This window comes from Acidobacteriota bacterium (assembly GCA_016184105.1).
Classification (GTDB): Bacteria; Acidobacteriota; Vicinamibacteria; order Vicinamibacterales; family 2-12-FULL-66-21; genus JACPDI01.
This window is the reverse complement of the sequence record JACPDI010000009.1, coordinates 1-57,671: the sequence shown is the minus strand read 5'-3', so window position 1 is coordinate 57,671 and position 57,671 is coordinate 1. Positions and strand designations below refer to the sequence as shown.

At 67.8% G+C, this 57,671-nt stretch carries 43 protein-coding genes, 2 tRNA genes and 2 pseudogenes (1 of these 47 running past the window's edge); 19 read left to right on the top strand and 28 right to left on the bottom strand.

Features of this window, described 5'->3' with window-relative positions; genetic code table 11:
* The 6 genes in view from HYU53_02685 to HYU53_02660 are tightly spaced (at most 38 nt apart) and all read left to right on the top strand, a layout consistent with a single transcriptional unit that may run on beyond the window.
* Positions 1 to 503, top strand: the 3' portion of a protein-coding gene (locus HYU53_02685; GenBank protein ID MBI2220094.1) for a hypothetical protein. Its footprint begins 91 nt before the window's first position; 503 of the gene's 594 nt are visible here — the last part of the coding sequence; its start codon lies off the left edge, out of view; the stop codon is at positions 501 to 503.
* 38 nt (positions 504 to 541) lie between these two features.
* Positions 542 to 1,510: a VWA domain-containing protein gene (locus HYU53_02680; protein MBI2220093.1), complete on the top strand. Its 969-nt coding sequence runs from the start codon at positions 542 to 544 to the stop codon at positions 1,508 to 1,510.
* Positions 1,420 to 2,562 (top strand): AAA family ATPase, encoded by a 1,143-nt coding sequence (locus tag HYU53_02675; protein MBI2220092.1) that lies wholly within the window; start codon positions 1,420 to 1,422, stop codon positions 2,560 to 2,562. Before HYU53_02680 ends, HYU53_02675 begins: the two co-directional genes overlap by 91 nt.
* Positions 2,562 to 3,443, top strand: a complete 882-nt coding sequence (locus HYU53_02670) for a DUF58 domain-containing protein (protein MBI2220091.1) — start codon at positions 2,562 to 2,564, stop codon at positions 3,441 to 3,443. The genes HYU53_02675 and HYU53_02670 overlap by 1 nt, the downstream gene beginning before the upstream one ends.
* Before the next feature lie 13 nt (positions 3,444 to 3,456).
* Positions 3,457 to 4,548, top strand: a complete 1,092-nt coding sequence (locus HYU53_02665; GenBank protein ID MBI2220090.1) for a hypothetical protein — start codon at positions 3,457 to 3,459, stop codon at positions 4,546 to 4,548.
* Positions 4,545 to 5,585, top strand: a complete 1,041-nt coding sequence (locus HYU53_02660; protein ID MBI2220089.1) for a VWA domain-containing protein — start codon at positions 4,545 to 4,547, stop codon at positions 5,583 to 5,585. The genes HYU53_02665 and HYU53_02660 overlap by 4 nt, the downstream gene beginning before the upstream one ends.
* Here the strand turns inward: HYU53_02660 and HYU53_02655 are convergent.
* The 10 genes and pseudogenes from HYU53_02655 to HYU53_02610 all read right to left on the bottom strand — a co-directional run bounded on the left by HYU53_02655 (position 5,578) and on the right by HYU53_02610 (position 21,059).
* Positions 5,578 to 5,817, bottom strand: a pseudogene (locus HYU53_02655) (amidohydrolase family protein). The gene HYU53_02660 and the pseudogene HYU53_02655 overlap by 8 nt on opposite strands.
* Positions 5,818 to 6,255: 438 nt before the next feature.
* A complete protein-coding gene (locus HYU53_02650; protein ID MBI2220088.1) occupies positions 6,256 to 7,767 on the bottom strand; it encodes a hypothetical protein in 1,512 nt (503 codons plus the stop codon).
* 15 nt (positions 7,768 to 7,782) lie between these two features.
* A complete protein-coding gene (locus tag HYU53_02645) occupies positions 7,783 to 8,100 on the bottom strand; it encodes a hypothetical protein (protein MBI2220087.1) in 318 nt (105 codons plus the stop codon).
* Entirely contained in the window at positions 8,100 to 9,653 is a 1,554-nt protein-coding gene (locus HYU53_02640; GenBank protein MBI2220086.1) for a DASS family sodium-coupled anion symporter, read from the bottom strand. The genes HYU53_02645 and HYU53_02640 overlap by 1 nt, the downstream gene beginning before the upstream one ends.
* 52 nt (positions 9,654 to 9,705) lie before the next feature.
* The gene (locus HYU53_02635; protein ID MBI2220085.1) at positions 9,706 to 11,175 is read right to left on the bottom strand and encodes a hypothetical protein; all 1,470 of its coding nucleotides are present in this window, start codon (positions 11,173 to 11,175) and stop codon (positions 9,706 to 9,708) included.
* A 99-nt stretch (positions 11,176 to 11,274) separates the two neighbouring features.
* Entirely contained in the window at positions 11,275 to 12,747 is a 1,473-nt protein-coding gene (locus tag HYU53_02630; protein MBI2220084.1) for a hypothetical protein, read from the bottom strand.
* Positions 12,748 to 12,787: 40 nt separating this feature from the next.
* Positions 12,788 to 14,314 (bottom strand): hypothetical protein, encoded by a 1,527-nt coding sequence (locus HYU53_02625; GenBank protein ID MBI2220083.1) that lies wholly within the window; start codon positions 14,312 to 14,314, stop codon positions 12,788 to 12,790.
* Between the two features lie 16 nt (positions 14,315 to 14,330).
* Positions 14,331 to 15,842, bottom strand: coding sequence for a hypothetical protein (locus HYU53_02620; GenBank protein ID MBI2220082.1), 1,512 nt, complete (start codon positions 15,840 to 15,842; stop codon positions 14,331 to 14,333).
* Entirely contained in the window at positions 15,842 to 17,872 is a 2,031-nt protein-coding gene (locus tag HYU53_02615) for a CocE/NonD family hydrolase (GenBank protein ID MBI2220081.1), read from the bottom strand. Before HYU53_02615 ends, HYU53_02620 begins: the two co-directional genes overlap by 1 nt.
* A 103-nt stretch (positions 17,873 to 17,975) precedes the next feature.
* Positions 17,976 to 21,059 carry a TonB-dependent receptor gene (locus HYU53_02610; GenBank protein MBI2220080.1) on the bottom strand — a complete coding sequence of 1,028 codons (3,084 nt, stop codon included), beginning with the start codon at positions 21,057 to 21,059 and terminating at the stop codon, positions 17,976 to 17,978.
* Between the two features lie 302 nt (positions 21,060 to 21,361).
* Here HYU53_02610 and HYU53_02605 point away from each other — a divergent pair, with 302 nt between their 5' ends.
* A complete protein-coding gene (locus tag HYU53_02605; protein MBI2220079.1) occupies positions 21,362 to 22,981 on the top strand; it encodes an amidohydrolase family protein in 1,620 nt (539 codons plus the stop codon).
* Here HYU53_02605 and HYU53_02600 read toward each other — a convergent pair.
* The gene (locus HYU53_02600; protein MBI2220078.1) at positions 22,972 to 25,224 is read right to left on the bottom strand and encodes a carbohydrate binding family 9 domain-containing protein; all 2,253 of its coding nucleotides are present in this window, start codon (positions 25,222 to 25,224) and stop codon (positions 22,972 to 22,974) included. The genes HYU53_02605 and HYU53_02600 overlap by 10 nt on opposite strands.
* Positions 25,225 to 25,353: 129 nt before the next feature.
* Between HYU53_02600 and HYU53_02595 the strand changes: the two genes are divergently transcribed.
* The 3 genes from HYU53_02595 (at position 25,354) to HYU53_02585 (ending at position 30,482) form a co-directional block, all read left to right on the top strand.
* Positions 25,354 to 27,558 carry a carbohydrate binding family 9 domain-containing protein gene (locus HYU53_02595; GenBank protein ID MBI2220077.1) on the top strand — a complete coding sequence of 735 codons (2,205 nt, stop codon included), beginning with the start codon at positions 25,354 to 25,356 and terminating at the stop codon, positions 27,556 to 27,558.
* A gap of 14 nt (positions 27,559 to 27,572) precedes the next feature.
* Positions 27,573 to 28,985 carry a methyltransferase domain-containing protein gene (locus HYU53_02590; protein MBI2220076.1) on the top strand — a complete coding sequence of 471 codons (1,413 nt, stop codon included), beginning with the start codon at positions 27,573 to 27,575 and terminating at the stop codon, positions 28,983 to 28,985.
* A 132-nt stretch (positions 28,986 to 29,117) separates the two neighbouring features.
* Entirely contained in the window at positions 29,118 to 30,482 is a 1,365-nt protein-coding gene (locus HYU53_02585; GenBank protein MBI2220075.1) for an amidohydrolase family protein, read from the top strand.
* Between the two features lie 55 nt (positions 30,483 to 30,537).
* Here the strand turns inward: HYU53_02585 and HYU53_02580 are convergent, their stop codons facing one another.
* Positions 30,538 to 31,335: a hypothetical protein gene (locus tag HYU53_02580; protein ID MBI2220074.1), complete on the bottom strand. Its 798-nt coding sequence runs from the start codon at positions 31,333 to 31,335 to the stop codon at positions 30,538 to 30,540.
* Between the two features lie 300 nt (positions 31,336 to 31,635).
* Here HYU53_02580 and HYU53_02575 point away from each other — a divergent pair, with 300 nt between their 5' ends.
* The 4 genes from HYU53_02575 (at position 31,636) to HYU53_02560 (ending at position 35,360) form a co-directional block, all read left to right on the top strand.
* Entirely contained in the window at positions 31,636 to 34,149 is a 2,514-nt protein-coding gene (locus tag HYU53_02575; protein ID MBI2220073.1) for an ABC transporter permease, read from the top strand.
* A gap of 253 nt (positions 34,150 to 34,402) precedes the next feature.
* Positions 34,403 to 34,717 carry a DNA-binding protein gene (locus HYU53_02570; GenBank protein MBI2220072.1) on the top strand — a complete coding sequence of 105 codons (315 nt, stop codon included), beginning with the start codon at positions 34,403 to 34,405 and terminating at the stop codon, positions 34,715 to 34,717.
* 8 nt (positions 34,718 to 34,725) lie between these two features.
* Positions 34,726 to 34,974, top strand: a complete 249-nt coding sequence (locus HYU53_02565) for a type II toxin-antitoxin system Phd/YefM family antitoxin (protein ID MBI2220071.1) — start codon at positions 34,726 to 34,728, stop codon at positions 34,972 to 34,974.
* A gap of 170 nt (positions 34,975 to 35,144) precedes the next feature.
* On the top strand, positions 35,145 to 35,360 hold the full coding sequence (locus HYU53_02560; protein ID MBI2220070.1) for a DUF4926 domain-containing protein: 216 nt from the start codon (positions 35,145 to 35,147) through the stop codon (positions 35,358 to 35,360).
* Positions 35,361 to 35,456: 96 nt separating this feature from the next.
* On the opposite strand, the gene HYU53_02555 is transcribed toward HYU53_02560, so the two are convergent.
* The 3 genes and pseudogenes from HYU53_02555 to HYU53_02545 form a co-directional block, all read right to left on the bottom strand.
* Entirely contained in the window at positions 35,457 to 35,675 is a 219-nt protein-coding gene (locus HYU53_02555) for a hypothetical protein (protein ID MBI2220069.1), read from the bottom strand.
* Positions 35,676 to 35,689: 14 nt separating this feature from the next.
* Positions 35,690 to 36,673 (bottom strand): XcyI family restriction endonuclease, encoded by a 984-nt coding sequence (locus HYU53_02550; GenBank protein MBI2220068.1) that lies wholly within the window; start codon positions 36,671 to 36,673, stop codon positions 35,690 to 35,692.
* Positions 36,666 to 37,536: pseudogene (locus HYU53_02545) on the bottom strand (site-specific DNA-methyltransferase). The gene HYU53_02550 and the pseudogene HYU53_02545 overlap by 8 nt, the downstream one beginning before the upstream one ends.
* A 432-nt stretch (positions 37,537 to 37,968) precedes the next feature.
* On the opposite strand from HYU53_02545, the gene HYU53_02540 reads away from it, so the two are divergent.
* Together HYU53_02540 and HYU53_02535 are read left to right on the top strand one after the other, a co-directional pair.
* On the top strand, positions 37,969 to 38,319 hold the full coding sequence (locus HYU53_02540; GenBank protein ID MBI2220067.1) for a hypothetical protein: 351 nt from the start codon (positions 37,969 to 37,971) through the stop codon (positions 38,317 to 38,319).
* Positions 38,320 to 38,364: 45 nt separating this feature from the next.
* Entirely contained in the window at positions 38,365 to 38,571 is a 207-nt protein-coding gene (locus tag HYU53_02535; GenBank protein MBI2220066.1) for a helix-turn-helix domain-containing protein, read from the top strand.
* A gap of 136 nt (positions 38,572 to 38,707) precedes the next feature.
* Here HYU53_02535 and HYU53_02530 read toward each other — a convergent pair whose 3' ends face one another.
* From HYU53_02530 to HYU53_02520, 3 genes are all read right to left on the bottom strand, one after another.
* Complete coding sequence (locus HYU53_02530) at positions 38,708 to 39,514, bottom strand: hypothetical protein (protein ID MBI2220065.1); 807 nt, start codon at positions 39,512 to 39,514, stop codon at positions 38,708 to 38,710.
* Positions 39,515 to 39,624: 110 nt separating this feature from the next.
* Positions 39,625 to 39,698 (bottom strand) — tRNA-Cys (locus HYU53_02525).
* Positions 39,699 to 39,882: 184 nt separating this feature from the next.
* A tRNA-Gly gene (locus HYU53_02520) sits at positions 39,883 to 39,957 on the bottom strand.
* A gap of 143 nt (positions 39,958 to 40,100) precedes the next feature.
* On the opposite strand from HYU53_02520, the gene ggt reads away from it, so the two are divergent.
* Positions 40,101 to 41,534: a gamma-glutamyltransferase gene (gene ggt / locus HYU53_02515; GenBank protein MBI2220064.1), complete on the top strand. Its 1,434-nt coding sequence runs from the start codon at positions 40,101 to 40,103 to the stop codon at positions 41,532 to 41,534.
* 28 nt (positions 41,535 to 41,562) lie between these two features.
* Here ggt and HYU53_02510 read toward each other — a convergent pair whose 3' ends face one another.
* The 6 genes from HYU53_02510 to HYU53_02485 form a co-directional block, all read right to left on the bottom strand.
* Positions 41,563 to 41,940, bottom strand: coding sequence for a YraN family protein (locus tag HYU53_02510; GenBank protein MBI2220063.1), 378 nt, complete (start codon positions 41,938 to 41,940; stop codon positions 41,563 to 41,565).
* A 41-nt stretch (positions 41,941 to 41,981) separates the two neighbouring features.
* Positions 41,982 to 43,349 carry an acetyl ornithine aminotransferase family protein gene (locus HYU53_02505; GenBank protein MBI2220062.1) on the bottom strand — a complete coding sequence of 456 codons (1,368 nt, stop codon included), beginning with the start codon at positions 43,347 to 43,349 and terminating at the stop codon, positions 41,982 to 41,984.
* Positions 43,350 to 43,451: 102 nt separating this feature from the next.
* Positions 43,452 to 44,867: a cysteine--tRNA ligase gene (locus HYU53_02500; GenBank protein MBI2220061.1), complete on the bottom strand. Its 1,416-nt coding sequence runs from the start codon at positions 44,865 to 44,867 to the stop codon at positions 43,452 to 43,454.
* 23 nt (positions 44,868 to 44,890) lie between these two features.
* Complete coding sequence (locus tag HYU53_02495; protein ID MBI2220060.1) at positions 44,891 to 45,193, bottom strand: hypothetical protein; 303 nt, start codon at positions 45,191 to 45,193, stop codon at positions 44,891 to 44,893.
* 10 nt (positions 45,194 to 45,203) lie between these two features.
* Complete coding sequence (locus HYU53_02490; GenBank protein MBI2220059.1) at positions 45,204 to 46,145, bottom strand: bifunctional riboflavin kinase/FAD synthetase; 942 nt, start codon at positions 46,143 to 46,145, stop codon at positions 45,204 to 45,206.
* Positions 46,145 to 46,864, bottom strand: coding sequence for an MBL fold metallo-hydrolase (locus HYU53_02485; GenBank protein MBI2220058.1), 720 nt, complete (start codon positions 46,862 to 46,864; stop codon positions 46,145 to 46,147). The genes HYU53_02490 and HYU53_02485 overlap by 1 nt, the downstream gene beginning before the upstream one ends.
* 62 nt (positions 46,865 to 46,926) lie before the next feature.
* Here HYU53_02485 and mazG point away from each other — a divergent pair, with 62 nt between their 5' ends.
* A complete protein-coding gene (mazG, locus tag HYU53_02480; protein ID MBI2220057.1) occupies positions 46,927 to 47,769 on the top strand; it encodes a nucleoside triphosphate pyrophosphohydrolase in 843 nt (280 codons plus the stop codon).
* On the opposite strand, the gene HYU53_02475 is transcribed toward mazG, so the two are convergent.
* On the bottom strand, positions 47,756 to 49,795 hold the full coding sequence (locus HYU53_02475) for a S9 family peptidase (GenBank protein MBI2220056.1): 2,040 nt from the start codon (positions 49,793 to 49,795) through the stop codon (positions 47,756 to 47,758). The two genes, mazG and HYU53_02475, sit on opposite strands and share 14 nt — an antisense overlap.
* A gap of 215 nt (positions 49,796 to 50,010) precedes the next feature.
* Here HYU53_02475 and HYU53_02470 point away from each other — a divergent pair, with 215 nt between their 5' ends.
* Positions 50,011 to 52,440, top strand: a complete 2,430-nt coding sequence (locus tag HYU53_02470; GenBank protein MBI2220055.1) for a DNA internalization-related competence protein ComEC/Rec2 — start codon at positions 50,011 to 50,013, stop codon at positions 52,438 to 52,440.
* Positions 52,441 to 52,697: 257 nt separating this feature from the next.
* On the opposite strand, the gene carB is transcribed toward HYU53_02470, so the two are convergent.
* From carB to HYU53_02455, 3 genes are all read right to left on the bottom strand, one after another.
* Positions 52,698 to 55,997, bottom strand: a complete 3,300-nt coding sequence (gene carB, locus HYU53_02465; GenBank protein MBI2220054.1) for a carbamoyl-phosphate synthase large subunit — start codon at positions 55,995 to 55,997, stop codon at positions 52,698 to 52,700.
* The gene (gene carA / locus HYU53_02460; GenBank protein ID MBI2220053.1) at positions 55,998 to 57,122 is read right to left on the bottom strand and encodes a glutamine-hydrolyzing carbamoyl-phosphate synthase small subunit; all 1,125 of its coding nucleotides are present in this window, start codon (positions 57,120 to 57,122) and stop codon (positions 55,998 to 56,000) included.
* On the bottom strand, positions 57,122 to 57,671 hold a 550-nt coding region (locus HYU53_02455), incomplete at its 5' end, for a PEGA domain-containing protein (GenBank protein MBI2220052.1). The genes carA and HYU53_02455, both read right to left, overlap by 1 nt.

Genomic DNA, 57,671 nt, shown 5'->3' with positions numbered 1-57,671 from the left:
TGCAGCCGGCGCTTGACGCGCAGAGCGCCCGCGATCGGGGAGACGCCGACGCGGCGCTGACGTACTATCGCGCCGGCGAGGCGCGCGTCGGCCGGACGCCGATGAGCGCGCAGGTGTTCCGCGCCGTTGGCGAGACCATCCAGGCGAACCAGTTGCGGCTGCTGTACCAGCGCAGCGAGCACGACGAGCTGATCGAGAAGGCCGAAGCCGGTGCACCCACCTTCGAGTCGCACTTCTGGACCGGGTGCGCGTTCTTCCAGAAGGCGCTCGCCGAACACAAGAACCCCGACACGCGCCTGGGCTGGTTCCGCCGCGCCGAAGAGGAGTTCCGCCAGGCGCTCGAGGCCAACCCCGAGGACTGGGATTCCAAATTCAATTACGAGCTGACGCGCCGCCTGCTCACGCAGATGCGCAAGGAGCCCAGGCTCGCTCCCCCTGAACTCCGCAAGTTCCTGCGCCCCGAACGCGATGCGCAGGAGCGGCCGACGCGACGTACCGGCTAGTCGAGGCACCGCCGCTCATGCGCTTCCTGGCTCCGGACATGGCGCAGTGGCTCCTGGTTGCGCCGCTCGCCTTCGCGTTCTGGTTTCTGTTCATGGCGGCCCGCCGGCGGTTTCGCCGGCAGTTCGAGATGGGCGCGCGCACCGCCGCGCTGTCCCGGCTGACCGGGTGGCGGCGGGACGTGCTGGTGCTGCTCGCGTCGCTCGGCGCCATCGGCTTCCTCGTGCTGGCCCTGATGCAGCCGCAGGTTCTGCTGGAGGTCAGGATGCCGGAGTTCTCGAGGCAGGACCTGATCCTGATCCTCGATCGCTCCGCCTCCATGCGCGCGGAAGACGTGCGGCCGTCCAGATTCGCCCGCGCGGTCCACGAGATCAAGACGTTCATCGACGAACGGCCGGAAGGGGTCGACCGCGTCGCGCTCGTCGGCTTCGCCGGCACATCGGTGGTGCTGTCGCAGTTCACGCGTGACGCCAGCGCAATCTCGTTTTACCTGGACTGGAGCCAGGACGACTACCAGCCGCAGTTCGACACCGATATCGGGGCCGCGCTGGCCGCCGCGCGCGACCTGGCCCGCAAGGACACGCTCCCGAGCACGAAGGTCTTCATCGTGCTGTCGGATGGCGAAGACCACGGCCAGCGGCTGCAGACCAGCCTGATGCGCCTGCAGGCGGAGCGCACGCGGGTGCACACGATCGGCATCGGATCGCCGGCCGACGTGCCGATCCCGATTGGCGCGCCGGGCGCGCAGCGCGCGTTCCTGACCGACGAGAGCGGCAAGACCGTGACGACGCGCTTCAGCGAGTCCACGCTGGCGGATATCGCGGCCCGCACCGGCGGACGCTATTACCGATCCGTGACCGGGGCGGAGCTGGCCGGCGCGATGCGCGACGCCGTCGACCAGGAACGCCGGCAAGTCGGATGGACAACCACGGCCGAGTACCGCAGCGCGTACCGACTGGCGCTTGCGGCCGGCGCTTTCTGCACCCTGGTGCTGCTGCTGATCCTGTGAGCCAATTCCCGACACCTGTGACCGCCGCCAGCGCCGCCGCCGCGCACGTCCACACGCCGGACGGCGTGCTCGATCTCATCGCGGAGATCGAGCGGGAGATCGATCGGATCGTCGTCGGGCAGGAGGTGCTGGTCCGCCGCCTGCTCACGGCGCTGTTCGCCGCGATTCCGTATTCCTTCTCGGGCGGCGCCGTGCGGACGGGCTGCGGCCACGTGCTGCTCGAAGGGGTCCCGGGCGTGGCGAAGACCCTGACCGTCACCACGCTCGCGCACGCCGTGTCCGCCCAGTTCCAGCGCATCCAGCTCACGCCGGACATGCTGCCCGCCGACATCCTGGGCACGCGCATCTGGGAAGTGTCCACCGGCAGCTTCCGCGTCGAGAAGGGGCCGATCTTCACCAACATCCTCCTCGCGGACGAGATCAACCGCGCCACGCCGAAGACGCAGAGCGCGCTGCTCGAAGCGATGCAGGAGCGGCAGGTCACGCTGGCGGACACGACCTATCACCTCGCCGACCCGTTCTGGGTGCTCGCCACGCAGAATCCGGTCGAGCAGGAGGGGGTCTACACGCTGCCGGAGGCGCAGCTCGATCGCTTCTCCATGATGTTGCGCGTGGGCTACCCGAGGGAGGCCGACGAGATCCGGATGCTGCACCAGAACTTCCAGCATCTCGACTTCCCCCGCCGGCTCACGCCCGCCGACGTCAGCCACATCCGCGCCCTCATCCGCGAGAGCGTGTACATCGACGATCGACTCATGGAGTACATCGTCCGGATCGGCCGGGCGACGAGGGCGCCGGAGACCGTCGGTCTCGCGCATCTGCGCGAGCTGCTGCTGCTGGGCATCTCGCCCCGCTCCTACCAGCACGTGCTCGCGCTCGCCCGGGTGACCGCGTTCCTGCACGGCCGGGACTTCGTGCTGCCCGACGACGTGAAGGACATCTTCCCGGACGCCGCGCGCCACCGCGTGACGCGGAGCGTGCGCGCGGAGGCGGAAGCGATCGACGCGGACGCGATCCTGCGCGAGATCCTGGACGCGGTGCCGATTCCCTGATGCTGCCCGAACACCTCGTCCGCGAGCTGCGGTACGTCGAGATCGCGACCGCCAGGAAGATGCGCAACGTGCGCGCGGGGGCGTACACCAGCCGGCTGCGCGGCAGCGGCTTCGACTTCGACGAGCACCGGCCGTACCGCGCGGGCGATGACGTGCGGCGGATCGACTGGAACGTGACGGCGCGGCTCAACATGCCCTTCGTCAGGGAGACCCACGCCGAGCGGGAGCTGAACACCATCATCGGGGTCGACCTCTCGCGCAGCATGGCCTACGGCGGCGCCGACCGCTCGAAGAAGGAGCAGATGATCTTCATCGCCGCCTGCCTGGTCTTCTCGGCGCTCGCCGATCAGATCAACGTGGGCTTCCTGGCGTTCTCGGACCGGGTGCTGCGGTACAGCCCGCCGAGCCGCGCCCGCCATCGCGCCTGGCAGATCCTGGAAGAGCTGTGGGCGATCGAGTCCCCCGTGGGGCGCACCTCCGCGGTGCCCGCGATTCGGCACCTGGTGCGGCACCTGAAGCGGATGAGCGTCGTTTTCCTCGTCTCGGATTTCATGCTCGACGACGACCTGGCCGCATCGTCCGATCTGAAAGTCATGACGGCGAAACACGATGTCGTCGCCGTGGTCGTCGAAGATCCGGTGGAGACGGCGCTGCCAGCCGGAAGCGGGACGGTGCGGCTGCGGGACGTCGAGTCCGGCGCGGAGCTGCGCGTCGGCCTGGACGACGGGCTGCGGCGCCGGTATGCGGCCGTCGTGCAGTCACGCCGCGATGCGCTCGTCAGGACGTTTTACCGGATCCCCGTCGAGCACACCTTCGTGCGCTCGGATCGCACGGCCATCGGGCCGCTGATGGAGCTGTTCGCGGCGCGGAAGCGCGCGTGACCGGATGTCGCAGATGAAGAACACCGCCCCCTTCGTGTTCGCTCCACTCGGCTGGCGCGCGCTGGCGCTGGTGGCCGGCCTGCTGGCCGGCGCCGGTGCAGACGCGCGCGCGCAGGCGCCGAATCGCTCGGTCGGCGCCGTCGGGGAAGTCAGGTCGGCTCGGCCGGCACCGCGCGAGGCGCCGCCTCCCGTGGAGATACGCACGCGGGCCAGCCGCACGGCCGTCTGGGTCGGCGATCGCGTGACGTTCACCGTCGACGTCACGTGTGCGCCAGGCGTCGATATCCTGACCGACGACCTCGCGAAGGAGCGGCTGAAACTCACGGGGCTCGAGCTGGTCTCCGCGACGAGCCGCCGAACCGCGCTCGACTCGGGCGGCGTGGCCTACCGCTTCGATTACGAGCTGGCGACCTACGAAGTGGAATCGGAGAGCGTGCAGATCGATCACCTGCCCGTGCGCTATTACATGCGCCGGCCGGGGCTGCGCCTGCAGGACGCGGCGCCAGCAGGGGAAACGAGCGCGCGTGGCGCGCAGATCGCCCGCCGCAGCACGATTCCTGATTCGTTGCCCCGCTTTGGCATTCGCGACGAGCGCACGCCAGCCGATCTGCCGCGGGCCCTGGGGTGGGCGCGCCCGGCGGGCGCCGGCCTGGCGCTGGTCTCCGCCGCGCCCGTCGCGCTCCTGGTGCTCTCGCTGGCCTGGCGTTACCGGCCGCGCCGTGCGCGCAGGCCGCGCCACGCGACGCCGCTGACGCAGCGCACGCTCGACGACCTGCGGACTCTCGACTTCTCCCAGGCCGCCCAGCGCCGCGAGGCGTACGGCCGGCTCGACGCGGCGCTGCGGCGGCACCTCGCCGGTCTCACGGGAATGCCCGTGGAATCGCTGACGGCTGCCGAACTCATTCCCCGGCTGAACGGCCACGCCCGCGGCGTCCCGGTGGACGCGCTGGCCGCGCTGCTCGGCGACTGCGAGCGTGCCCGCTACGCGCCGCCCGCCGGCGTGCCGACCAGCGATCAGCTCGAGGAGGCGCTCGCCAGCACCGCGCAGTTGCTCCCCTCGCGCGGGCTGAAGCGGTTCATGCCGTCGATCTCCTTCCGCCGATGAGCGGCATCAGCGTCCTCCAGCCGGAAGTGCTCTGGCTGCTCCCGGCAGCGGCGTTGCTGGCGCTCGCCTGCCGCCTCGTTCGGCGCCGGCGGTTCGTCGCCTTCACCGCCACCGCCTGGCTGCGTGAAGCGGACGCATGGGCGTCACCCGTCCGCCGGCTTCCTTCCGTGCTTCTCGCCCTGGCCTTCGCGCTCGTCCTCGCGGGGCTCGCCGACCCCGTCGTGCCGCTGTCGCACGCGCAGGTCAAGTCGCAGGGACTCGACATCGTGCTGGTCCTGGACCTCTCGAACAGCATCCACGAGGTCATGCGCGCCGAGCGCGCCGCGGGCGCCCCCGCGTGGGGGCCGGTCGGAGGCACGCCTGCCGCCGCCGGCGTCGCCGCCGCCGCCGCGAGGACCGGACGCACGCGCCTGGAGGTCACCAGGCGCGCGCTGCGCACCTTCATCGCCGCACGACACGACGATCGCATCGGCCTGGTCGTCTTTTCCGAGAACGCCTACATCGTCAGCCCGCTCACGTTCGATCACAACTCCTTGATGCATTACGTGAACATGATTGACGATCAGATCCTGCAGGGTGAAGGGCTGACGGCGATCGGGGACGGCATCGGGCTGGCGAACTACCTGCTGTGGCGGCAGTCCACCGACCGGCGGGTAGGCAAGGTGACGCTGGTGTTCACCGACGGCGTGCACAACTACGGGCGCGATCCGATCTCCGCGCTGGCGGATGCCGCTGCGACGGAAATCCGCACGCACGTCATCGGGATCGACCTCGAGGCGAACCTGCGCGGGACCGACACCGTCCGTCGGCTCGTCAGCACGGTTCGAAGCTACGGGGGGCAGTATTACGACGCGGCCACCGCCGACCAGCTGCAGGCGGCCTCGGCAGCCATCGACAAGCTGGAACGCGGAAAGCTGACCAACACGATAGCGATCCGCAACGCCCCGGCGTTCGCGTGGTTCGCGATCCCGGCCCTCCTGCTGATCGTCCTCGCCCTGGCGCTCCGCGCGATTCCGTACTTCGCCGACTTCACGTAGACGAGCGCCGGCTTACGGCGCCAGGTTCAGCAGGCGCGCGGCGTTGCCGCCGAGAATCGCGCGGCGGTCGTCGGCGCTGAGGCCCGGCGTGCCGAGGACGTGTTCCTGGGAGGTACCCCCCGCCGTGCGCCGCGCAAATCTTCAGGCCCGGAAACCGGTCCAGCGTCCCTTCGAAGATCAGGTGAGAGAGCGCGATGGTGGTCTCCAGGGGGTTGCCGATCACGTTGCCCAGAACGCCGTTGCCCTTCAGCCGGGACCGAGGCGCCGCCGAGACCGAATGCCTTCATGGCCTGCTGAAGCTGCTCGGCCGCAAGGTCGGGATGCTGCAGCGCCACGGCGGCGAGCGCGGCGAACCGGCCGGGATGCGCCGCGCAGAGCTGCGCGAGCTTTTCGTTCTGTGTCGTGATCAGCTTGCGCGCGAGATCGCGATCGGCGCGGTACCAGAACGGATTGATGCTGAGGATCTCGAGGTCGATCCCCTGCCTATCCATCGCTTCGAGCCGCCGTGGACCCATCAGCAGCGGGCTGTCCGGCGGCGTCGTCTCACCGAGCATCTCCCTGATACCGGGCACCACGCAGTGGGCGTGGAAGTCCACCGTCCTGGCGCGGCGCCCGCCGCCGCCTTCTCGACAATCGCCGACGGTCCACAGCCGCCTCCTCGTGCGCCGTCCTACCGCCGCGCGGCGGCGATGGCCTGCTCGCGCTGCCTCCTGGCTTCCTCGAGCGCCTTGCGCGATCCCTCCGGTCTCGGCCCGGTGTACTCGACGATGTAGAGGCCGTCGTTGTAGCCGCTGAGGTAGATCAGCCCGCGCTGATCGACGTGCACGTGGTTCAGCGACGACAACTCGGAGCCGTCCGGGTCTCCAGGCTTGCCACTCCAGGTGCGCGCGTCAATCCGGTACTTCGGGTCGGGCGGCAGGAAGTACCCGGCTTCGACCGGGTGCTTCGGGTCGGACAGATCGAAGATACGCAGCCCCCCGCGGAACCAGCTGACGTAGAACATGTAGTCGTCCATGAGGGACCCCGGCTGGTTCTCGTGAGCGTTGTGCGCGCCGAACCGCGCGGGTACGCTCAGATCGAAGCCCTGTGGGATCGGCAGCACCGAGAGAATCACCGGGTTCTTCGGATCCTTGATGTCCACGACCCACCCGGTACGCTGCGCTCGCGCGCGCGGCGGGCCGCCGGCCTCATGCATCATCGCCATGATGCCGCGCGTATCCATGGTCACGACGTTGTGGACGCCGAAGTAGTCGTCGATCATCGGCGGGCTCATGTCGAGGCGGCTGAGCAGCGTCGGCTTCGACTTGTCGCGGATGTCGAGAATGTTGACGCCGCCGGGCGGGTCGCTCAACACGCAGTAGAAGCCAAGGGTCGCGTCGCGATTGGTCATCGCGCCGTGCGCCCAGATGCCCTCGAAGCCGGGCTCGAGCTTCTCGCCTGCCGCCGTGTGCTGACCCGGGTAGTGCCAGCGCCCGACCTCTTTCGGGTTCCTCGGGTCCGAGGCATCGAGGATCATGAAGATCGTCCCGCTGTAGCCCTCCACGACCGCCGAGATGTACGCATGGTCGTCGACGAACCAGCTGTAGTGAACGCCGTGGTTCTTCTCCGTGATCGCACCGGGCCCGGTGCGATAGAACGACAGGAACCTGGGGTTCCTGGGATCGTTGACGTCATAAAAGACGACCCCGTGGTCCTTCAGCGGCTTCCGCAGCGGCTGGTCCAGCTCGTTGAGGATGCCGATCGGCATCATCAGGATGTTCTTGTGGTTGACGAGCACCTTCGTGTAGTGCCCCAGCGGATCGCGATTCTTGATAAACGACACGACTTCCGGTCTGGTGGGATCCGTGACATCGACGATGCTGACGCCCTGGCTCCAGTAATGGCCGTAGAAGGCGTAGTCGCGCCCGTTGATCACCTTCGTGGCGATCTGCTCACCGTCGGGGTGACCGTTCAGATCGGTCCAGCCGACGAGCCTGATGTTCTTCCCCTCCGGCTGCATCCGCCGGGGGCCGTCCCACTTGATGTTCGGCTTCTTCTGCGCGTGGGGAAACGCCTGCTGGCCGTAGATCTCCTCTTGGCTGACCGGCGACTGCTGGGTGGTCACCGGTTCGACCGTGAGCCAGATCGCGCAGCCGGTGACGGCTGCTGCCAGGACGCCCGTTCTCAGACTGCGGCTCCTCATCGCGGATATCTCCTGTCACTCAACTGAGGTCAGCGGCGAGTTCGCGCGGATGATGTCATCCTCGGTCATGAACACGATCACCGGGCGCCCCGACGTGCCGGCGCCCAGGAACACCGTCGCGGTACCGGCGGGGCCGCGCTCCACCATGAAGCCGTGTTCCTCGAAGAGCCTGGCGAGGCGCTCGGTCGACGCTCCGCGGCGCAGGGGCGCGTCTGTCTCCGGGAAGAGCACGGACGTGGCTCGAGGTACGAGCAGCGCGCCCACGAGCGCGCCGGTCAGGGCGGCAGCAAGGCGCCGGCGGCGCACACTCAGGCGGCGCGCTCGGCGAGGCATCACGAGAACCCCAGGAGCGGGCACAGCAACCGGAGCCCGCCAAACAGGATGACGGCCCCGATCGCGTCCACGATCAGACCGAATCGCATCATCTCGGTGATGCGGACCAGCCCCGTGCCATAGATGATCGCGTTCGGGGGCGTCGAAATCGGCAGCATGAAGGCCATGCTCGTCCCGAGCGCCACGCCCAGGACGGGCGGCACCGGGTTCAGGCCGCCCGCGGCGCAGATCGTCAGGATGACGGGCACGAGCATGTTCGCCGCCGCCGTGTTCGAAGTGACTTCCGTGAGCGCAATGGCCGCGACGATCCCAACGGCCGTGACCGCCCACAGGGATTCCGCACCCGTCAGAGACACGAGCCCGCTTCCGAGCACGGACGCGAGTCCCGTCTCGAACATCAGGCGGCCGAGCGAGAGGCCGCCGCCAAACAGGAGGATGGTCCCCCAGTCGATCCCGGACGCGGCTTTCCAGTCCAGGGTGAACTGCCGCCGCCGCCAGTTGATGGGCAGGAGGAAGAGGAGGGACGCTGCGGCGATGGCGACCACCCCTTCGTCAAGCCGCCCGGCAATGCTCCTGGCCAGCGGTGAGGTGACCCCCGCCGCCGCGATAATGCCCGGGGTCACCCAGAGCACGACGGCCGTGCCGAACGCAATGATGCAGTTGCGTTTGCCAGGCGTCCATTGGCGCGCGGTTGATTGCTCGCGCTGGATGTACGCGGCGGCTGATTGCGCCATCGTGGTGCGGTCCGCGAACATGATCGAGCTGAGCGCGTACATGGCCACGCCCATGGCGAGCGCGATCGGCACGCCGATCAGCATCCAGCTCACGAAGTCGATGCGGACACCGGCCAGCCGATCGAGCAGGCCGATCGCAATCAGGTTCGGCGGTGTGCCGATCGGCGTCATCATCCCGCCGATGGCGGCGCCGTACGCGATGGTCAGCAGGAATCCGACGGCAACCGGCGATCGCAGCGGAGACGAACGGTCCCGCCGGGTGGCCTCGAGGACGCCAATGGCGACCGGCACCATCATGGCCGCCGTGGCCGTGTTGCTCATCCATGCGGAGAGCGCCACGCACAGGCCCGCGACCGCGAACCGGGTCCGCCCGACATTGCCGCGGACGATGGGCAGCGCCAGCAGTCCGAACGCGAGGTGGCGATCGAGGGCATGCGCGGACATCGCCCGCCCGATCATGAAGCTGCCGATGAACAGGAAGATGATCGGGTTCGCGAACGGCGCGAAGGCGTCGGCCGCCGTCGAAATGCCGGCGAGCACCGTGAGCACGACCCCCACCAGCGCCGTGGCGGGCAGCGGGATCGGCTCGGTGACCCACCAGCAGACCACGAGCGCGACGACCGCCGCCAGGCGGTGCGCCTCGGAGGACAAACCGGCAATCGGCAGCAGCCAGACGAGGGCCAACGCGATGGGACCGGCGAACAAGCCGATGGTCCGGCGCCAGTGCTCGAATCGTGCTTCGGCCAGCGAGACCAGGCCGAGCGACGAGTCGTCCTGCACGTCAACCGGATCGTTCAGGATCGGAGCGGTCGAATCCATATGGTGTCTTGCGCCGGCGGCCGCACGCGGCCCGCCGGCGCTCCCTCATCGGTCAGTCCTGCGCCGCGGCGCCGAGGCGCTGGCGCTCGCGCCTGCCTTCCTGGAGCGCGGTCTGCGACCCCTGCGGCCGCGGGCCGGTGTACTCGAGGATGTACAGCCCGTCGTTGTACCCGCTCGCGTAGATGTACCCGCGCTTGTCGACGTACACATGATTGAGCGAGGACAGCTCGGATCCGTTCGGATCGCCGGGCTTGCCCTTCCACGTGCGCGCGTCGATGCGGGCCTTGGGATCAGGCGGCTCGAAGAACCCGGTCTCGGCGGGATGCCTCGGGTCGGACAGGTCGAAGACGCGGACGCCGCGGCTGAACCAGCTGATGTAGAGCATCCAGTCGTCGATCAATCCGTTCGGATGGTTCTCGTGGGCGTTGTGCGGGCCGAAGCGTGCCGGCCGGTCCATGTCGTGGTTCGGCGGAATCGGCAGGATGGACTGGATGATCGGCTTGGTTGGATCCGAGTAGTCGACCACCCAGCCGGTCTGCTGCGCTTTCGAGCGCGGCGCGCCGGTTCCCTCGTTCATGCAGACCAGCAGCTTGCGCGAATCCATCGTGACGACGTTATGCACGCCGAAATAGGTGGCCGGCATGGGCGGGCTCATGTCCAGGCGGCTCAGCGGCTTCGGATTCGCCTTGTCCCTGATGTCCAGGATGATCAGCCCGCCCGGCGGGTCCCCCAGCGTCGCCGAAAAGCCCAGCGTCTCGTCCCTGTTGGCCTGCGCGCCGTGCGTGGTCGGCACCTCGTCCTGCACGTAGGTCTCACCTCCGGCGACGTGCTGCCCCTTCGACCAGAAGCGCCCCGCTTCCTTCGGGTTCTTCGGATCGCTGACATCCACGATCATGTAGACGTGCCCGCGGTAGCCGCTCGCCGGCGCCGAGAGATACGCGTATTTCGACGCGAACCAGCTGAAATGCACGCCGTCGCGCAGGTTCTCGTCCCGATCGGCGGTCTTGAAGTACGAGAGCTGTTTCGGGTTGCGCGGGTCCGACACGTCGAAGAAGAGCACGCCGTGCCTGGGAAGCACCGGCCGCTCTCCGTCGATCTCATAGAGGCTTCTGATCGGCACCATCAGCACCGTGCCGGACACCTGCACCTTCGTGAACTTGCCGTAGGGATCCTGCACGGGGATGAACGCGACCGTCTGCGGCTTGGCGGGATCCGTCACGTCGACGATGCTGACGCCCTGGCTCCAGTAGTGCCCGTAGAAGATGTAGTCGCGGCCGTTGATCACCTGCCCGGTCACCTGCTCGCCGTCCGGGCGGCCGTTCATGTCCGTCCAGCCGACCAGCTTCATGTTTTTCGCGATCGGCGGCTTCTTCCCGCCGAAATTGAAGCCCTCGCCCGTCTTCGGCTGCTGCGACTGCTGCTGCGCCCCCAACTGCGCTCCGATCGCGAGCGCCCCGGCGACCACCGCCACCGCCAGCGCGGGGGCGAACCGGACGCGCGCGCGCTGATCCTTGTTCGGCATATCGGCTCCTCGTCTGTGTCCCACTCTCCGGCGTCAGTACACCTGGGCCGGCATCGCGGCACGTGCCGCCGGGGCACGTGCCACGATGAGCCCGTGCCGCTACCGTCGCTGCGCGGCCGCCGCGGCGGCGATCTGCCGCTCGCGGCTGCGCTTCGCTTCCTCGAGCGCCGTCACCGATCCCTGCGGCCGCGGACCGGTGTACTCGAGAATGTACAGGCCGTCGTTGTAGCCGCTCGTGTAGATCAGGCCGCGCTGATCCACGTACACGTGGTTCAGCGACGACAACTCCGATCCGTTCGGGTCCCCCGGCTTCCCGTTCCACGTGATGTCGTCGGTCCGGTACTTCGGATCCGGCGGGAGGAAGAAGCCGGCTTCGACCGGGTGCTTGGGATCCGACAGATCGAAGATCCGCAGGCCGCCGCGGAACCAGCTGATGTAGAACATGTAGTCGTCGATCAGGGAGCCGGGCTGGTTCTCGTGCGCGTTATGCGGCCCGAAGCGCGCAGGCACCGTGCGGTCAAAGCCCTGGGGAATCGGCAGGATCGAGAGGATCACCGGCTTGGCGGGATCCTTCATGTCCACCACCCACCCGGTCATCTGCGGCCGCAGGAGTGAGTTCCCGGCCCCCTCGTGCATCATGGCCATGATCTTCCGAGAGTCCATGGTCACGACGTTGTGGACGCCGAAATATCCGGGGGTCATCGGCGGGCTCAGGTCGATCCGGCTGAGGAGCTTCGGGTTCGCCTTGTCGCGGATGTCGAGAATGTTAACCCCTCCCGGGGGATCGCCGAGCACGCAGTAGAAGCCGACCGTCCCGTCGCGGTTCGTCATCGAGCCGTGCGCGTCCATCCGCTCGACGCTCGCCTCGAGCTTCTCGCCGGCCGCGGTGTGCTGGCCCGGGTAGTGCCAGCGCCCCACTTCCTTCGGGTTTCTCGGATCGCGGGCGTCGAGAATCAGGAAGATCCGGCCGCCGTACCCTTCGACGGGGGCCGACAGGTAGGCGTAATCGTCCACGAACCAGCTGTAGTGCACTCCCTTGTTGATGAGGGTGCCCGGCGCGGTCTTGTAGAAGGACAGGAACTTCGGGTTCTTCGGATCGTTGATGTCGTAGAAGCTGACGCCGTGCTCCTTGATCGGCTTCCGCTTGGCCTGGTCCAGCTCGGTCAGCGTGCCGATCGGCAGCATCATGATGTTCTTGTGGTTGACGAGCACCTTCGTGTAGTGCCCCATCGGATCCCGGTTCTTGATGAACGAGACGACTTCCGGCTTGGCCGGATCGGTCACGTCCACGATGCTGACGCCCTGGCTCCAGTAGTGGCCGTAGAAGATGTAGTCGCGGCCGTTGATGACTGCGCCGTCGATCTGCTCGCCCTGGGGCTGCATCCGGCGCGGGCCGTCCCACTTGATCGGCGGTTTCTTCTGTGCGTACGGGAACTCCTGCTGGCCGTACACCTCCTCGTGGCTCACCGGGGACTGCTGCTGCGAGGCCAGTCGTTCGGTGCCCAGCCACCCGGCGCAGGCGACGACCGCCGTCGCCGCCAGTACCCGGACGTTGCTGCGAAGCCGAGTCATGTTATCTCCTTCCTGTTCACACGTCGCCACCGCCGCGCGCTCACTGGCGCTGTGCCTGCGCGGAGGCAGCGATCTGCTGCTCGCGCTGGCGCCTTGCCGTCTCGAGTGCCGCCCGCGATCCCTGGGGGCGGGGGCCCGTGTACTCGAGGATGTACAGCCCGTCGTTGTACCCGCTCGTGTAGATCAACCCGCGCTGATCGACGTACACGTGGTTCAGCGACGACAGTTCCGAGCCGTCCGGATCGCCTTCTGTGCCGTTCCAGGTGGTGTCATCGATGCGGTACTTCGGATCGGGCGGCCTGAAGTACCCCGCCTCGACCGGGTGCTTCGGGTCCGAGAGATCGAAGATGCGCATCCCGGCGCGGAACCAGCTGACATACAGCATGTAGTCGTCGATGAGCGACCCCGGCTGGTTCTCGTGCGCGTTGTGGATGCCGAATCGAACGGGGTGGCGCCGGTCGACGTCCTGCGGCGTCTGCAGGACGGAGAGGATCACCGGATTCTTCGGGTCCTTCACGTCCACGATCCAGCCGGTCTTCTCCGGCTTCAACAGGTTGTTCCCGGATCCCTCGTCGAGCATCGCCAGCAGCCCGCGGCTGTCGAACGTCACCACGTTGTGAATCGCGAAGTAGTCGTCGATCATCGGCGGGCTGAGATCCAGCCGGCTCAGGAACGCCGGCTTGGCCTTGTCGCGGATGTCGAGGATCACCATGCCGCCCGGCGGATCGGGCCGCGCGCAGTAGAACCCGAGCGTGCCGTCGCGGTTCGCCTGGGCGCCGTGGAGGCTCGCGTGCTCGAACCCCGGCTCGAACTTCTCGCCGCCGGCCGTGTGCTGCCCCGGCATCCACCAGCGCCCCACCTCCTTCGGATTTCTCGGGTCGCGCACGTCGAGAATCAGGAAGATCCGGCCCGAGTACCCCTCGGCCGGCGTCGACAGGTACGCGTAGTCGTCCACGAACCAGCAGGAGTGCACCCCCTTGTTGATGATGCTGCCGGGGGCCGTCCGGTAGAACGACAGGAACTTCGGATTCTTGGGGTCGTTGACGTCGTAGAAGCTGACCCCGTGCTCCTTGATCGGCTTCTGCTTGGCGTCATCGAGCTCGGTCAGCGTGCCGAGCGGCAACATCATGATGTTCTTGTGGTTGACGAGCACCTTCGTGTAGTGCCCCATCGGGTCGCGGTTCTTGATGAACGAGACCACCTCGGGCTTCTTCGGATCGGTCACGTCCACGATGCTGACGCCCTGGCTCCAGTAATGCCCGTAGAAGATGTAATCGCGCCCGTTGATGACGGCGCCATCGATCTGCTCGCCGTCCGCGCGGCCGTTCAGATCGCTCCACCCGACCAGACGGACGTTCTGCGCCTGCGGCTGGAGCCGCCGCGGGCCGTCCCATTTGATCGGCGGCTTGTGCTGGGCGTACGGGAATCCCTCCTGCCCATAGATCTCCTGGTGGCTCACCGGGCTGGACTGCTGCGAGGCCAGCTGCGCGCCGCCGAGCCAGACGGTGCCGGCCGCGACGGCCCCGATCGCCGGAACGATCCACGGGTTGCTGTGCGAACGCGCCATGTGCCCTCCTCGTCGGTCAGTCCTGCCGGCCATCCGCTGCGAGGCCGACCTGCCCGCCTCGCGCGCGCTTCGCCTCCTCGAGCGCGGTCCGCGAGCCCTGCGGCCGCGGCCCCGTGTACTCGAGGATGTACAGCCCGTCGTTGTACCCGCTCGCGTAGATGTAGCCGCGCTTGTCCACGTACACGTGGTTCATCGACGACAGCTCGGAGCCGTTGGGGTCCCCCGGCTTGCCGTTCCACGTGCGCGCGTCGACCCGCCGCTTGGGATCGGCGGGCCTGAAGTGGCCGGCCTCGAACGGGTGCTTCGGATCGGACAGGTCGAACACGCGGACGCCGCCGTTGAACCAGCTCATATAGGCCATGTAGTCGTCGACGAGGCCGTTGGGATGGTTCTCGTGCGCGTTGTGCGGACCGAAGCGGGCCGGCTTGCTGTAGTCGTGCCCCTCCGGGATCGGCAGAACGGAGAGAATCACCGGATTGCGCGGGTCCGAGTAGTCGACGACCCAGCCGGTCATCTGCGTCTGCGATCTCGGCGCGGCGGTCGCCTCGTGCATCATCACGAGGATCTTGCGCGAGTCCATCGTGACGACGTTGTGGACGCCGAAGTACCCGTCGACCATCGGCGGGCTCAGATCGAGGCGGCTGAGGACGGTGGGCTTCGACTTGTCCTTGATGTCGAGGATCACGAGGCCGCCGGGAGGATCGCTCAGCGTGCCGGCGAATCCCAGCGTCTCATCGCGGTTCGCCTGCGCGCCGTGCACCCAGTAATCCTCGAACCCCGGCTGCGGCTTCTCGCCGCCCGCCGTGTGCTGGCCCGGATACCACCAGCGCCCGGCCTCCTTCGGGTTCTTCGGATCGCTCACGTCCACAATCACGTAGATCAGCCGGTTGTAGCCGTTCACCGGCGCCGAGAGGTACGCGTACTTCGACGCGAACCAGCTGTAGTGCACGCCGTCCGGCAGCTTCTCGTCGCGCGTGGCCGTCTGGAAGAACGAAAGCTCCTTCGGCTTCTTCGGATCGGACACGTCGTAGAAGGTGACGCCGTGCCGCGGCAGCACGGGGCCCTTGTGGTCAAGCTCGTACAACGTGCGCGAGGGCACCATCAGGACGTTGCCCGACACCTGCACCTTCGTCGTCTTGCCGTACGGCACCTGCACGGGAATGAACGCGACGGTCTCCGGCCTGCCGGGATCGGTCACGTCCACGATCGAGACCCCCTGGCTCCAGTAGTGGCCGTAGAAGATGTAGTCGCGCCCGTTGATCACCTGCCCGGTGACCTGCTCGCCGTCCGGCCGGCCGTTCATGTCGGTCCAGCCGACCAGGCGCATGTTCTTCGACTCGGGCTGCATGCGCCGCGGCCCGTCCCATTTGATCGGCGGCTTGTAGCCGCCGAACTGGAAGCCCTCCTCGTTTTTCCTCGGATGGGTGCCCTGGCCGGCCTGCTGCGCCTCGGCGATGACGATGAGGCCCGTCATCACCGCCGCCGCCACGAGCGCGCCCCCTGCTGCGGTCTTCCACCGGCGTGACATCAACGGTCCTCCTTGTGACGAGACGAACGGTCTGCCGCCGGCGCCGGCGCCGACGAGGTGGTTGCCGGCGACTGCAGCACCGGCAGGATGATGTGCGACGGGTGGTCCCGATCGTGATACACGATGTTGTTCGCGACGATCCGGCGCGTGTCGTATCCGATGGGGCCCCCGGTGTTCGGGTTGACGTCGTACTTCGGGAAGTTGCTGCTCGACACATCCAGGCGGATGCGGTGCCCTTTCTTGAACAGGTTGGCGGTGGCCCACATGTCGATCGTGAACTCGTACACGCGTCCGGGCTCCATCAACTCCGCCTTCTCGAGCGAGTTCCGGTAGCGCGCGCGGACGATCGAGTCCTGCAGGATCATCGCGTAGCCGTGCGGATACTCCACGCTCGGCGGGTACTCATCGACCAGCTTCACCGTGAAATCGGTGTCCACGGCGGAGGAGGCGGCCCACAACTTGACCGTCAGCGGACCGGCGATGCTGATGTCACGGTCCAGGACGGGCGTCTGGAAGACCAGCACGTCGGCGCGCGAGGACAGCGGCAGGTCGTTGGTGCACGGCCAGATCGCCGTGGAGCACCGCTGGTCGCGCGGGCCCCAGACTGACGGCGTCGAGTAGTTCCCCCCGAGCTGCGGAACCGGGTTGGCCGGGTCGAACGTGAAGCCGCTCGGCCCCGCGCCGGCCGCCGGAGGCTCGGTCGACAGGCCGCCGCCGGCATGCAGGTAGTAGCTGGTCGGCTTGGCCTGCGGCACGGGCCAGCGGTCGAACGAATGCCAGCGGCCGCCGTGGTTCAACCGGCCCGCCGGCGTCCGCTGCGATCCCTCGGCCCCGCCCATCACGAAGAGCTTCACGCGCGGCTCATCGAAGACGCCCGTCCTGCGCCCCATCAGCGTTTCGTCGAACCAGCGCAGGCGGATGCGGTCCCAGTTGTAGGCGCCGTCCGGCCCCATGTCGACGTCGTTCTGCACGCGCTGGGCGCCGCGCCCGGGCCCGTGCGCGGAGCCGGCGACGGTCAGGAGCTTCGGCGTCTTGTGGATCGCGGACAGCCCGAGATAATTGCGGATCGTGCCCTTGATGAAGAAGTCGTACCAGCTTCCGAGGAAGTACACCGGGACGTCCGGGTACCGATCGTAGAACCCCTCGAAGTTGTAGCCGTTCTGCTTCCAGTAGTCGTCGTAGTCGGGATGATCGATCCAGGCCTTGTACCACTGCTTCGCCAGCGGCACGTCTTCAAGCAGCTGCAGGTGCTTGAAGAGCGGCTGGCGCATCCATTCGAGCTGGTGCGCCTCCGCGTCCTCGAGGCGCGCCATGACCGCCGGGTTCTCGCGGGCGATCCGATCGCGTTGCGCGTGGCCGATCGTGTAGATCAGGTTGTGCGAGAGCGCGAACGCGCCGTTGTCGCCCGCCCCGTCGTTGCGGTAGTTCGCGGTGCCGTGGCCGATGAACATCGACGTCAGGTGCGGCGGGGTCTCGCGCGCGAGCGAGTTCTGGGTCGCCGCGTCGTACGAGTAGCCTGAGGTCCCGACCTTGCCGTCCGACCACGGCTGCTTCGCGATCCACTCGACCGTGTCGTAGCCGTCGCGTCCCTCGTTCGTGTAGATCGAGAACTCCCCTTCCGATTTCCCGTGGCCGCGTGAATCCTGGAACACGAACACGTAGCCGCGCTCGGCGAAGTACTTCGGGTTGTTCACCGCGGAGGCCCGCGGCACCTTGTCGTACGGCGTGCGGTCGAGAATCGCCGGGAACCTGCCGGCGGCGATCTGGCCGTTCTTCGCGGGGAAGTACAGGTCGGTGGCGAGCCGCGCGCCGTCCCGCATCGGCACCATCACGTTCTCGACGACCACGACGCCGTACTCGGCGGGACGCCGGTAATCCGAGAACACGGCGGGGTTGCGCCGCTCCTCTTCTCCGCGCGCCGCGACCGGCGACGACGCCGGCGGGACGAACGCGAGTGCGAGGATGAGTGCGGGAGGGAAGTACAGAAGGGCGCGGCGATGACCCGCGCGAGCAGAAGACGGCGTGGACATGAAGCCTCCGCGGCTGTTTCTCAAGTCGTGCGGTGTCGGCGACGAGCGGCCGCGCGTCCGCGGGGCGTGGAGGGTCGCCCCGCGGACGCGCTCGTGCGATGGACTAGAAGCGCAGACGAATCGCGAGCTGGCCCTGGAACGGGTCGGCCACGCCGTTCCTCCGCTGCGCCGCGCTCAGGCCGATGTCGCCCGGAACGCGGTCGAAGTCGCGCTGGTTCAGGTCGGCGCTCGCCGCGAACCCGGCGAAGTCCGGCCGTGGGTTGTAGCGCCCGCCCCCCGCGGAGACATACAGCGTATCGATGTAGTTGCTGTAGTGCTTCGCGTTCAGCAGGTTGAAGATCTCGAAGATCACTTCCGCCTTCATGCGGCCGCCCAGCGGAATGAACCGGGCGACGCGCATGTCGACGTTCCTGTAGCCGTCGGTCCACAGCGCGTTGCGCGGGACGCCTATCGGGCGGTCCGTCGTCACGGTGTCGTTGTTGAAGTCGAAGCCGGCCTGGACCTGGAACGGGTGCCCCCCTTCGATGTTCACGATCGTGGAGAGCTGCCAGTCACGCGCGAAGGCCCCCCAGGTCTTTGGCGTCTCGTAGACGGCCGAGCCCCTGAAGCTGTGGGTCGTGCTCAGGACCGACTTGGACCACTCGCCGTTGGGATAGTCCGTCTCCGATGGCGTGTTGCGCGACGTGATCGCCGTGGCGTCGTCCCACGTATCGTTGTAGCTGTACATCAGCCGGACGTTCAGGCCGGAGAAGCGCCCCGTCAACGACGCGGACAGCCCCTTGTAGCTCATGCGGCCGTTCATCTCGTACTGGATCAGGTTCTCGCGCGTCGTATCCGGCCGCGTGCCGCCGCGATAGTCCACGTCGAACGGCGTGGTGACGTTCGACGGGAGCCGCGAGCCGGCCGGGTAGAAGACCGCCGCCTGCGGGTTGACGTGCATCGCCCGGATGTTGTTCCGCCCGCGCGACCAGAGGCCGGTGACCTGCGCGGCGATGTTGCCGGTCAGCTGCCGCTCGAGGCCCACCGACAGCTGGGTGGACTGCGGCGTCTTCAGATCGGTGTTGTGCGCGATGTTCGAGTACAGCTTGCCCGAAGGCGGCGTCGCGAGGCGAAGCTCGCCGTTGTTGTAGATCGCGCTCTTGGGATCGCGCAGCTGCGCCCACAGCGCCGCCGCGTCCACCGACGTGAAATCGTACCGCCGGTAGCGGTCGGAGCTCCAGGACATGCCCTGCGTCATCTCGCCGTAGTAGGTGCTGCCGTAGTACATCCCGCCGCCGGCGCGGAGGACCGTCTTGTCATTGATGGCCCACGAGAGCCCCACGCGCGGCGCGACGTTGTTCGTGTCGTTCTTGAACCCGCCCATCAGCGAGGACCCGTTGCTCGACACGTCGTACTTGCCGGTCTGCGGGTCGATGACCGCCTCCCGCAGATCGAAGTTCGTCACGTCGGCCGGGAACTTGTGGTACTCGTACCGGATCCCGTAGTTGATCGTCAGGCTGTTGCTCGGCTGCCACTCGTCCTGGACGAAACCGCTCATGACCTTCGGCGTGATATAGGCGGCGGCGGGTCCGAACCCCTGGATGAAGGAGTTCGGCCGCCCCGCGACGAACGCGTTCAGATCGCTGAAACGCCATTCACCGAGCGTGTAGAACATGTAGTTCTGGAAGAACTGCACGGTCATCAGCTGGCCGCCGAACTTCATCTGGTGGTTGTCGCGGTACACGGTCACCGTGTCCTGGAGTTCCCACTTCGTCTCCCAGGTGTGCTTGTTCAAGCTGCCCGAGCTGCCGCCGCCGAAGGTCCCGCCGGTCCCGCCGCTGATGAGGAGCCCGGCGTCCCAGTTCGTGATGTTCTCGAGGCCGCCGCGGTGCGGCCAGCTCACCTCGTTGTTGTCGTCGTTGTACTGGAACCGCAGCGTGTTCAGCGTCTTCTCCGAGAGGAACGACGTCAGCGACGCGCTCGCGAGGTTGAAGCGGTTCTTGCTCTCCGACGACACGTCGATCGACGTCTGGCCGTTCGCGGTTCCCGCCGGCGAGAAGTTGTCGGCGAACGAGTACCGCACGGACGCGTTGTGCTTGCGCGACAGCGTGTAGTCGACCTTGATCGACCCCTTCGTCGACTTCGGCTTGAACTGCGTCACCCGGTTCGATTCGTCGTCGGCGATGTTCGGCAGCGCGATGCGCCGCACGGTGTCGATCGTCGTCTGGCGGATCGTCCGGATGCGCGGCTCGTTGTTGCTGGTGCGGTCGAACACGGCGTAGAAGAACGCCTTGTCCTTCCTGATCGGCCCGCCGATCGCGATCCCCGTGATCAGGCGCTGGAACTCGTCCGCCTCGTCCTCGGGAACAGCGGTCCTGACGCCGTCGGTCCCCGTCTCGCAGCAGTTGAACGCGGGCTTGTCGAACGCGTTGTGCCGCAGGAACATGAACCCGTAACCGGACAGCTGGTTCGTGCCCGATTTGGTGACGGCGTTGATCGTGCCGCCCGCCGCGCCGCCGTACTCGGCCGGCGCGCTCTGCGTCACGACCTGGAATTCCTGCACCGCCTCCTGGCTGAAGTTCCCGATCTCTTCACCGGTGTCCATGGTCTTGTTGACCAGGCCGTCGATGTTGATGCCGTTCTGGTCCCCGCGGTTGCCGGAGGCCGAGAAGCCGGCGTCGCCGCCCCACCCCGCTCCGCTCGTCCGGCCGCGGACGACGCCGGGGCTCAACAGAGCGAACTCGAGGAAGTCACGGCTGTTGGTGGGCAGCGCGCGGACCTCGCTCTCGGCGATCGTCGACGCCTGCTCCGTCCGCGAGGTGTCCACGAGCGGCGCTTCTCCGGTGATCGTCACGCTCTCCTGGATGCTGCCGACCGCGAGCGGAATGGTCAGCCGGTTCTCGGATCCGACGGAGACCACCACGCTTCTCTTGAACGTCGAGAAACCGGTCAGCGTCGCGGTGACCACGTACGAGCCTGGGGGCAGGGCGGGCAGTCGGAAGTTTCCTTCGGCATCCGCGACGGCTTCGCGCGTGAAGCCCGTGGCTTCATTCGTCGCGACGACAGTCACGCCCGGCAGGATCGCTCCCGTGCCGTCCTGTACCTGTCCTGCGATTGATCCTTCTGCGCGCCCCTGCGCCGACGCCAGCCCGCTCATCAGGGCGAGCGCGGCGAGCAGGGCGATCAGCATCCGCGGTCTCATCTCCATCACAATCCCCTCCCCATTGCGCATGAACACGACTGCCGACACCCGCCTCCACAAACGGCGAGCGGAGTGTGCCCCAATCCGGAGGGTCAGGCAAGGCACAAACCGCGCGGAGACATCTAATTACATGGCGGTGACAAACAGAGATCCGGAGAGGCCGACGCGTACGCAGCCCCGCTGCGCGTCGTGCGCGAGCGGCGTTCCCGAATTTGCTGTCATCGACGCCCGGCGCCGTTGACAGCCCGCCATCCCGCTTCTAGACTTGGCCGACTTTCGCCACCGCGCCTCTGTCTTGAGAGGGAACCATGTCATACAACCGCGTTGCGATGATCGATAGACGCCGCGCCCTGCTGTTCGCTGCGCTCACGCTGGTCTTTCTGAGCGGAGTGCCCGCGCAATCCGACGGACAGACGCTGCAACAGGGTCCGTTCAAACGACTGGCGATCCGCGGCGCGATGATCGTCGACGGCACCGGCGGTCCTCCCTATGGTCCGGCGGACGTCGTCGTGGAAGGCGATCGCATCACGCAGATCAGGATCGCGGGACATCCCCTGGGCAGGATCGACGAAGCGGGCCGCCCGGCGCGAGGCGATCACGAGATCGACGCGCGCGGCATGTATCTGCTCCCGGGTCTGATCGACTCGCACGTCCACATTCCCGGACCGGCCTCGAAGCGGACCGGCCTCGGCCCCGAGTACTACTACTACCTGAACCTCGCTCACGGGATTACGGCGGTCGTGGACGTCGTGAGCAGCGACGGGCTGAAATGGACCGTCGATCTCAGTGGCAAGGTACGCAACAACGAAGTCATCGCTCCGCGGGTGTTTCCCTACGCGCGGCTGTCAACGGACGGCTACCCGGTAGGTTTCGATTTCGCGGGTCCGATCACGACGCCGGAGCGAGGCCGCGAGTGGGTCCGGGCGGTCACGAAGGCCGGCGCCGTGGGGCTGAAGCTGAGAGGCAATCCACCGAAGGTGACGGCGGCGATCCTCGAGGAGGCGCGCCAGCTCGGGCTGAAGACCACCATGCACCTCGAGCAGCGGGGCGCCGGGCGCCTCAACATCGTGGAGGCTGCGCGCATGGGCCTGGGGCGCCAGGACCACTGGTACGGGCTGGCGGAATCGATGCTCGCCGAACGGAGCATCCCCCATTGGGAGCCGGACTACGTGTACAACAACGAGCAGGACCGCTGGCGTGATGCGGGCCGCACGTGGCAGCAGGCCGTCGAGCCGGGTTCACCGGAATGGAACAAGGTGATGGATGAACTCCTCGGGCTGGACTTCACGCTCGCCCCCACACAGTTCTTTTACGACTACTTGCGGGACACCGCGGCGCGGCGGCGGGCGGACTGGCACGATGAGTTCTCCTCTCCCGGCCTCCTGGCGGGCTGGGAGCTGCAGATCGGCAACCATCCCGGGATCCTCGACTGGAAGACGGAGGACGAGGCGAACTGGTATCACTTCTTCTACAAGTGGCAACGGTTCCTGAAGGAATACAACCGCCGTGGCGGCCGGATTGTCGCGGGGTCCGACTCGGGAAGCGGCTACGGCCTCTACGGCTTCGGCCTGATCCGGGAACTGGAGCTGCTCCAGCAGGCGGGGCTGAACACCACGGAGGTCATTCGCTCGGCCACGCTCTATGGCGCCGAGTTCCTCGGCGTCGACAACGACCTCGGCAGCGTGGAGGTTGGCAAGATCGCGGACCTGTTCCTGGTCGATCAGAACCCGCTCGTCAACCTGAAGGTCCTCTATGGGACGGGGCACCTCCGCTACAGCGCGGAGAAGGGGCGGACCGAGCGCGTGGGCGGCGTCAAGTACACGATCCGGGGTGGCGTGGTATTCGACGCGGTGCAGATGCGCGAGCAGATCAAGCGGATGGTCCGGGACGTCAAGCGCGGCCCGGCGTCGAAAACGGCTCAGAACTGAAGGAAGCGCGACAGCTTCACGGCGATGGCGCGGTTCTGCAAGTCCGGATAGCCCCTGGCTGCGGTGTCGCGTCCATCGGCGTAGACGAGGAACAGGTCGCTGCCCGGCTGGTACTCCCAGCGGAGCCGCGCATTCATTTCCAGCGAGCGGAGCGCCGAGTTGTACTGGACGAGGGCGCTGACGAACATCCTTGGCGTCAGCGCGAACGTGGGACGTGCGCCGAGCAACGTGACGCGATAGGCGCGCTCGGGCACGTCGATCCAGTTGACGGCTGCGCGCGGCTCCACCGCGAACCTCCGTGTGATCCGCGCGCGCCCTGTATACCCGAACTCGGTGCGCTCCCCCGCGAAGAAGCCGCCGCTCCTCAGCGTGAACGTGCCGTTGACTCGCCGCTGCGGCCCGAGCTGGTACGTCGCTTCGACCTCCTGGAACCTGTACTCGCCTCGTGGAACCACGGCGCCGCCGGCCACGCGAAACGCGCGTGGCAGGACCTCGTGGCTGTGGATGTAACTCACGCTGAACCAGTCGCTGTTGTGGAGGTCCGTGCGAAACGTGCCCACTTCCTGCTGGGTCTCGAGCGCGCCGTCCGCGCCGGTGTACCGGCTGATGCTCGCCTCCCAGGCCAGCTTTCGGACGCCGGGGAGCGAGCGCGGGCGTGGGCTGAACCTGGCGAGCGCGTAGCTCCGGCGGAAGTTTTCCCGGCGCATGAATCCGATCTCGGGGTTGAACGCCGGGCCAACCTTGAGGTGCTCCACCTCGAGGCCGTAGCGATCGGCGGCATAGCGTGCCTGCGCCCTGTGGCTGGAGGCGTCACCGGAGAGGCCGGTCGTCTCCGAGGTCGCGTAGTACCCGTTGATCTGGAGATTCTCGAAGAACACGAGGTTGGCGTCCGCGCCGTACACCTGATTCGAGCCCCGACCGGCGATCGTGGGGCTGCGGCGTGTCGCGATCAGTCCCACGCTGCTGCGCCGCAGCACGTCGTGCTTGATCCGGACGACCGAGAAGTTGGTCGCCGCGGCGCCCGCCTCCGGCGCCTCCTCCGTCTGGATGTTCAGCACGCCGATCGACGTCGGCCCGACGCGCCCCATCAGCCGTGCGCCGGCCTGGATGGCAATCGGCTGCCCTTCGCTCAGCCCGATCCGCCGGCTGAAGAAGAGCGTCGGCGTGTCATCGACCGCCGTCGCCCGCCTGGCGCCCGAGCCCGCGAAATCGAAGACCCCCTGCCCCTCGAGGAAGAAGTCCCGTTTCTCGGGAAAGAACAGGCTGAACCGCGTGAGGTTCACCTGCTGTTCGTCGATCTCGACCTGCGCGAAGTCGGTGTTGTACGTGAAGTCCAGCGTGAGGCTGCTCGTGACCGCGTACCGCGCATCGAAACCGATCGCCGCGTCGAGATCGTCGCGCCGCGCCACCGTGTTGGTCGTGGCGTTCGCGATCGCGTACGGTTCCACCTGGAGGTTGAACGTGCCGTCGGGCGGCTCGATGCCCTCCAGCGCCGCCGCAAAGGCGAGGTTGGAGAATCCCTGTGCGCCGTAGGTCGGCGGCACGCCCGACAGCAGCGTCTGCTCGTTCTTCGACCGCACGACGCGCATGACGTTGAAGCCCCAGCGTTGCGGGGAGGTTGCCGGGTAGCGCAGTGACTTGAACGGAATCGCCATCTCGGTCGTCCAGCCGTGTTCGGTCCGCTGGCTCCTCACATCCCAGACGGTGTTCCAGTCGTAGTTCACGCTGCTCTCGTTGATGACGAGCGCGTCGCGCACGCCGCCCAGCGGATTGGTCTGGAAGAAGAAGGCGCTCCGGCGATCGTGGAACGTGTCGAGCACGACAATGACGTTGTCGTTGAGCCAGATGTTGGTGTTGTCCCGGCGCATCTCGTCCGCCACCATCCGATCGGGCTGGCTGTCCCAGCAGCGAAGCGCCACGTAGACATGCGTCGCGTCAAAGAACACCCACGCCTCGGTCTGCTCGGTCGCCGGCTCGCCGCCGCGGGGATACTGCTGGACGAAGTCTGTCGTGGAGGGGACCTCCCCATAGACGGTCTCGTCCAGGCGGCCGTCGAGGGCGAGCGGCGCGGCCAGCCGCACGGCGCGCATCGTGATCGACGCTTCCGCAGCCGGCGCGGCGGAGACAAGGCCGGGCAGGGAAAGCAGCAACGCGACGCGGGCGCTCGCCAGCGCGATCGCAGACGAGGCCGGCAGAGCGCCATGCTGCCTGCGGCGCGGCGAGCACAGGGACGAGTTCCGCAAGGTGGCGCATGCTAGTCGCGGGATCGAGCGTTGTCAAAGCAATTTACGGAGACGTTTCCTAGACAACTCTTTACAATTCACAGACGCGGGAAGTCGCGCGTTTTCGGCTACGCTCGCCAAGCCATGATCGTGTCTCGCTCGGCAATCCCGGGCATCGCCGCTGCCGCCCTGTGGCCGGTCCTCGCCGCGGCGCAGACCCCTGCCATCAACCCGCAGGCCGCGCCTCGCCCGCGGGCCACGGCGGTCCGCATCCACACCCCAATCGTCGTGGACGGTGTACTCGAAGACGAGGCGTGGCGCGCCGTCGAGCCGCTGTCAGGATTCATCCAGTCCAAACCCCAGACGGGGCGGCCGGCCAGCGAGTCCACGGAGGTCCGGATCGTCTACGACGACCAGAACCTGTACATCGGCGCCTTCTGTTTCGATTCGGAGCCGGAAAAGCTGGTGGTGCCCAGCCTCGAGCAGGACTTCGACAGCGTGAACAGCGACATCTTCGGCATCACGCTGGACACGTTCCTCGATCGACGCAACGGCTTCATGTTCCTCGTCAACCCGGGCGGGGCGATGAAGGACGTGCAGATCTTCGACGACAGCCGGTCCGAGAACCAGGCGTGGGAAGGCGCCCTGCACGTGCGCACGCATCGCGACGCCCGCGGCTGGAGCGTCGAATTGGCGATCCCGTTTACGACGCTGCGGTTCGACCCCTCGGTGCGCGAGCACGTCTGGGGCATGAATCTGCTGCGCCGCATCCGGCGGAAGAACGAGGATTCGTTCTGGGCGCCGCTGGATCGCCGGCACCAGATCCACCGCATGTCCAGGGCCGGTCTGCTCGACGGCCTCACGGACCTCAGGGCGGGCAGGAATTTCTGGCTGAAGCCGTACGTGCTGGGGGGCAGTACCACCGGCGCCGCCCTGCCGCCGGGCATCGACAGGGGCGGCGACTTTGACGGCGGCCTGGATCTCAAGTACGGCGTGACGCCCCAGTTGACGCTGGACCTCACGCTGCGGACCGACTTCTCGCAGGTCGAAGTGGACCAGGAGCAGGTGAACCTCACGCGGTTCAGCCTGTTCTTTCCGGAGAAGCGGGACTTCTTCGTCGAGAACTCGGGCACCTTTTCCTTCGGCGACCTCACGGAGCGCAACTACCGCCTGGGGGCGACGCTCCAGGATTTCTCGTTGTTCCACTCGAGGCGCATCGGCCTGACGCCCTCGGGGCAGCCGCTCCCGATTCTCGGCGGCGCGCGGCTGACCGGAAAGGCCGCGGGGTTCCAGGTCGGCCTCCTGAACATGCAGACCGAGGCGCGCGGCAGCTGGCCGGCCGAGAACTTCACGGTGCTGCGCCTGCGCCGGAACGTGCGCGGGCGGGCCGACGTCGGATTCCTGCTGACCAACCGGCAGAAGACCAGCGAGGGGCCCGGTGTCGCGTACAACCGCAGCTTCGGCGTGGACGCCAACGTGCGCTTTCTGAACAACCTGATCGTCAACACGTACGCCGCGGCGACGGCGCAGCCGGGGCTCACCGGTGATAAGGGGGCCGGGCGAGTCACCGTCGGCTGGCGCGATCGGCTGTGGAACGCGGCGGCCTTCGTCAAGCAGGTCGGCGATGGATTCCGGCCGGCGATGGGCTTCGTCCGCCGCGGATCGATGCGGCAGCACTACGCCACCGTCGGCATCCATCCACAGCCCTCCATCCGCTTCGTACAGGAGGTGAATCCGTACGTGGAGATGGACTACATCACGGACCTGAACTCCGTGCTCGAAACCCGGACGGTGAACTACGGCCTCGATACGCAGTTCCTCGATGGCGGTTCGCTGGAGGTGGAGTACCGTGACGCGTTCGAGCGCGTCTTCCAGCCGTTCCGCGTGTCGGGAAACGCCACCGTCCGGGCCGGCGACTACGATTTCGGTCAGCTTGGCGTGGCGTATCGCTCCAGCGCGGGCAGGCGGTTCTCCGGGCGCGCGGGGCTGAGCACGGGCGGCTACTTCGGCGGCGAGAAGACCACCCTCAACGCCTCCCTGGCGTGGCGCGCGCGGCCGCAGCTCGCCTTCGACCTCTCGCTCGATCGGAGCGACATCACGCTGGACGGACGATCGTTCAGTACCGATCTGATCGGCCTGCGGGCCCGGGCCAGCCTCTCCACGGTGTTCTTCGCCAGCGGGTTCTTCCAGTACAACTCGGCGGCCGATCACCGCGTCCTCAACTTCCGGCTCGATTACATCCACTCGCCGCTCAGCGACCTGTTTGTCGTCTATACCGAGCGGCGTGACTCTTCGGGCGGCGGTGTGCTGGAGCGGGCCTTCACGGTCAAGCTCACGAGGCTGCTCGCCTTCTAGATATGGAAAGACCGATGGCCGCGCGCCGGGCGCCGTCGATCCTGATCGCGATTCTGCTCGGGGCCGCGCTGACCGGCGCCGCCAGCGGCGTCCGCGAGATTCCATACACCGACGCCAAACCGATCCTCGAGGCGTTGCGCAGGGACGTGCTGCCCGCCGATCTCGGCGCGACGCCGGCGGCCGCGCGCGAATCGACGTGGGCGGCGTGGGTCTCGCGGCGCGACTCGGCGATCCGCGCCAGGCTCGCGCGCGGCGACGAAGACTCGATCGTCAACCTGCTGCTCTACGGCACGAGCTTCACGACCCGGCCGCGCGCGACCGAACGCGACCTGTCGGCGATCGCCCTCGCGCGCGGCGACGTGCGACCGGTGGTGTCCTCGCGCGTGGAAGACTTCGTGGCCGCCCTGCGCGCCCCCGGGACGAACGAGCGAGTGCAGTTCGCGCGGGAAGTCGTCGAAGCGAGAGGGATGAACCCGGACAGCGCCGCGGGGAGGGAACAGATACGCCGCTTCCTGTACGACAGCCTCACGCGCGTGGCCGGCGAGGTTGCCGGCTTCACCCGGGCCCAGCCGTCGCTGTCCACCGCGGCTCGTGCGGGCGCGGCATTGCGCGAGCGCTCCACGATGTTTCGCGATCGCGGCCTGTCGTCGGACACGTCGATATACGTCAACCTCGGCCTCGACCAGGCGCTTGCAGCCATCACGTCAAAGAGCCTGTTGGCCCCCGGCGGCGTCCGGCGCGTCGGCATCGTCGGACCGGGCCTGGATTTCACCGACAAGCACGACGGCTACGACTTCTACCCGGAACAGAGCATCCAGCCCTTCGCGGTCGCCGATTCCCTGCTGCGCCTCGGCCTGGCGGCGCCCGGACTGCGCGTGACGACCTTCGACGTGAGCCGGCGGATCAACCGGCACCTGGCCGCCGCCCGCCAACGCGCGCCGGCGGGCCGGCGCTACGTGCTGCATGTGCCGCGCGACATGGACCTGCCCTGGAGCACGACCCTGGTGAACTACTGGGAACGTTTCGGCGATCGGGTTGGCGAGCCGGCGAAGCCTCTCGCCGCGCCGCCGGGGGTGGGACACGTACAGGTCCGCGCCGTCAGTGTTCGCCCCGAGATCGTGCGGTCCCTCGACCCACACGATCTGAACATCGTCTTGCAGCGGCTGGAGCCCCTGGCGGTTGACGAACGCTTCGATCTCATCATCGCAACCGACGTGCTCGTGTACTACGACGTGTTCGAACAGTCGCTGGCGCTCGCCAACATCGCGCGGATGCTGCGGCCTGGCGGGCTGTTCCTCTCGAACACGATTGTCTTCGAGCTGCCCGCCGTTCCGCTCGAGTCGATTGCCTACACGGACGTGATCTACATGCGCCTGCCTGACGGGAGCGAGAGAGGGGATCGGATCGTCTGGTATCGGCGCCAATGAGCGGCGGGTCGAGGCGTGCGGCGCCCGAACTCCCGCTCGACGGCACCGGCGGCGCGCGCGACATCGCCCGAACGGCGGTACAAGAGGACGTTGGCGGAAACGTCTATCCTGAACCCCGCATATACTCTCCCGATGCCCAAACGTTCTCTCCCATTCCTTCTGTTCGTGTGCGTGGCGGCTGGCCTCCTCGCCGCCCCGGCGCCCCAGCCGTCCGCCCGCAACGCGCGCGTCAAGGCACTGGTCGGCGGAACGCTGATCGACGGCTTCGGCAGCCACCCGCTTCGCAACAGCGTCATCGTCATCGAAGGCGAGCGCATCGCGCGCGTCGGGCAGGTCGGCTCTCTCGCCGTTCCGCACGGGGCTGACCTCGTCTCCACCGAGGGGATGACCGTGCTGCCCGGGCTCTGGGACATGCACGTGCACACCATGCTCGCCGGGCACTCCGACTACGCGCACTGGGACAAGACGTATCCCGCGCAGTTCGAGTCGGTGATCATGCCGGCGGCGGCAAGACAGCTCCTGATGGCGGGCGTGACGAGCGCGCGCGATCTCGGCGCGCCGCTCGAGGCCAGCATCAACGTCCGCGACCGCATCAACCGGGGCGAGATTGCCGGCGCCACGCTGTACGTGTCCGGACCGTTCATCCAGCACGAGCCGTATCCCGGGACGGAAGCGTTCCGCTGGGGCGTGTCCGGCGCCGCCGACGCGCGCGAGAAGGTGGAGCGGCTCGCCCGGGCGGGCGTGGACGTGATCAAGCTGATCGATCAGGACCAGATGACGATGGAGGAGGTGCGGACCGTGGTCGAGCAGGCGCACAGCCACCGGCTGCCGGTCGTCGCGCACTCGCACCGGCCGGAGGAGATCCGGCGCGGCCTCCAGGCGGGCGTGGATAACTTCGAGCACACCGGTCTCTCGAGCGCGCCCGAGTATCCGGACGACGTGATGGCGATGGTGCGCGAGCGCACGGCGCAGATGAGCCTGGGGCCGTTGTGGTGGACGCCGACCGTCGAGGGGCTCCTCAACTACGAGTACCTGCGCGACAACCCGGAGTTCATGGACGATCCGGCGTGGCACGAGGGGCTGCCCCCCGCGATCGTCGAGGACGTGCGGAAGTCGCTCGAGCACCCCGATCGGCTTCCTTATTATCAGCTCACGCCCGCGCGCCGGCCGACGCTGAAGCGCAAGTTCCAGCAGCTGCGCGAAGCGGGCGTCGTGCAGCTCGTGGGCACCGACAGCGGCATCCCGATGCAGTTCCACACGCAGAGCACGTGGCGCGAGATCGACGCGTGGGTGAACGCGATGGGCGTGCCGCCGATCGAAGCGATCCGCGCGGCCACGTACTGGCCGTCGGTGGCGATGAGGAAGGCCTCCGAGGTGGGCACCGTCACGCCCGGCAAGTACGCGGACATCATCGCCGTGCGCGGCGACGTGCTGCGGGACGTCACGCTCCTGCAGCGCGTGGACGTCGTCGTCAAGCGCGGGGTGCGGTACCGGTAGGTTGGACTGCGCCGCCCGGCCATGGCCGGGCGGCGCATGATGCAATTGATGGTGGTCAGTTGGTGGGTGGCGTGGACGCGAAGCTCAGGTCCGCGCGGTACCGCACGACGAAGCGCTCGAGCCGCGTGACGACGCCGGTGAAGTTCGCCTCGAGCCGTTTGGCGCCTTCCTCTCCCAGCACGATCTGGAACGGGTGTCCCTTGCCGATCGCCTCGTAGGTGTCGTAGCCGACCGCGGAAAAGTACGTCCCGCCCGCATCGCCGTACACGACTTCGAGCATCTGGTACGACTTCACTTTCGCCTGCTGCATCACGGGCACGACGTGTTTCTTGACCAACGTCTCGAACTCCCCGCGCTTGCCCGGCGCGATCTCCACTCTGGTCACGAGCGCAAGCGGCGACGGCGCGGCGTTCGGATCGGGGTTGTACGACAGGTCAGGCCGCGTTCGCGCCAGCAGCACGCGCCGCGCGGCGGTCAACTTCGCGCCTCGCGCGCCGAGCGCCGCCGCGCCCTCCGCCCCGAGTGCCTTGCGGACGGGAGACTCGCCATCGAACGCGGCGAGGCTCGTGACGGGCGTGAAGAACGCGAACGTCCCGGTCTCGCCGAACACGCCGCTGCTGTAGGCCGTGCGCCCCGGCAGGCCTCCTTTCTTCTGGGCCGGTATGACCTCGTTCTTCTGGAACTCGACGTAGTCGGCGCCCGTGCCGGGCTGGACGGTGACCAGCGTCGCCATCACCCAGTGGCCCTTGTCCGCGGGAGCGGACTGCTGCGCTCCCCCGGTGGCGCCGAGCAGGCTCGCCGCCGCGGCGACGACCCCACATACGACGATGCGGCCGATAACACGCTGTGGCATCGCTGACTCCTCCTCCATGAGTCCGTGAAACGCGTGGGAACGGACGATGGCGGACGCCGGGATCGAGGAGGCGTGCGGAAAGAACAGTGGAGCCTAGGACCGCCGGCAACCACTGTCAAGGACAAACGGCGGGAGCGTCAGGAATCGGGCCGCGGTCCGTGAAGCCTGTCCCGATGAGCTGGCGGCAACTCGGTGCCGCCACCGCCTTTCCGGAAACGTTCTGCCGTCCGAATCCGTCTAAATTGGTCGCTTCGGGGGACGACCGGTTTTCCGCACCGGCCCGGCGGCTGCGAGATACGCATGACGACTGCCGAAAGCTACGCCCAGGATCTCCGCATCGGCTTGCGTGTGCTCGGCCGCGAGTGGTCGTTCTGCGCGCTCGCCGTGCTGGTGCTCGCCATCGGGATCGCCGCCGTCACCACCCAGTTCAGCATCGTCAACGGGGTGCTGCTGCGCGGCTTCTCGTTTCCCAACGCCGACCGGCTGATGAACGTGAACTTCATCGACCCGACCAGCCGGACCGCCTTCGGCGTGAACGGCCGGATCCTGTCGAGCGACTTCCGGGAGTTCCGGTTCGAGCAGAAGTCGTTCGAGCGGATGGCCTCGTACCTGAGCGGGTCGACGGTGAACGTCACCGTGAACGGCTCGCCGCGGCGGTACACCGGCTCGTACGTCACGGAAGATTTCCTCCGGATCCTCGGCGTGGCGCCCGTCATGGGGCGTGGCTTCGTCGCGGCCGACAACTCGCCCGGCGCGCCCAAGGTGGCGCTCATCGGCTACGGCGTGTGGCAGCGGGACTTCGGCGGGACTGCGGACATCGTCGGAACGTCGACCCGCATCAACGGCGCTCCCGCGACCATCGTCGGCGTCATGCCGCAGGGGTTCGCGTTCCCCGGCAACGAGGAGCTGTGGATTCCGCTCTACACCGAGTTCCCGGTGCGGGGCCGGAACGACCCGCGCGAGAACGCGCCGGCGGTGATCGGGCTGATCCGCCCCGAGGTCCCGATCCAGCAGGCCGAGGCGGAGATCTCCGGTTTCGCGGCCCGCTTCGCGAAGGCGTACCCCGACACGAGCAAGGCGTTCAACACCGGCCTGGTCGAGCCGTTGATCCAGGCGTTCACCAACGGCCCGCTGCGCGGAACGCTGTTCACCATGCTGGCCTTCTGCGTGGGCGTGCTGCTCATCGCCTGCGTGAACGTGATGAACATGCAGTTCGCGCGCGCCATGCTCCGCGCACGAGAGCTCGCCGTCCGGTCGTCGCTCGGCGCGTCGCGGCTGCGGCTCGTGCGGCAGATGCTCACCGAGAGCGCGCTCGTGGGTGCGATCGGGACCGTGGCCGGCATCGGGCTCGCGTACCTGTCGCTCGGGTGGTTCACCGCGACGCTTCGCGGCATGGAGAACCCGCCTCCGGCCTGGATGAGGTTCGAAATCGACAGGCCGGTGCTCGCAGTGACGGTCGCCGCAATGGTCCTGTCGGCGCTCGTCTCCGGGCTCGTCCCGGCGTGGATGGCCTCGCGCATGAACGCCGCCGCGGTGCTGCGCGAAGGGGGACGCGGCCAGACGGGGAGCCGCATCGGCCTGATCACGCGCGGGCTCGTGGTCTTCCAGATCGTTGTCACCTGCGTGCTCCTGATCGGATCGCTCCTCCAGCTCAAGTCGCTGCTCAAGCAGCAGACGATCGACTACGGCTACGACACCCAGGGGATGCTGTCCGCGCGCATGGGGCTGATGGACGCGGAGTATCCGACGCCGGACTCCCGCAGGCTGTTCTACGACCGCCTGCTCCGCGAGCTGCGGCGCGCGCCGGAATTCGAGGCGGTGGCGCTCACCTCCCGTCTGCGGATGGTGTTCTCCGGCAACTCGCCGATCGAAATCGAAGGCCAGGTGTACAAGGATCGGCGCGACCGCCCGCGCGCGAACTTCGAGCAGATCGCACCCGGTTTCCTGGGCGTGACGGGCCAGAAGGTCGTCGAGGGGCGCGACTTCACCGACGACGACCTCCAGTCCGCGCGCCCCGTGGCGCTCGTCAACGCCGCGTTCGCGAAGAAGCACTTCGGGAACGAGACCGCCGTGGGCCGGCGGTTCCGGACGGGCGACGGCACCGCGCAGTTCGGGCCGTGGCGGACGGTCGTCGGCGTGGTGACGACCGTCCGGATGCTCGGTCCGTTCAACAACCCCAACGTGGATGAATCCGGGTACTACACGCCGTTCTACTCGCCGCCGTCCGGGCCGCTCGGCGACACGCTGGTCGGCAACCAGTTCGGCACGGTCCTGGTGAAGCCGCACGCGGGGCAGCGCGCCGAGTCGCTGGCGAACGCGCTTCGCCGCGAGGTCCGCAAGGTGGATCCGAACCTGCCGCTGTACTTCGTGGCCACGCCGAAACAGAACCTCGACAGCACCATCGCGGGGCCGCGAATCATCGCCGTCATGTTCTCCATCTTCGGCCTCATCGCCGTTGTGCTCGCGGCCGCCGGGATTTACGGCGTGATGTCGTTTGCGGTCAATCGCCGCACGCAGGAGTTTGGCGTGCGCATGGCGCTCGGCGCGGGCCACGGCCAGATTCTGGGGATGGTGCTGAGGCAGGGAGGGCGGCAGGTGGCGCTCGGGCTCGCGCTCGGCCTCGCGCTGGCGTTCGCGCTCGCGACCGTGGCCCAGGACGCGATCTCGCGAACGCTCTTCGACGTCAGCGCGCGCGACCCGCTGACCTACGGCGCGGTGTTCCTCCTCGTCACCCTCGTCTCGCTCGGAGCGCTGTTCGTGCCGGGGCGTCGGGCGACGCGCGTCGACCCGATGATCGCGCTGCGCGCGGAGTAGCGACTCGCACGCACGCGTTGGCCATGGAGCGTGTGTCTTGGGATCCACGGAGGACAATGTTGGAGGCGCCGTCCGCTCCTGGCGGTCGCCGTCCACCAGCGCACGAAGTTCGAGGGTTGGGTGTAGCGGTGTAACACCTTTAAGGGCCGGTCCCTTCGACAACCACTGCTCGCCGGAGGCGACAAAGGATCGCAAGCGAAGGACATCGCGCGGGCACGGGGCTTCTGGCGCGACTATCTGGAGGCAAAAAGGCATGGCAAGGAGACATGAAGACTGGAATATCGGGTTGGCGGAGAGTCTTCGCGATCCGGAGTTCGCTCGAGAATTCCTGCTCGGAGCGATCGACGAAGGCGTTCCGCTTCAGGTGGCGCTTGCCAAAGTCATTCGAGCGATGGGCGTGAAAGAGTTCGCGGCGAAGGTTGGAATGGCGAGCCCGAATCTTCTGCGGACACTGCATCCCCGCCACAATCCTACTCAGGACACTCTGAATCGGCTTCTGAAGCCGTTTCGGCTCAAGCTAAGCCTCGCGCCGATCTCGGAACGACCGAAGCGCCGGCGCGCGGCGTAGATCAAAGCATGAAGTCCATCGACGTGACCGAAGCCGAAGCACGTTTAGACGAAGTCCTCGAAGAGGCGCAGCGTCAGCGCATCGTGGTTCGCCGAGAGGGCGCCGACTGTGCGATCGTGCTGTCGATGCGAGCGTACGAACGTCTTCGAGCAGGCCCAATCCGAGCATTTCTCGCACTCCGGAACGACATCGCCCGCGAAGCGAGCGAGGCCGGGTTGACCGAGGAAGCGATTGACTCCCTGTTGAGCGACGACTAGTCGGATCCGCAATGGATGCGCCAGCGGACGCGGCCTGGGTTCGGTAGGATGTGCCGATGAAGATGCCGGGCGGCGATGCCGCCATCGTCGACCGGAGCCCTTGGATTCTGCGCCGCGGCGAGCGTGTTCCCCGTTTAACGAGCTGCTTCGTGAAGTAGAGGCGACGAGCGATGCACACCACACCACACTTGCTAGATGTCGTCGCGCTCCTCACAGACGTCCCCGAGCACGGCCTTCTGCGCGGCCAGGTCGGCACCGTCGTCGAACTCCTGGACGGCGCCTATGAAGTCGAGTTCTCCGATGACGAGGGCAAGACGTACGCGGAGCTGGCACTTCAGTCCGACCAACTCCTGATCCTTCACCACCGCCCGCTGCGCGCAGCATAGCCGTTGACGAACAGAGCCGGAGACGACGTTGGTCAGCGTCCGTTTGCTCACGCGATTGCTTTCACATAGAGCTGCAGCACGCGCGTGATTCTGCAATCAGTGCAAAGGAAAGAAGGACGACAACCGGTGCCAGTAATCGTTGTCCGGAGCCGCAACGATGCGTTCTTCGATCTCCGCTCGTAGTTCCTCGTCGCAGTGTTCGCCGATCTGGTTGGCCACCACATCGTCAATCGCTTCCACAGCCGAACGGATCACCTCGTGGCCGAACCTGTTGTGGAGCGCCAGTTTCCCGGAGGGAAGAAGCTCGTCAGTCATGCGCCTCCTGATCTTCAGGCTTTGCCGAGCGGGATGCCCACGGCCTCAGCGATGCGGTGCTTGAAGTCTTCCCAGCCCGCGCCCTTCCGTGCGAGCACGTGCGAGGCATCGAACCAGTTGTTCGTCGTTGGGGATTCGGTGGCCAGCGTTTCTTCCTTCAGCCCCTTCAGCGCGATGATCGTCCAGAAGTCCTTGAAGCCCTTGCCGGCCGCCTTCTGGTGTGACTTCTCCGCTTCACCGGCGCGGTTGTGCGCGTTGCTCTTGTCGGTCCCGCCCTTAATCTCAATCGCGACCTTGTTGCTCGTCTTCGTGCCGAAGGCTTCGGTGATGGCCACATCGGGATCGCTGCTCAGCGCGATCGTCACGATCCGCTTCGATGCGTTCTTCACCTTCAGGCGCGTTTCGGTCCGCTCGATGATGAACGGCTTCACGAGGTCCGCGATCACGAGGAATACGTCCTGGGTGGCCTGCTTGCCGATCGCCGTGTTGTTCTGTCCCTGCAAGTACGAGCCGAACGTCAACAGCGGGAGTTCGGCTACATCTCGGCCTTCGATCCGTGGCGACACCTGCCGCACCAACTCCGCCAAGCTGACGGCCATCGCTTCGCAGAATGCCGGGATCAGGTCCGCCTTCGTGATGATGCCGGCGGTTTCCATCCGCTTGAACGGCCCCATGCCGGTACCAGACCCGTAGAAGGTCTTCTGCGGGGAGCCCAACAGAAGCCGGTAGTACCCCACCAGCGTGGGCTTTGCTTCCAGCACCGCCGGCAGCGGGAACACGTGTTCATCGCGGATGCCGGACGCGGCCAGAATCTGCTGCGCGTCCTTCGGCACGAAGCGGAGGATTTCCGTCTTCAGCCGTTCGGGATCGACGGTCGCGAGGGCATCCGACAGCGCGTCCATGAGCCACGTCTTCCGCGCGCCGACCAGCAACTGGTGGAAGCGCACCTGCCGCGCCGCCGACGGGGCGGTGATAGTGGGGCCGCTCGCCTTAGCCACGCGCAATTAGTCCGTTCAGCCGACGTTCCGCGATTTCGAGGTACCGGGGGTTCAGTTCGACGCCGATGAATCGCCGTTTCATCGACACGGCCACGAGGCCAGTGGTCCCTGAGCCGATGAACGGATCGAGCACCAGATCGCCCGGCCGCGTGGCCAGCGCGATGCACGGTTCCACCAGCGCGGGCGGGTACGTCGCGAAGTGGGCCTCCGGGTACGGTTTGGTGTTGATGTCCCACACCGTCCGCAGGTTCCGGTTGTTCGGGCCGCGCTTCGCCTTGGGGTCGTAGTGGTAGCGTTCGCTCTTGCTGAACAGGAACACGTACTCGTGACAGCGCGTCGGCCGGTCCTTCACGCTCTCGGGCTGGCAATTCGGCTTGTTCCAGACCAGATCCGCCCGCAGGTACCACCCGGCCTGTTGCAGCGCGAACGCGAGCCGCCACGGCACGCCGATCAGATCCTTCGGTGGCCCGCCACGTCCGCCCGCCGGACGTGTACGAGTCCCCGATGTTCAGCCAGAACGTGCCATCGTCCCGCAACACGCGCTTGACTTCCGTGAAGATCGACACGAGCGCCGCGATGTAGTCGTCCAGCGAGCTTTCGAGTCCGATCTGCCCGCCGATCTTGTAGTCGCGCAGCGACCAGTACGGCGGGGACGTGACGACGGCCTGAAACACGCCGCCGGGCATCTGCGCCAGCAGCGCCTGTGAGTCGCCCAGGAGCAGCGCGGATCGCGTAGCCCCCTTGTCGAACAGCCGGTGCAAGGAATCCGCGTCCGGCGACTGAATCAGATCGACGGGCTGCTCAGCGAACGGCAGCACTTGGCTGGAACGGTCCCGGGTTCGTGCGCGCGCGACGGCCCTCATGACGATGGCATTTTACTCGGAGATTGGCAGACCGACCGCAATTCACTGCAACAAACGGGGATTCCGCCGTAAGCTACGGCGGTGCCCGCCCCGCCCGCCAAGCCACGACCTCGCCGCCGGCTGGTCTTGCCGCCGCTGACCGATGGGCAGCAGGTGTTGTTTACCTTCGACGACGACTTCCCGAAGGATCAGCGGAAGCCGGCCGCTGAAAAGGTGCTCGCTGCGCGCCGCTGCGGGACGAGCACACCCGTCGTGGTGCCGGCGGGCTTGCACGTTCATGTCCGCGAACATGCGGGGCTCCCGTGGCAGCCTGTCGATCCGCCCCGGCGTCGGGGGCGACCGCGCACGGACGCCAGCGGGCGCCGCGGGACCGAGCCAACGCCTCCTCCTCCCGGACGCGGATTCGAGTGGTCCGACGATGCTGCATCGACATTGAGGCCGCAGGTCTGGAACATCGTTCGTGATCGTGACGACGAACGCCACGACACCAACCGCCGCGTGACAGACGACGGAAAGATCTTCGACCAGCTCACGGCTCTCGCGGAGCGGTTCCTTGAACGGGAGCTGTCGCCTGCCGAACGCGAACGGCTTCGGACGCTGTTCCGAGGTGGTGGGTCTCGACGGCGACAGGATGACGGCGACCGCCGTCAGGCCAAGGCGAGCGCCATCACGCTGGAACTGGTCATGTGGAAGGGCGGCATCGGCGAGCGGGACATGACGACCTACAAGAAGGCCCGCGCCGCTGGGAAGCGTCCCGACGTGGAAGTCCTCCGCTACCGCTGAAGTCCGCGTAATTTGTCTGCCGGGTGGGCTGTGAGCATTCCGCTCATGGCTGCACACACCGTACAAACCCCGTCACCACGCCTGCTTCGGCTGCCGGCTGTTGCCGCCGAATTGGGCTGCTCCCTCGACACCCTCGACCGGCTGATCCGGCGCGGGCAGATGCCGGTTGTCCGGATGCCGTCCGGCCGGCGCCGCATCGCGCGGGAAGACTTGGACGCCGTGATTGCACGCTGGCGAGAGGAGAGCCGGTAAGTGGCCGCGCCCGGCGACACGAAGGGCGCGACGATCGAGGCCACGGGCGGGCCGGCCCGCCTCACCACCACCGCCGCCACAAACACCAGCACGACGCCGATGAAACCTTCCGACAGCAAGGCGGCCGGATGACCGCTCACAGGTGCTCGAAGTCGCCGATGAAGCTATCCAACTCGGGTTTGTAGTAAACGCTCACATGATCGGGTGGTAACCCTGTCTCAAGGACTCGGCGCTTCCAGTGGCGGTCCAAGGCGACAAATCGGGCATACGCCGCCGCCACGATCGCGTGAACAAAGTCGACTGCGTCATTCGGTTGCCAGGCGTGCGATCGCGCCTCGCGCGTCGCGATTCGCCCGAGTTCACGAAAAACGAATGTTCCCGGCTTGGCCGCGTCAAACGGCAATCTCGGGAACATTCGATCCAGTCGCGCGGGATCAGCCACGTACTCCGCCCGCCACCGTTCGATCATCGCAGTGATCTCTGTCTTCAGCCTCGCCAGTTCGTGTTGCACCGCGTCACGATCTGTCGCGTTCAGATCGATGATCTTCGCCAGCGTAAGCGGACCGCCGTGGATGTAGGGATAGTACGCTCGGAGCAGCGTTTCTGAAACACACGGGCTGCTGTTTTCCGCGCCGATCCCGTGCTCTTTCCGCAGCATCTGAAACGGATTCATTTCGAGCGGTATCCAGAACGGGCCGATCGACTCAAGAAACGAACGCAGCAGGTCCGCCGTCCGGCCTTGTGCGCTGCTCAAGTCGAGCACGTGGGTCCACGAGAACAGCAACGTCCCCTTCGAGCGAAAGGCGTTCAGGAACCGGTCGCGCAACGGATCACGGCGCACCAGCTCATCGAACGAGTCGTGGTCGAGGTAAATGCTGGGCGGACGTTCGAGGCTTGCTTCAACAATGAACGAATCCGGCGACGGCTCAGAGACGCGAATCATCGGGCAGCTCCGACTCAATGGGACCACGTACGGGACCAATCACGCAATGGACTGCCGGACGTGTCTATCGCGGTGTGTCGATAACGACTGAAAAATCAGCGGGTTAGGATTGGAGGCGCCGCCCAGATTTGAACTGGGGATGGAGGTTTTGCAGACCTCTGCCTTACCACTTGGCGACGGCGCCGATCGGAACGCGGGAGCTTAGCGCGGGGTTCTGACGGTTGGTTCTGCCGGCTGGTTCTGCCACCTGGTTCGCCACGAGCCCACCGCCCCGCGAGCCATTGGTCCCCGCCACAAGTACTGGTCGATCGAAGTCCCTGAGCGAACCAGCTACCCTGCTGCAACCGCCCGCCCCGCGAGGAGAAAAATGGAGCGGGAAACGGGATTCGAACCCGCGACTTCGACCTTGGCAAGGTCGCACTCTACCACTGAGTTATTCCCGCTCGCCCAGCCAGAATATCAAGAATACTAGAGATTAGACGCCCCAGGCAAGCATGACGACCCGCGTTGCCGCCGTTCTGGAGCACGCGGAGGCCTGCGGCCGAGGCGAGCGGCTGGCTCGACGACGGAGAGGACCATCGCGGCGGTGACGGCGGCGTCGAAGGACAAGAAGCTCTACGGCCTGAACGCGAGCGGCCGCGCGCCGGCCGCCGCCACGCCGGACGAGTTCGCACGTCGCGGCCTGAAGACGGTTCCTCATCGCGGCGAGCTGTCCGTGTCGGTCCCAGGCGTGGTGGACGGCTGGGCGACGCTCCTCGGCCGCTTCGGGACGCTGCCGTTCGACCGCGCGCTGCAGCCGGCAGTCGCCTACGCGCGCGACGGCTTCGGCGTGTCCGAGATCGTCGCCTGCCAGTGGGCAGACGAGGCGACCGTCCTCGCGCGCGACGCGCACGCGGCGGCCACTTTCCTGCCCGACGGCCGCGCGCCCCGCCCCGGCGAGATCTTCCGCAACCCGAAGCTCGCGGCCACGCTCGACACGCTCGCCCGTGAAGGCGCCGCGAGCTTCTATCGCGGCACGATCGCGCGACAGATTGCCGCGGACATGAAGCGCCGCAGCGGGCTGGTCGCCGAAGCGGATCTCGCGGCGCATCGATCCGACTGGGTCGATCCGGTCTCCACGACGTATCGCGGCCACGACGTCTTCGAGCTGCCGCCCAACACGCAGGGCATCACCGCCCTCGAGATGCTCAACATCGTCGAAGGCTTCGACCTGAAGGCGCTCGGTCACGACTCGGCCGAATACCTGCACGTGATGGCGGAAGCCAAACGCGTCGCGTTCGCGGATCGCGACGCGTACGTCGCAGACGCCGCCGCCGTACCGGCCGACGTCCTCACGATGATGCTGTCAAAGGACTACGCCGCCCGGCGACGCCGCGAGATCGACATGTTGCACGCCGCACAGGCGTACGAGCCGGGCCGGGTCGCCGGCAGCGCGCGGCGCCGCGACGCCGGCGAGCGCACGATCGAAGCGAAGGGAGACACGGTCTACCTGACGGCCGCCGATCGCGACGGCAACGTCGTCTCGCTGATCCAATCCCTCTACGAAAGCTTCGGCTCCGGCATCGTCGCGGGAGACACCGGCATCGTCCTGCAGAACCGCGGGAGCCTGTTCTCGCTCGGCGACGGGCATCCGAACCTCATCGCCCCCGGCAAGCGGCCGTTTCACACGCTGGTGCCCGCGATGGTGATGAAGGACGGCCGCCCCTGGCTCTCGTTCGGCGTCATGGGGGGCGACATGCAGGCGCAGGCGCACGTCCAGGTGCTCGCGAACCTGATCGACTTCGGCATGAACGTGCAGGACGCCGGCGAAGCGCCGCGCTTCCGGCACATGACGAGCGGCCTGGCACTCGAATCGGCAATCCCCGCGAGCGTGCGCGCTGGACTGACGTCCCGCGGCCACCGCGTGATCGAGAATCCGGGCGGCTTCGGCGGTTACCAGGCGATCATGATCGACCCGCGCACGGGCCTGATGATGGGCGGATCGGATCCGAGGAAGGACGGGGCGGCGGTGGGGTTCTAAGAGAAGGTAAAAGGTAAACGGTAAAACGTCAGGGGGCGTCGAAGGCCGCCTGGTAGACGACGATGCGCGGCTCGCTGCACGCACCGTCGTAATCGATCGCGACCACGTCGAAGCGGCAGGGACCGTCGCCCCCTCCCTCCGTGGCGAGGTACGCGCGTGCCATGCGCGCGACCTGAAGCTGCTTGCGGCGGGTGACCGACTCGGCCGCCGTGCCGCACCGGCCGCCCCGGCGCGTCCGGACCTCGACGAACACCAGCGTGGCGCCGTCACGGGCGACGAGATCGATTTCGCCACATTTCGTGCGGAACCCGGTGGCGAGGATTGCGTACCCGCGTCGCTCGAGTTCCGTGCGGGCGGCGCTTTCTCCCCGCCGGCCGGTGGTCTGGCGGGAATCCGGGCCGGGCATGGCGCCCGACCCGGAGCAAAACAGGGACCAGCAAGGATTCGTTACGCGCCGGCGCGCGAGGTCTCCACGCGGCGGACGCCGCCGCGCTTTTCGACATCGGCCAGCGCCTCGTCGAAGACCTTCACGGCGATGTCGGCCTGCTCCTTCGAGAGCACGAGAGGCGGCGCGAACCGCACCGCGTTCGGGCCCGCGCCCAGGATCAGCACGCCTCGCGCAAACATCGCCTCGATGACGGCGTCGCGTTCGGTCGTGGCGCGCTCCTTCGTCTTGCGGTCGCGGACCAATTCGACGCCGACCATCAGGCCTTTGCCGCGCACGTCGCCGACAAGCGGGTGCTTGTCCATGAGGCCGCGCAGCCGCTCGATCAGGTGGCTGCCAACCGTCTCGGCGTTCCTCACCACCTGCTCGCGCAGGAGCTTCACGGTGGCGAGCGCCGCGGCGCAGGAAACCGGGTTCCCCCCGAACGTGCTCGCATGCGTGCCGGGCGGCCAGTCCATGATGCTCGCGCGCGCCGCGGTGATGCCGAGCGGCATGCCGGAGGCGATTCCCTTCGCGATGTTCACCACGTCCGGCTCGAGGTCGAAGTGCTCGCACGCAAACATTTTTCCGGTGCGCCCCATGCCGGACTGCACCTCGTCGGCGACGAGCAGGATGCCGTGCTGCCGCGTGAGGCTGCGCAGCCGCTCGTGGAACTGCTTCGGCGGCACGACGTAGCCTCCCTCTCCCTGGATCGGCTCGACGATGAGCGCCGCGACCTCGTCCGGCGAGACGAGGTGCAGGAACAGCTGGTCTTCGATCCAGTTGACGCATTCGGCCGCGCAGGTGTCGGGCGACGCGCCCACCGGGCAGCGATAGCAATCGGCGTACGGGGCGTGGTACACGCCGGGCATCAGCGGGCCCATGCCCTTGCGCTGCACGACCTTGCTGGCCGTCAGCGCCAGCGACCCGAGCGACCGGCCGTGGAACGAGCCGAAGAACGCGATGAGGTTCTGCCGCTTGGTCGCGTAGCGCGCGAGCTTGATCGCCGCCTCGGTGGCCTCGGTGCCGGAATTCGAGAAGAACGATCGCACTTCTCCCTTGATAGGTACGATCTCCGCGATCTGCTCGGCGAGGCGCACCTGCGGCTCGTAGTAGAAGTCCGTCCCCGACATGTGCAGGAACTTCTGCGCCTGCTCGACGATGGCGCGGACCACCTCCGGATGCGAGTGGCCGGTGGAGTTGACGGCGATCCCGGCGGCGCAATCCAGGAACCGGTTGCCGTCCACGTCCTCGACGATCGCGCCTTCGCCGCGTGCCATGACGAACGGATACGAGCGGGTATAGGACGTCGACACGCGTTTCTGGTCGCGATCGATGAGCGCCTTGGCCTTGGGGCCTGGGAGGGATGTTTTTATTTCCGGTCCATTCATGATTGTTCTCACGGCATGAGAACCACAAAGAGCACTAAACACTCAAGGCAGGCCACCAAGAAAGCGCTCGTGATCTCTTGGTGCCCTTGGTGGTCTTCGTGGTTATTTTCTTTTCCACCGCGTGCCCGCGGCGGTGTCTTCGAGCACGATGCCCCTGGCATCGAGCTCGGCGCGAATGCGGTCGGCCGCGGCGAAGTCGCGGTTTCGCCGCGCTTCCCTGCGGGCCTGGGTCAGCCGCTCGATTTCCTGGACTGGCACCGGCGGCTGCTCTTCCTCGCGCCGCCTGACCGCCACGATGCCGAGGACGCGATCGAAGCGGTCGAACGCGTCGCGGATCGCCGGAACGTCGGCGCGCCCCACCTCGCCACCGTCAATGGCGGCGTTGAGCGTCCGCACCAGCTCGAAGACGACGCCGAGGGCGCCGGCGGTGTTCAGATCGTCGCGGATCATCTCGGCGAAGGCTCTCGACGCGTCCTCCACGCGCGCGGCCGTTTCCGGATGCGGGCCGCCGCCGGGCACGGCGTCGAGCCGCAACAGGAAATCCGTCAGGCGCCGCACGGCCTCTTCGGCCTGCTGGAGGCTGGTCCACGAGAACCGCAGCTGCTTGCGGTAATGGACCGAGAGCAGCAGGTAGCGCAGCGCCGAGGCGCGGTACCCCTGCTCGAGGACGTCGCGCACGGTGAACACGTTCCCGAGCGACTTCGACATCTTCTCCCCTTCGTCGAGGATCAGATGTTCGGTGTGCACCCAGAAACGCACGAACGGCTTGCCCGTCGCCCCTTCGCTCTGCGCGATCTCGTTCTCGTGATGAGGGAAGATGAGGTCGACGCCGCCCGTGTGGATATCGATGGGCGGCTCGCCCAGCAGTCGCAGGGCCATCGCGGAGCACTCGAGGTGCCAGCCGGGACGCCCGGGCGGCAGCCCCACGTCCCACGTGGGCTCGCCCGGCTTGGACGCTTTCCACAGGACGAAGTCGCGGGCGTCTTCCTTCTCGTACTTGTCGGTGTCCACGCGCGCGCCCGACTTGATCCCGGCATGATCCAGCCGCGCGAGCTTGCCGTAGTCGGGCAGCGTGGAAATCTTGAAGTAGATCGACCCGTCGCTCTCGTAGGTGTGGCCGCGTTCCTCGAGCGCCTTGACCACCTTCCCCATCCACTGGAGGTTCTCGGCGTCGGTCGCGCGCGGGGTGGCTTCGGCCTCTTCCAGGCCGAGCGTGGCGGCGTCCTCCCGGAACGCCGCGATCCACTGCTCCGTGTACTCCCGCAGCGGCATGCCGGCCTTCTGGGATTCGATGATCGTGCGGTCGTCCACGTCCGTGAAGTTCATCACCTGGCGGATCTCGAAGCCTTCAACGTGGCGGAGGGCGCGCCGCAGCACATCGACGCACACGAACGTCCGGAAGTTGCCGATGTGGCCGCGTGCGTACACCGTCAGGCCGCACGTGTACATGCGGACCGTGTTCCCCTGCGACGGGGCGAAGGTGTCCTCGCGACGGGTGAGGGTGTTGTACAGGCGCATGGTGGCTCGTCTCGGGGGCCGGCTCAGGCCAGGGGCAGCGGGCGCGTCACTTCCAGATCCGACCCGCCACACCGCGCGCGCACGCGAAACACGGCGCCGTTCGTATTGGCGACGTCGAACGTCACGTCGATCGGTGTCGTCTCGGCGAGCGGCGCCTTGCGCGTGACCGCGTCGGTCCGAGCGGCGAGCTCCTGGCCGACCGCGGCGGCGTCTGCCGCGGAGAACCCCACGGACTCCGCAACGCGCCGCGCCATGGTCAGGAGAATGGGACGGAACCTGGCGTCCGAAGGCACACGCAGCCGCATCGGCAGCCCGGAGGCGGACATCCCGACAATTCTATAGCGAAACGCGGCTGAACAGCCGCCGCGCGTGCCGGACATCGGCGTCGATCTGCTCGCGCAGCGCGTCGAGGTCGGCAAACGCGCGCTCGTCGCGAAGGCGCTGCACGAAGTACAGCCGCATCGCGGTGCCGTACAACTCGTGATCCAGGTCGAAGATGTGGGTCTCCACGGTCGGCGCGTCCGAGCTGCCGAAGGTGGGCCGCACGCCCACGTTGGTCACCGCGGCGCGCAGCCGCTCGTCGCCGGCCAGCTTCGCCGCCGTGGCGTACACGCCGTTGGGCGGCAGCAGCTCGTTGGCGGTCTCCAGGTTGGCGGTGGGAAACCCAATCTCGCGTCCCCGCGAGCGCCCGCGGACCACGGTTCCGTCGAGGAAATAATGGTGGCCGAGGAGCGCTGCCGCTTCGTCCATCCGGCCTTCCGCGATCAGACGGCGGATGCGCGTGCTCGAGACGACGAATTCCTTGTAGCGCACCGGGTCGATCTTCTCGGCCTTGAAGCCGTAGCGCATGCCGAGCGCGCGCAACAGCGTGAAGTTGCCGGTGCGATCGCGCCCGAAGAGAAAGTTCGCGCCCACCCAGACTTCGACGGCGCGCACCCACTCCACGAGCACCTCCTGCACGAACGCGTCCGGCTCCCAGCGGGACAGCTCCGGCGTGAAGCGCACCACGACCACGCCGTGCATGCCCGCGCGATCCAGCGCCTCGAGCCGCTGCGCGGTCGTCATCAGGAGCCGCGGCGCCTTGTCGGGGCGGACCACTCTCGGCGGATGCGGGTCGAAGGTCATCGCGATCGGCGTGCCCCCGCGCTCGCCGGCCCGGCGGCGCACGCGATCGATGATCTTCATGTGGCCGCGATGCAGGCCGTCGAAGTTCCCCAGCGCCAGCACCGGCTGGGGCCAGTGCGGCCTCGGGCCATCGGGAAAGTAGATGAGGTCCATCAGCAGTCGAGGATCAGCCCATCATATGCGAGTTGCATGGACGGCGGCAGCTTCGCGCAGGTGGCGGCGTGGCCCAGATCGTGGGCGATGTGCGTGAACCAGGTCTCGCGCGCGCCGAGCCGCGTGGCCGCCTCCACCGCCTCGGCCAGCGAGAAATGCGTGGGATGCGGCCGCTCGCGCAACGCATCCAGGACCACCACCTCGACCCCCTCGAGCAGCGGCCACGACTCCTCGGGAATGCGGCTGCAGTCGGTCAGGTACGCAAACTGGCCGAGCCGAAACCCGAGCACGAGCCGCTGCCCGTGGAGGACCGGCACCGGCACCACGGGCACGCCGGCGGCCGAAAACGGCCCGTCGACTGCGGTGAGATCGATGTCGGGAATGCCGCCTCCCCTGGGCGTATCCGCGCCGAACACGTACGCGAACATCTTCCGGATCTCACCGACGGTCTGCCGGTCGCCGAAGCACGGGATCCGCGCGTGCCTCAGCGCGTTGAAGCGCCGCACCTCGTCGAGCCCGACGACGTGGTCGGCGTGGCCGTGGGTGTAAAGGATGGCGTCCACGCGCGTGACGCCGAAGCGCAGCGCCTGCGCCCGCAGGTCGGGCCCGGTGTCCACGAGCAGCGCGGCGCCGTGGTCCGCCTCGACATAAATCGACGGGCGCCAGCGGGCGTCGCGTGGATCGGCAGACGTGCACACCGCGCAGGTGCACCCGATCATCGGCACGCCGTGAGAGGTGCCGGTTCCAAGGAACGTCACGCGCACAGGTGTAGCATACCCGGATGGCGGACCACGCAGGCGAGGCGTTCCAGAAACTGGTCGACGTCATGGCTCGTCTTCGCGCACCCGGCGGGTGTCCGTGGGACCGCGAGCAGACGTACCGGTCGCTGCGCTCGTACCTGCTCGAGGAGACGTACGAGGTGCTCGACGCGATCGACCGCGAGGACCATCGCGCGCTCGAGGGAGAGCTGGGAGACTTCGTGTTCGAGGCGGTGTTCCTGGCCCAGATCGCGGCCGAAGAGGGACGCTTCACGATCGCCGGCTCGCTCGACCACGTGGTCGAGAAGCTGATCCGCCGTCACCCGCACGTGTTTACGGAAAACGTAAAAAGGGGTCGGGAGCCTTTTTCCCCTGATCCGAGCGGGAAAAAGGCTCCCGACCCCATTTCTTCCGCCGGCGTCCTCCAGCAGTGGGAGCAGATCAAGGCGAAGGAACAGGAGGCGCGCGGCGAGCAGACAACCGTCCTCGGCGGCGTGAAGCGGTCGCTGCCTGCCCTGCTGCGCGCCTACGAGATCGGCAATCGCGTCGCCGCCGTCGGCTTCGACTGGGAGCGGGCCGAGGACGTCGTGGCCAAGGTGCGCGAGGAGGTGGATGAACTCGCGCACGCGCTCGAACGCGAGAGCCGCGCGCGCGCGGAAGAGGAGATGGGGGACCTGCTTTTTGCGATCGCGAACCTCGCCCGCAAGATGGGCATCGAGCCGGAGTCTGCCCTGCGACAGGCGAACGAGAAGTTCACGAAGCGGTTCGAGGACGTGGAGCGCCGCCTCGCGGCACGGGGCACGTCCGTGCACGAGGCGACGCTCGATCAGATGGAATCTGTCTGGGCGGAGGTCAAGGAGTCGTAGTCTTTCGGGCCTTCCCGTCGCCGAGCGTGTACTTCGCGATCCACTCGTACTGCCGCTGGAGGCGATCCCGCTGGTGATAGTACTCCTGCAGCCCGTGCCCCTCGCGCGGATAGAACACCAGCTCCACGGTCTTGCCGCGATCCTTCAGGGCGCGATAGAACTCCATCGGCTGTCCGATCGGCACGCGTTCATCGTTGGCGCCGTGCAGGATCAGCAGCGGCGTCGTCACGCGATCGACGTAGGTGATCCCGGACCGCTCGTTCAACAGCGCCAGCGTCCCCTTTGAGGGATATCCCCTGAAGAAGCCCCCGAGATACGCCGGGATGTCCGTCGTGTTGTACATGCTCGGCAGGTTCGACAGCCCGGCGCCCATCATCGCCGCCTTGAATCGACCGGTCTGCGACACGATCCAGCACGTCATGTAGCCGCCGTAGCTCCAGCCCTGCACGGCGAGCTTCTCCGGGTCGGCGACGCCGCGCTTGATCACGGCATCCACGCCCGACATGATGTCGCGGTAGTCCCCACCGCCCCAGTCGGGGATATTGCCGCGCATGAACTTCTCGCCGTAGTTCGTGCTGCCGCGCGGGTTGGGATAGAGCACCGCCCATCCCTGCCCCGCCCAGAACTGCCCGCCGTCGCCGTACGCCACGCGGAACGAGTTGGTGAACGCCCCGGTGGGACCGCCGTGGACGACAACCATCAGCGGATACTTCGTCGCGGGATCGAACCCGACGGGTTTCAGCAGCAGCCCCTCGATCTCGAGGCCGTCCGCGCTCTTCCAGGTGAGGACCTCGGTCTGGCCGAGCGCGAGGTCCTTCACCTGCGGATTCGTGTCGGTGATGCGCCTGAAATCCTGGAACGGCGCGTCTGAAATCATCACTTCCGCCGGTGCGTCGGCCGAATCGGCGATGAAGGCGGCGCGCAGGCCATCGCGGCTGAGCGAGATCGACGAGATGTTGGCGCCGTTGGTCACACGCTCGTACGTGCCCGACTCCAGGTCGTACGCATACATGTCGCGCCAGACACGAACGCCGGCCGCGAACCCGATCCTCTTGCCGTCACGCCCCCAGATCAACGCCCCGGGCGACGCGTCGAACGCCGGGCTCGCTGCGTCCTTCGACGTCTTCGTCGCAACGTCGTAGAGCATCAGGTGGCTGTTGCCGACGGTGCCCACCGTGATGCCGTCGCCGATGGAAAGCCCGGCCGGATCCGCAATGTAGGCGATCGTCTTGCCGTCAGGCGACCAGCGCGGCGAGGATTCGGGCGCGGCGGTCGCGGCGATCTTCTCGAGCCCGCCACCGTCTGCGCTGACCGTGTAGATGTCCTCGCGATCGTCGCGGACCATCGGGGTCGGCGCCGCGGCAAAGACGATCGTCGCGGCATCGGGCGACCACGACGGCGTGCCGCGCACGGTGCAGTTGCACCCTCCGGTGAGCCGCCGTTCCTTCCTGGGCTCGACATCCACGATCCACAGCTGCGTCAGGCGGAAATCTCCCTCGAACACCCTCGCATCATCGCGCCGCTTCCGTTTCTCGTCGTCGTCTTTCGACAGCGCTTCGCGCGAGGTGAAGGCGATGGACTTGCCGTCGGGCGCCCATTCGTAGGACGAAACGCCTTCCTTCACCGAGGTGAGCTGCCACGGCTCGCCGCCGTCGGCCGGCATGACCCAGATCTGCGGCCTCGGTGCGTCATCACCCTCACCGCTCCCGCGCGCGGCGGTGAAGGCGATCAGCCTGCCGTTGGGCGACCAGCGCGGGCTGGTCTCGCCGCGATCCCCGAACGTCAGCTGGCGCGCCGCTCCACCGGCCGCCGACACACGGTAGATGTGACTGCGGGCTTCCATGCGCTTCTCGGCAGGCGGGCTCGCCGCCGGCTCCCACTGGCGCACCGTGTAGAGCACGGCGCTCCCATCAGGCGCGATCTCGGCGGATCCCACGGTGCGCACGGCCATGATGTCGTCGAAGGTCACCGGCCGCCTGTCGGCGGCCCGCGCGCTCAGGGCGCAGGCGACCGCCACCGCGGCCATCAGTGAAACCCTTATGGATCCTCGTCCAGTCCAAGCCCGCATCAGACCCTCCGGCGCGCGATTCTATGTCATCGCGCCCCGCCCCGTCGCGAGTTCTGCGATGTCCGGCGCGCGAACGCATCGCAATTCCTGCCCGGGCCGGAGCGTCGAGTCCACTGTTTCTTCGGAAATCCGCCCGCCGCGCTGCGAGCGCGCGGCTTGCACCCATCACGGGCGTGCAGGCTCCTGCCGTCGTCCCGGCGCTGGCCGTGATTGCCGGTATCGCGTGCGGCGTGCTCGCCCCGTCGTTGCGGCCGTACGCGGCGCCGGCTCTTGTGGCGTCTCTTGCGGCGGCGCTCGTGGCGTGGCGCGCTTCGCACGCGCGGACGTTCGCCGCCCTCATCCTGGCGGGCTTCGGCGCTGCCGGCGCGCTCCTCGGAGCCGTGGAAGCCGAGCGCGCCATGCGCACGCCGCTCGCGGCGTTCTTCGCCGACTACACCGCGCAACCAGGCGGCGGCGCCTGGCCGCTGACGATCGAAGGACGGCTGCGGGGCGACGCCACGCCCACCGACTACGGCGCGTCGATCACACTGGAGGTCGAGCGCGCGCGCACGCCGTGCGGGTGGCTGCCCGCCGAGGGGGGCGCCCGCCTGGCGGTCAGCGGAACGCTCGCGGCCGGCGCGCTCGCAGGCTGGCGCGAAGGGCGGCGCGTCCGGCTGCCTGCCTCGCTCCGGATCCCGACGAGGTACCGCGATCCCGGGGTACAGGACGAGTCGCTTGCGCTCGCGCGGCGAGGAATCGCGCTGGTCGGCTCGGTCAAGAGCGGATCGCTCGTGGAGGTGGTCGCGCGCGGCAGCGCGATGCAGGAGGCGGCCTCCGCCATTCGTGCGCGCGTGCGGCGCACCGTCCGCCGGTTGGTGCCGGGCGATGCGCTCCGGGCCGGCATCGTGACCGCCATCCTGATCGGCGATCGCGGCGGCCTCGACCCCACCACGACCCGCCGCCTCCAGGAGGCGGGCACCTATCACGTCATCGCCATCTCCGGCGGGAACATCGTCATTCTCGCCGGCCTTGCGTTCGTGGTGCTGCGGCTGCTGCGGGTACCGCGCAGGGGCGGATCGATCGCGCTGGCCGCGCTGCTGTGCGCGTACGGATATATCGCCGGCGGCGGGCCGTCGGTCGCGCGCGCGACGATCGCCGCCGTCGTGTATTTGCTCGCGGTTGCGGCGGACCACCGATCGCCAGCCATGAACGTGCTCGCAGCGGTGGCGCTCGTCGCCGTGGCATACGAGCCGCTGGAGGTGTTCGATCCCGGCCTCGCGCTGTCGTACGGCGCGACGCTGGCGCTGCTCGTGGCGGCGGATCGCGTGCGGCTGGGGAAGCGAAACGCGATCCTGGCGGTGCTCGCCGGGACGATCTGCGCGGAGCTGGCGCTCTTCCCGATCGGCGCGTCGGTCTTTCACCGCGTCACGGTGGCCGGACTGATTCTCAACTTCGCGGCGATCCCCCTCATGACGGTGGTGCAGGTCGCCGGCCTCGCGGTCCTCGCCGCCGTGCCGTTTTTCGACGTCCTCGCCCGTGCCGCCGGTGCCGTGGCCGGGCTCGCCTCGGTGGGGCTCGTTGAATCCACACGGCTGCTGGATGTCGCGCCATGGCTGACCTGGCGCGTGCCGTCGCCGGCGTGGTCGATCGTCGGCGTGTATTACGCCGCGTGGGTCCTGGCGCTGTGTGGTGGTGTGATCGCGCGACTGCGGTACGGAGCGTTGGCGGTGGCAGCCTCCGCGGCCCTGATGATCTGCGTTCCGTCACTGACGCGCCTGGCGCGGCCGCGCCCGGCGCCGGCCGCGGGAATGCTGCGCGCGACGTTTCTCGACGTCGGGCAGGGAGACGCCGCGGTCGTGCAGTTTCCGGGGGGCTGGTCGCTGCTCGTCGACGCGGCGGGCCTCCCCGCGTCCGCCTTCGACCTGGGCGAGCGCGTGATCACGCCGGCGCTGCTCGCCCTCGGCGTGCAGCGGCTCGACTACCTGGCCATCACTCATGGCGATCCGGACCACGTCGAGGGGGCGCCAAGCGTGGCGCGGGACTTCGGGCCGCGCGAGCTGTGGGAGGGAATCGTTGTGCCGCCGCATCGCACGCTGAACGATCTGCGCCGGATCACCTCGCGCGGGGGTGGAGCCCTTCGCATCGTACGGCCGGGCGATATCGTGCGCCTTGGCGGCGTGGACGTCCGGGTGTTGCACCCGCCGGAGCCCGACTGGGAGCGACAGCGCGTCCGGAACGACGACTCCATCGTGCTCGAAATCCGCTACGGCGATGTGTCGATCGTCCTGCCGGGTGACATCAGCGCGCCGGCCGAAGAGGCGCTGGCGACCCGGCTGTCAGACGCGCCGCTGCGGATCCTGAAGGCGGCGCACCACGGCAGCGCGACCTCCTCGTCGGCCGCCTGGCTCGACGCCGCGCGCGCCGCCGCGGTGGTTTTCAGCTGCGGCCGCGGCAACCGCTACGGCCACCCGCATCCTGCGGTGCTCGACCGCGCCGCCTCGCGCCGCACGCCGGTGTTCCGCACGGACGAGGACGGCGCCATCACGGTCACGACTGACGGCAGGACAGCGCACGTGGAGACCTTCACGGGACGCAGTCTCGAATTGGCGCCGCGGCCCAGATAAGGTCCTGCACCGTCACTGACAATGTCACGGTGCGAGCCAGGCGGGCGGCGGCACTGTCGGCTGCCGCGATCGGGTTCCGCACGCGGGAACGCGTGCTCCGGCGGCTTGTCTACAGCAGGCGTGGGGCCCCCGAGTACCCCACGCCGGACTCTGGCACCTGCGCGGCGCGTTCCGGCTGCGCCTGGCGCTCGCGGTGCTCCACACGATCGCCACAGCCGACAGTGCCGCCGCCCACCGCGGTCGTTGTGAAAGGCCCCTCAGCGCGACGCCGCGCGCGGGGCGTGGTACTCCTGGATAGCCTTGACCGTCAGCCCCTCGCTCTTGAGCGCGCGGATGGCGCTCACCGCGGCGGCCGCCGCCGTGAGCGTCGTGATGCAGGGGACGCCGTGGAGCATGGCGATCCGCCGGACGGTCTTGTCGTCGAAGAACGACTCGCGCCCAAGCGGCGTGTTGACCACCATCTGCACGCGCCCGTTGAGGATCTCGTCGGCGACGTGGGGCCGCCCTTCGTTGATCTTGAAGATCACGCCCGATGCGATCCCGTGCGCCCGCAGGAAGGCCGCCGTGCCGCGGGTCGCCACCAGCGTGAACCCCAGTTCCGCCAGGTCCCGGGCGACCGCGAGGACGCGCGGCTTGTCGTCGTTGTTGACCGAGATGAACACGGTCCCCGCCTCGGGCAGCTGCTGGCCCGCGCCAAGCTGCGCCTTCGCGAACGCCGCGCCGAAGGTCGGCGCGCCTCCCATGACTTCGCCGGTCGACTTCATCTCCGGCCCCAGCAGCGTATCCACGCCGGGGAAGCGCATGAAAGGGAACACGGGCGTCTTGACGAACGAGCCCGAGACCTCGAGGTCTTCGCCGATCTCCTGCTCCGCCAGCGTGCGCCCGATCATCGCGCGCGCCGCCACCTTCGCCAGCGGCACACCGGTCGCCTTCGAGAGGTACGGCACCGTCCGCGACGCGCGCGGGTTGACCTCGAGGACGTACACGGTGTCGTCCTTGATCGCGTACTGCACGTTCATCAGGCCGACCACCTTCAACGCGCGCGCGATGCGCCTCGTGTACTCCCGGATCGTGGAGAGGTGGCGCGGCGCGATGTCGTACGGCGGCACGACGCAGGAGCTGTCGCCCGAATGGATCCCCGCCTGCTCGATGTGCTGCATGCTCCCGCCGACGCACACGGCGCCCGCCTGGTCCGCCACCGCATCGACGTCGATCTCGACCGCGTCCTCGAGGAACTTGTCGATCAGGATCGGGTGGTCCGGCGCGGCGTCCACCGCCGTCGACATGTAGCGCTCGAGCGCCCCCATGTCGTAGACGATCGCCATCGCGCGTCCGCCCAGCACGTACGAGGGCCTGACCACCAGCGGAAAGCCGATCGATGCCGCCACCTCGCGCGCCTCATCGACCGACGTGGCCGTGCCGCTCGGCGGCTGCGGAATCGCGAGATCGTGCAGCAGGTCCGCGAACCGCTCGCGGTCCTCGGCCAGATCGATGGAGTCGGGCGACGTCCCGATGATGTCGACGCCGGCTTCCTGCAGCGCCAGCGCAAGCTTCAGCGGCGTCTGCCCGCCGTATTGCACGACGCACGACACCCGGGCGCCGCCGGCCTGCTCGGTCTCGATGATCGAGAGCACGTCCTCGAGCGTCAGCGGCTCGAAGTACAGCCGATCGACGGTGTCGTAGTCTGTGGAGACGGTCTCCGGGTTGCAGTTCACCATCACCGTCTCGAAGCCCTCGTCGCGCAGCGCGAATGCCGCGTGACAGCAGCAGTAATCGAACTCGAGCCCCTGGCCGATGCGGTTGGGGCCGCTGCCGAGGATGACGACCTTCTTGGCAGGAGTCGCGGCGGCTTCGCACTCGTCTTCGTACACGCCGTACATGTAGGGCGTGAACGACTCGAATTCCGCCGCGCACGTATCAATCCGCTTGTACGCCGTCCGCAGCCCCGCCTCGCGCCGGCAGCTGCGGACCGCGTCCTCGCCGGCGCCGAGGATCGAGGCCAGCTCGCCGTCGCCGAAGCCCGCGCGCTTCAGCGCGCGCAGCAGGTCGCGCGACATCCCGCGAAGCCCCACGAGCTGCGCCGAGTTCTTCAGCGCCACGAGCTGCTGAAACTGCGTGAGGAACCACGGATCGATCTTCGTGGACTGGTGGACCTGCTCGACGCTCCATCCGCACTCGAGCGCGCGGAACACCGCCCACATTCGGCGATCGCTGGCGATCGCCAGCTCGCGGTGCAGCAGAATGTCGTCTTCGGCGAACGGTTCGGCGTAGGCCGATCCGTCCGCCATGTCGCTGCCAGGCTTCGGCGCCTGCGACCCTCCCTGCGAGAAGAGGCGGCCCGACTTGCCCAGCTCCAGCGACCGGAACGCCTTCAGGAATGCCTCCTTGAACGTCCGGCCGATCGCCATCACCTCGCCCACCGACTTCATCTGCGTCGTCAGCGTGCGGTCCGCCTGCGGGAACTTCTCGAACGCCCATCGCGGCACCTTGACGACGACGTAGTCGATCGCGGGCTCGAAGGAGGCAGGCGTCAGCCGCGTGATGTCGTTGGGGATCTCGTCGAGGCGGTAGCCGAGCGCGAGCTTGGCGGCGATCTTCGCGATCGGGAACCCGGTGGCCTTCGACGCCAGCGCGGACGACCGCGACACGCGCGGGTTCATCTCGATGACGATCATCCGGCCGTTCTCGGGGTTGACCGCGAACTGGATGTTGGACCCGCCGGTCTCGACCCCGACGCGGCGGATGATCCGGCGCGCCGCGTCGCGCATGCGCTGGTATTCCTTGTCGGTGAGCGTCAGGGCCGGCGCCACGGTGATGCTGTCGCCGGTGTGGACCCCCATCGGGTCCACGTTCTCGATCGAGCAGATGACGACGAAGTTGTCGGCGCCGTCGCGCATCACCTCCAGCTCGAATTCCTTCCAGCCGATGACCGATTCCTCGAGGAGCACCTCGTGCACCGGGCTCAACTCGAGCCCGCGCTGGGCCGCCTCGCGGAACTCCTCGATGTTGTAGGCGATGCCGCCGCCGACGCCGCCGAGCGTGAACGAGGGACGGATGATGATCGGGAACCCCAGGTCGCCCGCCGCGCGGAGCGCCTCCTCCGTCGACTTCACGTAGGCGCTCCGCGGCACGTCCATGCCGATCTCGCGCATGGCGTCGCGAAACTGCAACCGATCCTCGGCGATGCGGATCGCGTCCACCGACGCGCCGATCAGCGTGACGCCGTAGCGGTCGAGCGTGCCGTCATCGGACAGCGCCACCGCCAGGTTCAAGGCGGTCTGGCCCCCCACCGTCGGGAGGATCGCGTCGGGCCGCTCCTTCTCGATGACGCCGGCGACCACTCCGGGCGTCAGCGGCTCGATGTAGGTGCGGTCGGCCACCTCGGGGTCCGTCATGATCGTCGCCGGGTTCGAGTTGACGAGCACGACCTCCAGCCCTTCGGCACGCAGCGCCTTGCAGGCCTGGGTGCCGGAGTAGTCGAACTCGCACGCCTGGCCAATCACGATCGGGCCGGAGCCGATGACAAGAACTTTTTTCAGATCGGTGCGACGGGGCACTTACGCTCTCTTCTCAATCTCGTCCATGAACTGCCGGAACAGGTAATCCGCATCGTGCGGGCCGGGAGACGCCTCCGGGTGGTACTGCACGCAGAAGACCGGCTTCGTTTCGTGCCGCAACCCTTCGATCGTGCCGTCGTACAGGTTGACGTGCGTGACGGCCACGCCCGCCGGGAGCGATTTCGGATCGACGGCAAACCCATGATTCTGCGACGTGATTTCCACCTTGCCGCTGTGAAGCTCCTTCACCGGGTGGTTCGCGCCGCGATGCCCGAACTTCAGCTTGTACGTGCCGGCGCCGAGCGCCAGCGCGAGAATCTGGTGCCCCAGGCAGATGCCGAACACCGGACGATCCGAGTTCACGATCGCGCGCGCGTTCTCGATCGCATAGTCGAGCGCCGCCGGGTCCCCCGGGCCGTTGCTCAGGAACACCCCCTCCGGGTTCGTGCCGAGCAGCGTCGATGCGGGCGTGTCGGCCGGAAACACGCGCACGTCGCAGCCGTACGCGGAAAACCGGCGCAGGATGTTCCACTTCATCCCGAAATCGTACGCGGCAACCTTCAGCCGCCGCTTCGCCCGGCGCTGGGGCTCCGGCGTGAACCCACCGGGCTCGCTGCCGCCCGTCCAGTCGAACGGCGCCGCGCAGGTCACGTCCTTGACGTGATCCGATCCTTCCATCCGGGGCGCGGCGCGCGCCCGGTCGACCAGCTCGTCGCGATCGAAACGTCCCGTCGCGATCACGCCGCGCATGACGCCGGACGAGCGCAACACGCGGGTCAGGGCCCGCGTGTCGATGTCGCTGATCGCCACGATGCCGTGCGTGACGAGGTAATCGCGCAGCGTGCCATCCGAGCGCCAGTTGCTCGCGATCGGCGACTCGTCGCGCATGATGAAGCCGGCCACCTGCGGCGCGCGCGACTCGACATCCTCGTCCGCCACGCCGTAGTTGCCGATCTCGGGACAGGTCATCGTGACGATCTGCCCGGCGTAGGACGGATCGGTCAACACTTCCTGGTAGCCGGTCATGCTGGTGTTGAACACGACCTCGCCGGACGTCTCGCCGTACGCGCCGGCGGCTTCGCCGGTAAAACACATCCCGTTCTCGAGCGCGAGTACTGCCTGCATTACTGCCTTTCCAACGATCCGGTGACACGCGTCGTGCGGCCCGCGGCGATCGTCGTCGACGTCGTCCACGGCCGATGGTCGGCCAGCTCCAGCCGCACGACGTGCGCGCCGGCGCGGATGTCGCCCACCTGCATCGGCGTGGTGCCGATGGCACGCCCATCAAGAACGACGCGCGCGCCGCGCGGGCGCGAGTCCACGTACAACGCGCCGGTGAAACTGACGGCGGCCGGGGCCGGCGCCGCGCTCGATCGCGCGCGCGCGAGCCGCACGTGGACCTCCCGGGCGGCCGAGGCGGCAATCGTCACCCGGCGCGAATCCTCCTGGAACCCGCTTCGCGCGACGCGCAACGAATAGGTCCCGGGCGCCAGATCGCGCACCGAGAGCGGCGTTCGGCCGCGTCGCCGGCCGTTGACGAACACCAGCGCGCCAGGCGGCGTGGACCGGACGACGAGGCGCCCGCACGCGGGCGCCTCGGCCCGGGCCGTCGCGGCCGCGCGGGGCGCGCTTCGGGCCGGCGCCGCCGCCGTCTGCCCGGCGGCCGCTCGCGCG

Coding starts and splice junctions, on each gene's coding strand:
- HYU53_02585 (MBI2220075.1), top strand. CDS start 29,118: ATGCCCAAACGTTCTCTCCCATTCCTTCTGTTCGTGTGCGTGGCGGCT.
- HYU53_02505 (MBI2220062.1), bottom strand. CDS start 43,349: ATGAATGGACCGGAAATAAAAACATCCCTCCCAGGCCCCAAGGCCAAG.
- HYU53_02565 (MBI2220071.1), top strand. CDS start 34,726: ATGAAGTCCATCGACGTGACCGAAGCCGAAGCACGTTTAGACGAAGTC.
- HYU53_02495 (MBI2220060.1), bottom strand. CDS start 45,193: ATGTCCGCCTCCGGGCTGCCGATGCGGCTGCGTGTGCCTTCGGACGCC.
- HYU53_02485 (MBI2220058.1), bottom strand. CDS start 46,864: ATGATCGGGTGCACCTGCGCGGTGTGCACGTCTGCCGATCCACGCGAC.
- HYU53_02635 (MBI2220085.1), bottom strand. CDS start 11,175: ATGCCGAACAAGGATCAGCGCGCGCGCGTCCGGTTCGCCCCCGCGCTG.
- HYU53_02530 (MBI2220065.1), bottom strand. CDS start 39,514: ATGATTCGCGTCTCTGAGCCGTCGCCGGATTCGTTCATTGTTGAAGCA.
- HYU53_02500 (MBI2220061.1), bottom strand. CDS start 44,867: ATGCGCCTGTACAACACCCTCACCCGTCGCGAGGACACCTTCGCCCCG.
- HYU53_02640 (MBI2220086.1), bottom strand. CDS start 9,653: ATGGATTCGACCGCTCCGATCCTGAACGATCCGGTTGACGTGCAGGAC.
- HYU53_02570 (MBI2220072.1), top strand. CDS start 34,403: ATGGCAAGGAGACATGAAGACTGGAATATCGGGTTGGCGGAGAGTCTT.
- HYU53_02490 (MBI2220059.1), bottom strand. CDS start 46,145: ATGGACCTCATCTACTTTCCCGATGGCCCGAGGCCGCACTGGCCCCAG.
- mazG (MBI2220057.1), top strand. CDS start 46,927: ATGGCGGACCACGCAGGCGAGGCGTTCCAGAAACTGGTCGACGTCATG.
- HYU53_02680 (MBI2220093.1), top strand. CDS start 542: ATGGCGCAGTGGCTCCTGGTTGCGCCGCTCGCCTTCGCGTTCTGGTTT.
- HYU53_02555 (MBI2220069.1), bottom strand. CDS start 35,675: ATGACTGACGAGCTTCTTCCCTCCGGGAAACTGGCGCTCCACAACAGG.
- HYU53_02630 (MBI2220084.1), bottom strand. CDS start 12,747: ATGACTCGGCTTCGCAGCAACGTCCGGGTACTGGCGGCGACGGCGGTC.
- HYU53_02590 (MBI2220076.1), top strand. CDS start 27,573: ATGGCCGCGCGCCGGGCGCCGTCGATCCTGATCGCGATTCTGCTCGGG.
- HYU53_02510 (MBI2220063.1), bottom strand. CDS start 41,940: ATGCCCGGCCCGGATTCCCGCCAGACCACCGGCCGGCGGGGAGAAAGC.
- HYU53_02580 (MBI2220074.1), bottom strand. CDS start 31,335: ATGCCACAGCGTGTTATCGGCCGCATCGTCGTATGTGGGGTCGTCGCC.
- HYU53_02625 (MBI2220083.1), bottom strand. CDS start 14,314: ATGGCGCGTTCGCACAGCAACCCGTGGATCGTTCCGGCGATCGGGGCC.
- carA (MBI2220053.1), bottom strand. CDS start 57,122: ATGCAGGCAGTACTCGCGCTCGAGAACGGGATGTGTTTTACCGGCGAA.
- HYU53_02620 (MBI2220082.1), bottom strand. CDS start 15,842: ATGTCACGCCGGTGGAAGACCGCAGCAGGGGGCGCGCTCGTGGCGGCG.
- HYU53_02665 (MBI2220090.1), top strand. CDS start 3,457: ATGAAGAACACCGCCCCCTTCGTGTTCGCTCCACTCGGCTGGCGCGCG.
- HYU53_02575 (MBI2220073.1), top strand. CDS start 31,636: ATGACGACTGCCGAAAGCTACGCCCAGGATCTCCGCATCGGCTTGCGT.
- HYU53_02475 (MBI2220056.1), bottom strand. CDS start 49,795: ATGGCCGCGGTGGCGGTCGCCTGCGCCCTGAGCGCGCGGGCCGCCGAC.
- HYU53_02675 (MBI2220092.1), top strand. CDS start 1,420: ATGGACAACCACGGCCGAGTACCGCAGCGCGTACCGACTGGCGCTTGC.
- HYU53_02615 (MBI2220081.1), bottom strand. CDS start 17,872: ATGTCCACGCCGTCTTCTGCTCGCGCGGGTCATCGCCGCGCCCTTCTG.
- HYU53_02670 (MBI2220091.1), top strand. CDS start 2,562: ATGCTGCCCGAACACCTCGTCCGCGAGCTGCGGTACGTCGAGATCGCG.
- HYU53_02660 (MBI2220089.1), top strand. CDS start 4,545: ATGAGCGGCATCAGCGTCCTCCAGCCGGAAGTGCTCTGGCTGCTCCCG.
- HYU53_02560 (MBI2220070.1), top strand. CDS start 35,145: ATGCACACCACACCACACTTGCTAGATGTCGTCGCGCTCCTCACAGAC.
- HYU53_02605 (MBI2220079.1), top strand. CDS start 21,362: ATGTCATACAACCGCGTTGCGATGATCGATAGACGCCGCGCCCTGCTG.
- HYU53_02535 (MBI2220066.1), top strand. CDS start 38,365: ATGGCTGCACACACCGTACAAACCCCGTCACCACGCCTGCTTCGGCTG.
- HYU53_02645 (MBI2220087.1), bottom strand. CDS start 8,100: ATGCCTCGCCGAGCGCGCCGCCTGAGTGTGCGCCGCCGGCGCCTTGCT.
- HYU53_02610 (MBI2220080.1), bottom strand. CDS start 21,059: ATGGAGATGAGACCGCGGATGCTGATCGCCCTGCTCGCCGCGCTCGCC.
- HYU53_02650 (MBI2220088.1), bottom strand. CDS start 7,767: ATGAGGAGCCGCAGTCTGAGAACGGGCGTCCTGGCAGCAGCCGTCACC.